Annotated in this window: 42 protein-coding genes and 3 pseudogenes (2 of these 45 only partly in view); 19 read left to right on the plus strand and 26 right to left on the minus strand. The window is 70.5% G+C overall.

Annotated elements, in window-relative coordinates; genetic code table 11:
- Window positions 1-181 carry the final stretch of an RHS repeat-associated core domain-containing protein gene (locus tag AQI94_RS46035; protein ID WP_318658131.1) on the plus strand. It extends 308 nt beyond the left edge of the window, so only the last 181 of its 489 coding nucleotides appear in the window; its start codon lies beyond the left edge, outside the window; its stop codon occupies window positions 179-181.
- Window positions 182-434: 253 nt separating this feature from the next.
- Here AQI94_RS46035 and AQI94_RS32885 read toward each other — a convergent pair whose 3' ends face one another.
- On the minus strand, window positions 435-1,244 hold the full coding sequence (locus AQI94_RS32885) for a helix-turn-helix domain-containing protein (protein ID WP_234438852.1): 810 nt from the start codon (window positions 1,242-1,244) through the stop codon (window positions 435-437).
- 80 nt (window positions 1,245-1,324) lie between these two features.
- Between AQI94_RS32885 and AQI94_RS32890 the strand changes: the two genes are divergently transcribed.
- Window positions 1,325-1,714: a nuclear transport factor 2 family protein gene (locus tag AQI94_RS32890; RefSeq protein WP_031058401.1), complete on the plus strand. Its 390-nt coding sequence runs from the start codon at window positions 1,325-1,327 to the stop codon at window positions 1,712-1,714.
- 506 nt (window positions 1,715-2,220) lie between these two features.
- A complete protein-coding gene (locus tag AQI94_RS32895) occupies window positions 2,221-3,186 on the plus strand; it encodes an ABC transporter ATP-binding protein (RefSeq protein WP_031058397.1) in 966 nt (321 codons plus the stop codon).
- 41 nt (window positions 3,187-3,227) lie between these two features.
- Here the strand turns inward: AQI94_RS32895 and AQI94_RS32900 are convergent, their stop codons facing one another.
- From AQI94_RS32900 to AQI94_RS32910, 3 genes are all read right to left on the minus strand, one after another.
- The gene (locus AQI94_RS32900) at window positions 3,228-6,062 is read right to left on the minus strand and encodes a hypothetical protein (RefSeq protein WP_225890349.1); all 2,835 of its coding nucleotides are present in this window, start codon (window positions 6,060-6,062) and stop codon (window positions 3,228-3,230) included.
- A 59-nt stretch (window positions 6,063-6,121) separates the two neighbouring features.
- Window positions 6,122-9,400 (minus strand): ABC transporter permease, encoded by a 3,279-nt coding sequence (locus tag AQI94_RS32905; RefSeq protein ID WP_031055899.1) that lies wholly within the window; start codon window positions 9,398-9,400, stop codon window positions 6,122-6,124.
- Window positions 9,401-9,936: 536 nt separating this feature from the next.
- Complete coding sequence (locus AQI94_RS32910; protein WP_234438838.1) at window positions 9,937-11,472, minus strand: MFS transporter; 1,536 nt, start codon at window positions 11,470-11,472, stop codon at window positions 9,937-9,939.
- A 498-nt stretch (window positions 11,473-11,970) separates the two neighbouring features.
- Here AQI94_RS32910 and AQI94_RS32915 point away from each other — a divergent pair, with 498 nt between their 5' ends.
- The gene (locus tag AQI94_RS32915) at window positions 11,971-12,309 is read left to right on the plus strand and encodes a hypothetical protein (protein ID WP_158806389.1); all 339 of its coding nucleotides are present in this window, start codon (window positions 11,971-11,973) and stop codon (window positions 12,307-12,309) included.
- A gap of 147 nt (window positions 12,310-12,456) precedes the next feature.
- Here the strand turns inward: AQI94_RS32915 and AQI94_RS32920 are convergent, their stop codons facing one another.
- From AQI94_RS32920 to AQI94_RS32940, 5 genes are all read right to left on the minus strand, one after another.
- Entirely contained in the window at window positions 12,457-13,170 is a 714-nt protein-coding gene (locus AQI94_RS32920; protein ID WP_225890350.1) for an SDR family oxidoreductase, read from the minus strand.
- A gap of 339 nt (window positions 13,171-13,509) precedes the next feature.
- Entirely contained in the window at window positions 13,510-14,223 is a 714-nt protein-coding gene (locus AQI94_RS32925) for a LamG domain-containing protein (RefSeq protein WP_225890351.1), read from the minus strand.
- 965 nt (window positions 14,224-15,188) lie between these two features.
- Complete coding sequence (locus tag AQI94_RS32930) at window positions 15,189-15,875, minus strand: GntR family transcriptional regulator (protein WP_062230071.1); 687 nt, start codon at window positions 15,873-15,875, stop codon at window positions 15,189-15,191.
- A gap of 47 nt (window positions 15,876-15,922) precedes the next feature.
- A complete protein-coding gene (gene cuyB, locus AQI94_RS32935; protein WP_031055881.1) occupies window positions 15,923-16,636 on the minus strand; it encodes a cysteate racemase in 714 nt (237 codons plus the stop codon).
- The gene (locus tag AQI94_RS32940) at window positions 16,633-17,949 is read right to left on the minus strand and encodes a dicarboxylate/amino acid:cation symporter (protein WP_037944939.1); all 1,317 of its coding nucleotides are present in this window, start codon (window positions 17,947-17,949) and stop codon (window positions 16,633-16,635) included. Before AQI94_RS32940 ends, cuyB begins: the two co-directional genes overlap by 4 nt.
- Window positions 17,950-18,176: 227 nt before the next feature.
- Between AQI94_RS32940 and AQI94_RS32945 the strand changes: the two genes are divergently transcribed.
- Window positions 18,177-19,637: an aspartate ammonia-lyase gene (locus AQI94_RS32945; RefSeq protein WP_031055876.1), complete on the plus strand. Its 1,461-nt coding sequence runs from the start codon at window positions 18,177-18,179 to the stop codon at window positions 19,635-19,637.
- Window positions 19,638-20,179: 542 nt separating this feature from the next.
- A complete protein-coding gene (locus tag AQI94_RS32950) occupies window positions 20,180-23,020 on the plus strand; it encodes an AfsR/SARP family transcriptional regulator (RefSeq protein ID WP_225890352.1) in 2,841 nt (946 codons plus the stop codon).
- A gap of 32 nt (window positions 23,021-23,052) precedes the next feature.
- Here AQI94_RS32950 and AQI94_RS32955 read toward each other — a convergent pair whose 3' ends face one another.
- Entirely contained in the window at window positions 23,053-23,568 is a 516-nt protein-coding gene (locus tag AQI94_RS32955) for an RICIN domain-containing protein (protein WP_031055872.1), read from the minus strand.
- Window positions 23,569-24,265: 697 nt separating this feature from the next.
- On the opposite strand from AQI94_RS32955, the gene AQI94_RS32960 reads away from it, so the two are divergent.
- A complete protein-coding gene (locus AQI94_RS32960; protein ID WP_063760202.1) occupies window positions 24,266-25,036 on the plus strand; it encodes an IclR family transcriptional regulator in 771 nt (256 codons plus the stop codon).
- Here AQI94_RS32960 and AQI94_RS32965 read toward each other — a convergent pair.
- Window positions 25,018-25,536, minus strand: a complete 519-nt coding sequence (locus AQI94_RS32965; protein ID WP_031055866.1) for an RICIN domain-containing protein — start codon at window positions 25,534-25,536, stop codon at window positions 25,018-25,020. The genes AQI94_RS32960 and AQI94_RS32965 overlap by 19 nt on opposite strands.
- A 264-nt stretch (window positions 25,537-25,800) precedes the next feature.
- Here AQI94_RS32965 and ligA point away from each other — a divergent pair, with 264 nt between their 5' ends.
- The 3 genes from ligA to AQI94_RS32980 all read left to right on the plus strand — a co-directional run bounded on the left by ligA (window position 25,801) and on the right by AQI94_RS32980 (window position 30,288).
- Window positions 25,801-27,900 carry an NAD-dependent DNA ligase LigA gene (ligA, locus tag AQI94_RS32970; protein WP_031055863.1) on the plus strand — a complete coding sequence of 700 codons (2,100 nt, stop codon included), beginning with the start codon at window positions 25,801-25,803 and terminating at the stop codon, window positions 27,898-27,900.
- Between the two features lie 319 nt (window positions 27,901-28,219).
- Window positions 28,220-28,642 carry a hypothetical protein gene (locus AQI94_RS32975; protein WP_031055860.1) on the plus strand — a complete coding sequence of 141 codons (423 nt, stop codon included), beginning with the start codon at window positions 28,220-28,222 and terminating at the stop codon, window positions 28,640-28,642.
- Window positions 28,643-29,058: 416 nt separating this feature from the next.
- Complete coding sequence (locus tag AQI94_RS32980) at window positions 29,059-30,288, plus strand: PucR family transcriptional regulator (protein ID WP_031055857.1); 1,230 nt, start codon at window positions 29,059-29,061, stop codon at window positions 30,286-30,288.
- 649 nt (window positions 30,289-30,937) lie between these two features.
- On the opposite strand, the gene AQI94_RS32990 is transcribed toward AQI94_RS32980, so the two are convergent.
- Entirely contained in the window at window positions 30,938-31,375 is a 438-nt protein-coding gene (locus AQI94_RS32990; RefSeq protein ID WP_031055852.1) for an Lrp/AsnC family transcriptional regulator, read from the minus strand.
- Window positions 31,376-31,542: 167 nt separating this feature from the next.
- Here AQI94_RS32990 and AQI94_RS32995 point away from each other — a divergent pair, with 167 nt between their 5' ends.
- A complete protein-coding gene (locus AQI94_RS32995; RefSeq protein WP_031055849.1) occupies window positions 31,543-32,817 on the plus strand; it encodes an ArgE/DapE family deacylase in 1,275 nt (424 codons plus the stop codon).
- A pseudogene (locus tag AQI94_RS46660) lies at window positions 32,798-33,250 on the plus strand (RICIN domain-containing protein); the annotation flags it as partial. The gene AQI94_RS32995 and the pseudogene AQI94_RS46660, both read left to right, overlap by 20 nt.
- A gap of 43 nt (window positions 33,251-33,293) precedes the next feature.
- Here AQI94_RS46660 and AQI94_RS46045 read toward each other — a convergent pair.
- From AQI94_RS46045 to AQI94_RS46050, 3 genes and pseudogenes are all read right to left on the minus strand, one after another.
- The gene (locus AQI94_RS46045; protein WP_031055846.1) at window positions 33,294-33,839 is read right to left on the minus strand and encodes a hypothetical protein; all 546 of its coding nucleotides are present in this window, start codon (window positions 33,837-33,839) and stop codon (window positions 33,294-33,296) included.
- 206 nt (window positions 33,840-34,045) lie between these two features.
- Entirely contained in the window at window positions 34,046-34,816 is a 771-nt protein-coding gene (locus tag AQI94_RS33005; RefSeq protein WP_031055843.1) for an SDR family NAD(P)-dependent oxidoreductase, read from the minus strand.
- A gap of 2 nt (window positions 34,817-34,818) precedes the next feature.
- Window positions 34,819-35,064, minus strand: a pseudogene (locus AQI94_RS46050) (IS5/IS1182 family transposase); the annotation flags it as partial.
- Window positions 35,065-35,214: 150 nt separating this feature from the next.
- Between AQI94_RS46050 and AQI94_RS46755 the strand changes: the two are divergent.
- Window positions 35,215-35,421: pseudogene (locus tag AQI94_RS46755) on the plus strand (IS256 family transposase); the annotation flags it as partial.
- Between the two features lie 601 nt (window positions 35,422-36,022).
- Here the strand turns inward: AQI94_RS46755 and AQI94_RS33015 are convergent.
- Window positions 36,023-36,547: an NUDIX domain-containing protein gene (locus AQI94_RS33015; protein ID WP_031055838.1), complete on the minus strand. Its 525-nt coding sequence runs from the start codon at window positions 36,545-36,547 to the stop codon at window positions 36,023-36,025.
- Window positions 36,548-37,150: 603 nt separating this feature from the next.
- Between AQI94_RS33015 and AQI94_RS33020 the strand changes: the two genes are divergently transcribed.
- Window positions 37,151-39,313, plus strand: coding sequence for an ATP-binding SpoIIE family protein phosphatase (locus AQI94_RS33020; protein WP_031055835.1), 2,163 nt, complete (start codon window positions 37,151-37,153; stop codon window positions 39,311-39,313).
- A 139-nt stretch (window positions 39,314-39,452) separates the two neighbouring features.
- Here the strand turns inward: AQI94_RS33020 and AQI94_RS33025 are convergent, their stop codons facing one another.
- From AQI94_RS33025 to AQI94_RS33075, 10 genes are all read right to left on the minus strand, one after another.
- Complete coding sequence (locus AQI94_RS33025) at window positions 39,453-40,637, minus strand: beta-ketoacyl-[acyl-carrier-protein] synthase family protein (RefSeq protein WP_031055834.1); 1,185 nt, start codon at window positions 40,635-40,637, stop codon at window positions 39,453-39,455.
- A 1,445-nt stretch (window positions 40,638-42,082) separates the two neighbouring features.
- Window positions 42,083-43,240, minus strand: a complete 1,158-nt coding sequence (locus tag AQI94_RS33035; RefSeq protein WP_031055828.1) for an NAD(P)/FAD-dependent oxidoreductase — start codon at window positions 43,238-43,240, stop codon at window positions 42,083-42,085.
- Entirely contained in the window at window positions 43,237-43,434 is a 198-nt protein-coding gene (locus AQI94_RS33040) for a ferredoxin (RefSeq protein WP_031055826.1), read from the minus strand. Before AQI94_RS33040 ends, AQI94_RS33035 begins: the two co-directional genes overlap by 4 nt.
- Before the next feature lie 42 nt (window positions 43,435-43,476).
- Entirely contained in the window at window positions 43,477-44,661 is a 1,185-nt protein-coding gene (locus AQI94_RS33045) for a cytochrome P450 (protein ID WP_031055824.1), read from the minus strand.
- Window positions 44,662-44,895: 234 nt separating this feature from the next.
- Window positions 44,896-47,055: a SpoIIE family protein phosphatase gene (locus tag AQI94_RS33050; protein ID WP_037944934.1), complete on the minus strand. Its 2,160-nt coding sequence runs from the start codon at window positions 47,053-47,055 to the stop codon at window positions 44,896-44,898.
- A gap of 84 nt (window positions 47,056-47,139) precedes the next feature.
- The gene (locus AQI94_RS33055) at window positions 47,140-47,493 is read right to left on the minus strand and encodes a DoxX family protein (RefSeq protein ID WP_031055817.1); all 354 of its coding nucleotides are present in this window, start codon (window positions 47,491-47,493) and stop codon (window positions 47,140-47,142) included.
- Entirely contained in the window at window positions 47,490-49,457 is a 1,968-nt protein-coding gene (locus AQI94_RS33060) for an acetoacetate--CoA ligase (protein WP_031055815.1), read from the minus strand. The genes AQI94_RS33055 and AQI94_RS33060 overlap by 4 nt, the downstream gene beginning before the upstream one ends.
- Window positions 49,454-51,040 carry a bifunctional 3-(3-hydroxy-phenyl)propionate/3-hydroxycinnamic acid hydroxylase MhpA gene (gene mhpA, locus AQI94_RS33065; RefSeq protein WP_031055814.1) on the minus strand — a complete coding sequence of 529 codons (1,587 nt, stop codon included), beginning with the start codon at window positions 51,038-51,040 and terminating at the stop codon, window positions 49,454-49,456. The genes AQI94_RS33060 and mhpA overlap by 4 nt, the downstream gene beginning before the upstream one ends.
- Before the next feature lie 12 nt (window positions 51,041-51,052).
- A complete protein-coding gene (locus AQI94_RS33070) occupies window positions 51,053-51,991 on the minus strand; it encodes a fumarylacetoacetate hydrolase family protein (protein ID WP_031055812.1) in 939 nt (312 codons plus the stop codon).
- Between the two features lie 28 nt (window positions 51,992-52,019).
- Window positions 52,020-53,165 carry a VOC family protein gene (locus tag AQI94_RS33075; RefSeq protein ID WP_031055810.1) on the minus strand — a complete coding sequence of 382 codons (1,146 nt, stop codon included), beginning with the start codon at window positions 53,163-53,165 and terminating at the stop codon, window positions 52,020-52,022.
- A gap of 135 nt (window positions 53,166-53,300) precedes the next feature.
- Here AQI94_RS33075 and AQI94_RS33080 point away from each other — a divergent pair, with 135 nt between their 5' ends.
- From AQI94_RS33080 to AQI94_RS33100, 5 genes are all read left to right on the plus strand, one after another.
- The gene (locus tag AQI94_RS33080) at window positions 53,301-53,957 is read left to right on the plus strand and encodes a TetR/AcrR family transcriptional regulator (protein WP_031055808.1); all 657 of its coding nucleotides are present in this window, start codon (window positions 53,301-53,303) and stop codon (window positions 53,955-53,957) included.
- A 248-nt stretch (window positions 53,958-54,205) separates the two neighbouring features.
- Entirely contained in the window at window positions 54,206-54,502 is a 297-nt protein-coding gene (locus AQI94_RS46060; RefSeq protein WP_031055805.1) for a hypothetical protein, read from the plus strand.
- A 95-nt stretch (window positions 54,503-54,597) separates the two neighbouring features.
- Window positions 54,598-56,136 carry an MFS transporter gene (locus AQI94_RS33090; RefSeq protein ID WP_031055802.1) on the plus strand — a complete coding sequence of 513 codons (1,539 nt, stop codon included), beginning with the start codon at window positions 54,598-54,600 and terminating at the stop codon, window positions 56,134-56,136.
- A gap of 245 nt (window positions 56,137-56,381) precedes the next feature.
- Entirely contained in the window at window positions 56,382-57,215 is an 834-nt protein-coding gene (locus AQI94_RS33095; RefSeq protein ID WP_031055800.1) for an alpha/beta fold hydrolase, read from the plus strand.
- 19 nt (window positions 57,216-57,234) lie between these two features.
- Window positions 57,235-57,671: the beginning of an alpha/beta fold hydrolase gene (locus AQI94_RS33100; protein ID WP_031055798.1), read on the plus strand. 469 nt of this gene lie beyond the right edge of the window; 437 of the gene's 906 nt are visible here — the first part of the coding sequence; the start codon lies at window positions 57,235-57,237; the stop codon falls past the right edge of the window.

Below are 57,671 nucleotides of genomic sequence, written 5' to 3' on the forward strand. Positions count from 1 at the left end.
CGGAGTCCTCGGCCCGGTCATTGGCGGGGCTGCCGACGGCTGCGCCGGAGGTGCGGTGACGGCGCTCATCGACGGTTCTTCCGTCGGAAAGGCCTGCGCGGTCGGTGCCCTGACCGGTGCCGTGTCCGGAGGCACCGGCGCTGTCACCAAGAGCTTGAAGGCGGCCCGCACCGGGTCGTGACCGTGGCCTCCCCGGACCCGGTGCGGCCGGGACCGGGGAGGGTCCCCACCATGCCTAGCCGGAAGGTCCACATCAGCTCTTACCGTGGTCGTTTAACGGTGGTCCTGGCAGGAGTCCCCGCGTTCTGCGCGGTGCTGTTCGTTTTCGTACCCTGGGCTCAGGACAGTATGAACGGCGCCGCACGAACCGTTCTCGGCATCGTGCTCCTGGTGACGCTCCTTGTTGCCCTCTTCGCCTGATCCCCAGTGCTCCGCTACCGATGAGTGCGGTCGACAGCTGCTCGAACGTCACCGCGGGAACCCTCGAAGTACGCGGCGCTCTCCGCGTCCGCAGGGTAGTACGACTCGATCGCGACCTCGTCCAGCGTGATGTCCATCGGAGTGCCGAACGTGGTGATGGTCGAGAACAGCCGCAGTTCTCGTCCGTTGAAGCGAAGGATCATCGGGATCACGACATCGGACTCGACCGTTCGGCGCGACGTGTCCTCGGAGTCGGGCGCCAGGAGTTCCTCGTAGAGCGCGGTGAGTTCGGCATCGGGTGCAACGGCGAGCTGACGCCTGATGCGGGAGCGGAACATCACCCGGACATCGGCCAGGTTGACTACCAGAGGGGCGAAGCCTCGCGGGTCCAGCCCCAGTCGCACCAGGTTGATCGGCGGCCGTAGCAGGTCGGGATCGACGTCCGCGAAGAACGGCTCGACCGCGCGGTTGGTCATCACGATGTTCCACCGGCGATCGAAGGCCACCGCGGGGTACGGCTCATGCGCACGAAGCACCCTGGCGACCGCGTCCCGAGCCGCGGAAAGCGCACCGTCGTCGAGTGGTCGTTCGGCGTAGCGGGGTGCGAAGCCGGCCGCGAGCAGCAGCTGGTTGCGATCACGCAACGGCACATCGAGCTGGTCCGCGAGCCGCAGGACCATGTCGGCACTCGGATTGGACTTGCCCGTCTCGACCAGGCTGACATGGCGAGCCGAGACGTCGGCGGCGATCGCGAGGTCGAGTTGGCTCAGTCGTCGGCGATGCCGCCACTGCCGTAGGAGCTCCCCAACCGTCTGCACAGTCATGGAGAGTACTCAACACGAAGCCGCACGCCATGAAATGCGACTTCATCGACAACCGTGGCCACCACGGAAACACTGCGTCCATGACCGCAGACAACAAGAGCATCGTCCAACGGGCGCTGACGGAACTGATGGAGACGGGCAGCACCGACGCGCTCGAACCGCTGCTGAGCGATGACTTCGTCCATCACAGGCCGGACTCGACTTCCTCCACCAAAACGGAATGGCTCGCCGCCGTACAGGCAGCACTCACCCCGCTCGCCGACATGCGGGTCGAGGTCCACCACCTGTTGGCCGAGGGAGATCACGTCGTCATGCACTCGCGACGACAACTCCCCGGTGCCGGGCCGGAGATCGCGGTCGTCGACATCTGGCGGATCGACAACGGGCTGATCACCGAAGCCTGGGAGATCATCGAGCCGGTGGCCCAGTCGGCCGCCAATCTGGTGTGGTGGGAGACCGCCGTCCGCTGACCGTTCCTGGGTTCTTGCCTGCTCAACAGCGTCATCCCTCGCCCTTCGTCAGCAAGGTATCTGCCGGGACAGTTGTCAGGTGCGGCAGGATACACCTGCCGTCGACGACCGCGCTCCCGGGATTCGCCCCCCACGACGAGCCGGCGCGGGCATCTGTCGGCCCTGCCAGCTCCGAGCGATTCGATCCGGTCCCCAGGCCGGAGCGTTGGGAGCGGCGCCCCGTCTGCGGTCCGCGGTCGGCCCGTCGTTACGGAGGTCGGCCGCGGCTGTCCGCGGGCTCCCCCAGGTCGACCGGACCGGCCACCAGCATGATGTCGCCCAGCGTTTCAGCGCGACGCCCACCCTGCGCGCCACGCTGATCTGCGCGTCGCCGTCGAACGGGTGGATCCGGCCCCTCGCAGAGACTTCCGGATTACTCTGGCCACTGCCTGACAGCGTTGTCCGCAGACTTCACCTTCTCGGGGGATCGTGTGCCAGTTCACGAACAGCCGTCCGGGGCACCGGACTTGGCCGAACTGCGTCGGCGGGCGGTGGCCGGGGTCCCGCGGCGCGAGGCGGGGCTGGTCGTGTGCGCGAATCTGGTGCGGATCTTCCAGACCGAGGGCGTCGAGGTGCAGGCCCTGCAGGGCCTCGACCTGACGGTGGCCGAGGGCGAGATGATCGCGGTGGTCGGCGCCTCCGGTTCGGGCAAGTCGACCCTGCTGGGCATACTCTCCGGCCAGGACGTGCCCACCGCGGGAGGCGCCGAGGTCGCCGGGCACGACCTGCTGGCGATGAAGCGTCATGAGCGGCTCCGTTACCGGCGTCGCACGGTGGGCTTCGTCCTGCAGCAGACCTCCCGCAACCTGCTGCCGTACCTCTCGGCGGCCGAGAACGTGATGCTTCCGATGACCTACGCCGGGATCCGGCGATCCCGGCGCCGGGCCCGGGCGGAGGAACTGCTCGATCTGCTGTCCGTCGGCCACTGCCGGGACCGCACTCCCGACACGCTCTCCGGCGGCGAGCAGCAGCGGGTCGCGATCGCCGTCGCCAACGCCAACGAGCCGCGGGTCCTGTTCGCCGACGAACCCACCGGTCAACTCGACACCGCCACCAGCGACGAGGTCTTCGCCGCGCTGCGCCGGGCCAACGAGGAGCTGGGCGTCACCGTGGTCGTGGTCACCCACGACGCGCTGGTGTCCGAGCAGGTGCAGCGCACCGTACGCATCCGCGACGGGCGCACGTCGACCGAGGTGCTGCGCCAGGTCTCCACCGGTGAGGACGGCGTCGAGGTGCACACCGCGGAGGAGTACGCGGTGCTGGACGGCAGCGGCCGGCTGCAGTTGCCGGGTGAGTTCACCGAGCGTCTGCACCTGCGCAAGCGGGTGCGGCTCGTGCTGGAGAGCGACCACGTGGGTGTGTGGCCCGACGAGGCCGCGCGGCGGGCGCGGGCGGACGCACAGGACGCGGCAGGCGCTGGCCCCGAACACTGAACGCGTCCACAGCGGCTGGCAGGGCGGGCGCCGCGCGGGCTTCAGTCGAGGCGCAGTACGGCTCCCAGTCCGCGCCGCCGGGCGAGGACGGCTTCGGTGACCGCGGCGGCGAGGATCAGCGCGATCACGCCGGCGACGAGAGCGACGGCCAGTGAGAAGTCGGTGTGCAGTGCCGGTTGGGTGGGGCCGCCGGTGAACTGCCGCAGGTCCAACGTCTGCGCCATGAGCCGCGGTTCGAGCAGGCCGAGCAGTGTGCCGCCCACCGCTGAGGTGAGCGCCAGCGGCAGCAGTTGCAGGAAGTGCAGCGCTCCGGCTTGTGTGCCGCCGAGTCCGAGGGTGCGCAGAAAGGAAGTCGTCCGGCTGCGTTCGTGCGAGGTCAGGGTCAGTTCCAGGACGAGCGCGAGGAGTCCCGACAGGGCGGCCAGGATCGAGGTGGTGGTGTAGATCGTGCCGAGTCCCCGGGTCAGGCCGTCGGCGCGCAGAGCACTCAGCGTCTCGGAGCGGACGCGGATCCGGGCCAGTGGCCCCAGTTCCTCGGCCGCCGTCGAACGCAGTGCGGCGGGTGACGCGGTGGCGGGAGTGCGGCCGTTGAGGAGCAGGACGGTGCTTCCCGAGGACTGTGGGGGGATCAGGCGCGCGGCTCTGGTGGTGGTGATCAGCAGGGGGGTTCCGGCGGGCGTCTGTGCCGTGACCGGCCCCAGGAGCGGGTCGTGCAGTTCGGCGGTGGTGAGGGTGCCGACCGGTGTGAAGACCAGGTCCCTCGGGCGCTGTCCGTCGGGCACGACCTTGCCGGTGAAGCCGCCGGTGTGCTCTCTCGCCCGCAGGTCGGGTGAGAGGAGGCAGGGCAGTGGGGCGTTCGTGTCGGCTCGGGAATCCGTGGACGGGGGCAGCCGGGCCAGCAGGGTGGAGGCCAGCTGCGATGTCGGAGCGAGTGCGGCGAGTTGCTCCGGGTCCAGGGCGATCACGGCGACCGGCGAGATCTCCGCGCCGTCGGCCTGTCCTGCCAGGTCGAGGGTGTACAGATGCTGGAGGGCGGTCCGTGTTCCGGGGCTGCGGGTCTCCGAGAGGGGTGTGACGGTCCCGGCCACGGTCGCGCTCGCGTCGGCACCGGCGGTCCAGGCCGCACCGGTGGCCAGGCCGCCGTCGATCGTACGGTCCACGAGGCCGCCGAACACGGCCGTACCCAGGGTCAGGACCAGGACGAACAGGGCCAGCCCGGTCGCCGGGGCGTCGTGCGCGGCCCGGGCGGCCCCGATGAAACCCACCGTCCCCCGGCTGCGCCGGGCCTGCCGCAGCACCATGCGCAGCACGAACGGGTAGCACCGCAGCAGGATGAGTACGACGGTCAGCGCCACCAGTGCCGGTACGGCGCCGAGAATGCCGTCGGGGCCCTGCGAGCGCAGCGCGACCACGCCCGCCGCCGTCGCGCTCAGTACCGTCAGCTCCAGGACCACGCGGCGGCCGACGGCGATGTTGCGGCGTGAGCGCCGCAGTCGGCCGGGTCTGCGGGGTTCGCGGGTCGCGAGCCAGGTCATCAGAGGCAGTGTCAGGCCCACTGCCGAGGCGATGAGGGCGGCGGTCATGGGGTGTGGTGATCCGGACGTGCCGCTGTGAGCGAGGGCCTGTCCGGCCGTCCAGCCGAGCAGGGCGGCGACCGCCACCACCGGCCAGGCAACGGCGCAGCGCAGCAGCACCAGTCGCAGGGTGGACGCGCCCCGAGCGCGCTGCAACCGCAGATGCGTCTGCCTGCGGCGCAGCAGCAGCCGTACCGCGACGGTGACAGTGGCCAGGGCGACCGCGGCCAGCGCGTCGACGGCGAACGTCGCGAGCTCTCTGGCTTGTTGGTCCTGAGCGGTGAAGGCGGCGAGGAGCGGCGTCAGGGAGTCGATCACGAGCAGGGGGCCGGTGGCCTGGCCGCCGATATGGCAGGCGAGGTCGCCGGTGAGGGGGTCGGCTCCCTGACACAGCTCGTCGCTCAGATCCGCGCTGTAGTGGGACAGCGGGCCGGTCAGTGCCCGGGCCCGGTCGAGCGCCGCCCCGGACAGGTCGGCGCGCAGCTGCCAGGTCATCCGGGGACCGGCGACGCCGGCGCCGGCCAGCAGGTCCGCCGCGTCGAGGCCGACGAGGCCGCGGACGGCGAGCACGGTGCCCGCGGAGTGCTCGGCCGGGTAGCGGGAAGGCTGCTCCAGCGTCTCGCGGCCCGACCAGAAGTCGTCGCGCGCGGCCGAGGTGCGGTAGACGCCGCTCACGAGCAGCTGCGCGTGGGGCGGTGCGCTCTGCACGCCGAGCGTCTTGGCGAACTCGACGGTCAGCCGGCTGCCGGCCCGCACGCCGAGGGCCTGCGCGGTGGCCTGCGACAACCCGATCTGGGGCGCCGTGCCCAACGGCGTGCGGTCGGCCGGCGGCCGGCCGCTGACGTAGCGCAGGTGGGCCCGTGCGGACGGCAGATAGCTGAGCGCCAGCCGGGTGCTGGTGTTCGCCGGGCCAGGGGGGCGCGGGGAGATCAGGGACGCCTGGTCGTAGTCGTAGCTGCCGCCGGTGACGGTCACATGCCGTGCGGCGGGGCCGGTGAGCTGCTCGGTGAGGGTGCGTCCGGCGTCGAGCAGACCGGCCGCGTCCACCGCGGGCGGCACGGTGTCGAAGACCTGGGGGGTGGTGCTCAGGCTGATCAGGGGCGCTTCTGCCTGTGCGGCGTCGACGCGCTGCCGCAGTGCCCTGTCCTCCTGGCCGCCCGCGAAGGCCGGGGCCCATGCGCAGAGCGCCGTGAGCACCAGGACGACGGCCGCGAGGCAGGCCAGCAGCGGCAGATCGCCACGGGCCTCCTTGCGTATCAGGCGGCGCGTCACCGCCGCGCCCGCGCCCACCGGTCGCGTCACGGTACGTCCTTCCAGGTCGTGTCCGGGGTCGTCCTTGTCGGTCGTACCGGGCCGCAGGCTCAACGGTCCTCACCCGCTCGCAGCACCCGCACCAGGTCCACTCGTGACAGCAGCCGGGCCAGCGCCAGTACGACCGCGCTGATGGCCACAGCGGTGGCCACCGTGAAGAGCGTCACGGTCGCCCAGGGGATGACCAGCGGCAGCGGCGGATAGGGGGCCTGTCCGCTGTCGTCCACCGTGACCAGTGGCAGCACCGCCGACGCGAGGGCCATGCCCATCAGCGCCCCGGGGAGCACCGCGAACAGCGCCAGACCCAGTTGCTCGGTGGCCAGCAGCGCGGACAGGTGTCCGGCGCGGACGCCGATCGCCCGCAGCAGGGCGAACTCCTTGCGGCGCTGCTGCGTGGAGACCACGGCGTGCACGGTGAAGGCGATCACCGCGAAAGCGGGGGCCAGATAGCGGACCAGTTCCAGTGCCCGGCGCAGACCGCTGCGGAACGGGTCCGCCTGCAGGGAAGCGGCGGTACGCGCGGTGGTGGTGACGCGGCCCAGCGCGGGCTGCGCCTGGGCGACGGCGGCCGTGCGCGCGCTGTCGGTACTGCTCAGCCACCAGAAAGCGGGATCCTCATGGTCGGCACCGGCCCGCGTCATCGCGGCGGCCAGTTGGCGCTGGTCGGCGATCAAGTGCCCTTGTCCACGGCCCAGTCCGGGCAGCGACTCGACCCGGCCCACCACCTTGGCCGTGATCCGGGCGCTGCCCAGATCCAGCGTGGTGGTGGCGCCCACGCTCAACCGCGCGGCGCTCAGCGTCGAGGCGTCGGCGCGTACCGGCAGCGGCGCGGGACGGCCGACCGGACCCGCGACGAGCCGCACCCGACTGGCGGGCCGGACGTCGTAGTCGCTGTCGGCCAGGACGCCGCCGCCGAGGGAGTCGTCGATGTCCCGAGAGGACCGGATACCGGTGCTCACGCTGGTCCGCAGTACCGCGGAGCCGCCTTGAACGACGGAGCACACCCCGGGGGTGCCGGGCTCGTAGCCGCCCGTGGGCTTTCCGCCGCACGCGCCCGCGGTGGAGTCGGAGGCGTGGTCCGTGCCGTCGGCCCAGGCCTGCCCACGGGGCAGCCGGGTCACCCAGGTGTCCGAGGTGCCGCGCGCGCCCACCCGTATCAGTTCCAGGTCCAGGCGCGCGGGACGTGTGTCCGGCTGCGGGAGGAGACTCACGGCGGTCACCGTCAGCGGGTACTGCCTCGGGTGGCCGCCGCTCAGAGCCACATCGAGGGGGACGACGACGGTGTGCCGAGCCCCGTCCGCGGCGGGCAGGTGGGTGGTCGCCGTGCTGACGAGACCGGAGGCGTCCTGCAAGGTCAGCTCCAGGCCGGGCGCCGCCCGGTTGCCGTCACTGCTCAGCCGCTCCTCCAGCAGCAGCGCGGTCGGACGCCCGGGCAGCCGTATGCCGTGGACGCCCGGTGACGGGGTGCGGGGAGCGGGTCCGCCGATCGTGCCGACCAGGTCCTCGGTGGCGCCGCCGGGCAGGTTCACCGTCGACCGCGTCACCGGCGTCACGGCAGTCACCGCCGGCAGCGCGCGATAGGCGGAGCCCAGTACGGAGGAGGGGTAACTGCCCGCTGCGGACGGCGAGATCCGCACGTCCGCGCCGACCGTGAACGCGGCCTCCTCGGAAGCCAGGGCGCCGAGGCAGGCGGCCAGCGCGGTGGTCGCGAAGGCGCTCACCGACACGGCCAGGCACATCAGCACCACCGGTCCCGCGTTGCGCGCGGCCCGCCGGCCCAGTTGCCAGCCCGCCAGCGCGAGGACCACCCCCCGGCTACGACGGCCGAACGCGTCCAGCGCGAGAGAGGCCAGCGGCAGCAGTCGTAGGAGCAGAAGCGCGGCCGCGCCCGCCACCAGGGTCGGCACCAGGACCAGCACCGGGTCCGCGGACGCGCCGCCGGTACCGAGACCGGCCAGGAGTGAGTGGTGCCGCCGCAGTTCCAGATAGCCCAGGACGGCGATGGCCGCCAGGGCCAGGTCGGCGCTGAGCCGCTGCGCGGCGGCGGCCCGGGCACCCCGGGCCAACTCCGGCCGCGCCGACGGCAGTACGGGCAGCAGCACCGCCGCGGCGTGCACGAGCAGGGTCACACCCACCGCCGCCCAGGCGCCGGTGCCTCGGTCACCGGGGTGCAGCAGTCCGTCCAGGAAGGGCGCGGCGACGGCGGCGGGGATGCCGGTGAGCGCCCACTCCCCCGCGGCGCTCCCCAGCAACCGCAGGGTGCCGGCGCCTCTGGCCCGTTGCAGAGCCAGCTCGTCGCGCCGGCGCACCGTCAACTGACGTGCGGCCAGGACCAGGGTGGCGAGGGCGAGGGCCGCCAGCATCACGCTCGGCAGGTACAGCGAGGACCGGGCCGCCACCATGGGCACCGTCAGGTCGTCGATCGCCCCCGGCAGACCGGAGACCACGGTCAGGTCGTCCAGCGACGGCTGCCGCCCGCCGAACACCGACACGCGACTCCGGCTCCCGGAGAACGCACGCAGCCGTTCACGCAGCCCGGCGAGGCTGTCCGCGTCGACCCGGGAGAAGTCGGGCTGCACACTCCAGTGAGCCGTCAGGTGTCCGTTCAGGACGGCACTGCCGTTCAGATCCGACGCCGACACCACGAGCAGGCTCTGATCGGCGGTTGCCCCGGGCGCCAGGTCGCCCGCCATGGCCGGCCAGAATCCGACGGCGCCACGCGCCCGGAAGACGCCGGTGATCCGTACGGTCACGGCGCGCCCGAAGGCGTCCTCCACGCGCAGAGCGGTGCCGGGTCCGACGCCCAGACGCCGGGCCAGCGCGTCGGGCAGCGCTGCGTCGACCGGGGCGGTGGAACCGGAGCCGACGCGGACTTCGGGGAGGGAGGTGAACGCGGCGGCCGGTGCGTCGGCGGTGCCGGCGGGCCATCGCCCGGCTACCAACTGCCCGAACCCGCCCCCGCCTTGGACGGCGACAGGGTGCAGCCCGCTGGCTCCGGGAGCGCGAGGCGGACTGGCCCCGTCGCCGATCCCTGTCACCGAGACCGGCGACACACCGAGCAGACCGACGTAGGTCCGCTGCGGCACCCCGGCGAACACCCGGTCGGCGGCGGCCCGCACATCGCGATCGGCGACGGCCATTCCGCCGGCCCGGAAGGACGCGCTGACACTCGCCTGCGCGTCGAGGCGACCGGCCAGCCGCCGTACGGCTCCGTCCTGCACGGAACTTCCCGCCAGCGCCGCGAGCGCGGCCAACGCCGTCGCACACAGCAGCACGGTCACCGCGACAGCGGCCAGCGTCGGCCCATGCTGGGTGGCGCGCCTGACCACGGCGGGGAGCCGCTGCCGCCGAGGACGCGGGGCACCTGGGCGCGACCGAGGCGAAGAAGTCAAGGCCGTGGCGGCCACATGCAACCCCCGCAGAATCGAACATGTGACGGTGACGGCGTGTCACAGTCCTACCAGTCATCACCAAGACCGCACAAGGATCGCCGGTGCCGTTCGGTCGATGCCAGGTGGTGCCAACCTGCTCAGGATCCAACGTCGTTCATCTGCTGGGGTGTTGGGGATGTGTTCGGTCGTCGCGTGCACGTGGGTAGGGACTCACCGTGGCGCTGGTCCGCGGTCGGTGGTCGGTGGTCGGTGGTCGGCATTCCGGTCAATTCCAAGACGAGGATGGCGGCTCCGAACGGCGTGACCGGGGGCATCAGCTTGAGCCGCTGTCCCCCGAGTTCAACGCCGAGCCGGCGGGCGCAGCCCCGCGCTACTACGCCTTGGTTGAGCGGACGCCCTCCCTGTCGGCGGACAGTAGCGCTCGCATGCCCCCTCCCCCGGCTCGGGCCCGGCTCGGGCAAGCGTGGTGAGGATCAGTCAGCAGTCGTGGGGACGTGCTGGTCCTGCGCCTCGGCGGACGAGAGCCCGGCCGCATCGGCCGCGGTGCCGCCCGGGTGCCACAGGGCGAACAGGAACGCGATCCCCAGGGCGACGGCCATGCCGTAGAAGACCCACTGATTCGCCTCGGCGAAGTCCATGCGGACCGCGCTGACGACGTCGCGCGTCCGGTCCGCCGCCGCACCGGTGCCCGAGGGCGGGCTGGCGTCGCCGCTGCCCGTGATGGAGCTGCTGAGGTGGTGGGCGGTGTCTCGTGCCTGTTCGGCCGACAGGCCCCGCGACTCGAGAGTGCTCGTCACGTTCGAGCGCGTGACATGGGTGAGTACGGTGCCGAAGACGGCCATGCCCACGCTCGCCGCGTAGTTGCGCACCGTCTGGGTGACGCCCGTGACCTCGCCGTAGGAAGGTCCGATCGCACGGTTGACGGCGTCCGTGGAGGCGGGAGCCAGAATGAAGCCGATGCCCGCCCCGGCCAACGCCGCGTACGGCCACTGGTCGTGCATGGACAGATCGGTCAGCTTGCCCGCCCACAGGGCGAAGCCGACGCAGCCCAGGACGGCGCCCGCCTTCAGCGCCGGACGAGCACCCCGCTGATCGAGGATCCGCCCGCCCCACTGCGAGGCGATGGCGAAGCCCGCGAACACATACAACAGGAACAGCGCTGCCTGGTTGGGCGAGGCGCTGAGCGAGACCTGTGCGTAGACGGAGGCGAAGAAGAACAGCGGAACGAACGCGAGCATGGCGCAGAACAGCACCACCGCGTCGATGGTGAAGCCCCGGTCCCGAAAGACCCGCAGGTCGATCAGCGGATGGCGGACGCCCCGCTCGTAGCGGACGAAGACGGCCAGGATCGCCAGGCCGCCCGCCACGCAGAGCCAGGTGACCGGGCTGTCCCAGCCCCAGGAGTAGGCCTGCTGGAAGCCGAGAACGCTCAGTCCCATGCCGGCTGCCATGAGAGCGGCGCCCACGATGTCCAGGGTGCCGGTCCGTTTGCGGTCGGCGATGTGTGCCATCGCGGTCAGTACGAGCGCCACCACGGCCACGGGCACGTTGACCCAGAACACCGCGCGCCAGGTCCATGCCGCCGTGAGCCAGCCGCCCAGCAGCGGCCCGACGGCGGTCAGCGCACCCGAGAGCCCGAAGAACAGCGCGAGGGCCCGGCCGCGCCGCTCTGCCGGGAACACCGCCACGACCACGGCGAGCGCGGCAGGGAAGAGCAGTGCCGCCCCGGCTCCCTGGACAGCCCTGAAGCCGATGAGCCAGCCCTGGGCGGCGTCCCCCTTGGGGACACAGCCGCACATCACCGAGGACACGACGAACACCAGCGTGCCGATGACCACGATCCGGCGCGGGCCGTACAGGTCAGCCAGGCGGCCGCCGACAGCGAAGAAGGCGGCCAACGCCAGCAGATACGCGTTGATCACCCACTGCATCCCGGACGCTGAGAGGCCCAGTTCCCGGACGATGTCAGGGGCGGCGATCGAGACGATGGTCTGATCGATGAACGTCATGGCAACCGCGAACATCATGGCCGCGAGAGCCAGCGTCTGCTGATGAACCGAGCGAGGCGCCGGCGTGGTGCCAGCACCCCCGAGGCGTGTGTCACTCACCCTCTCAGTCTGCCCCCACCCAGGCGAACCCGCAGCAGAGCCGGATACGGCGGGTGCGCGGGCGCCTGGACGGCGGGAAGCAAGCCCTCCGCCCGGCCGCGGACCCGCGGACGAGACTGGTGGTTCTCACGACGACTCCACCCACATCACGAGGCCGGCCAGGACCGGGGCGTGGCAGCCGCGCAGAGCTTCTGTCGGCCCAGACGCTTGGCGAGGTATCGCAGGCTCATCCGGCCGTCGGTCTGGAGCGCGTAGCAGAGGGCTTTCCCAAAGGCGTCCGGTTCCCGGGCGGCCGGCCGGGCGGCATCGCACGCGGAACCCCACAGCGTCGATGTGCGCAGTCACTCCCGTCGTTCGCCGTATTCCCGCGCAACCTGACGCGTCGTAAAGTCACGACCGATGACACCTGATGACGAGACCTGGCTGAGAGGCTGGCACGTAGCCCCGCTGTGGCGAGTGCGGCCGAAGCATGTCCGCGCGGTCGCCGCCGCTCATGGAGTGCGGAGCAAAGAGCACAAGACCTCCGCCAGCACATCAGAGACCAGCTACGTGGTGTACCACCTGGGGGATGCGCAACGCCTCGCGGAGAACCTCGACAACGGCAGCGTGTCCGTCGATCTCCGATGGCGGACCGACACCCCGCAGGGCCGGCGGGCCGTCGTGCGCGACGTTCTGCTCGGCTGCGGCGTCCTGTTCCTTATCCTGACGCTGCTCACGGTCGGGCTGTTGCGCATGTAGCGCCGACTGCTGGGACCGGCTGGACCGATGCACGAACCGTCCGTACGCGGTGCCGCTGGCTGCCCTTCCGCCGTGCCTTGGGGCGGTGGCAGTCGGAGTGGATGTTCCAGGCCGCGAGGGCTTTCCCGGCGTCGGTTTTCGGATGTCTCAGTGCTGGCGTTGCGGGTGATGCCGTGCGTGGCGAGGCAGGCTCGTGCTCGGTGCATGAACATGATCGTCCGTCGACGCCCCAGCCGCCGCCGTCGGGATCTGCCGACCTCCGTCACAGCAACGTGGACCACGCGGCCAGGCCGCCGCCGGGCGACGATCTTCGCCTGGCGGGACCACCTCGATCACCTGGACGCCCGCGTCAGCACTGGCGAGCTGGATGCGCAGGCTCTCGGAGAAGGAGTGCAGCGCGGCCTTCGTCGCGCTGTAGGTCGGGGTGCTCTGATACGGGACGAACGCCAACGCCGAGGTGACGTTCATGACGACCGCGTCCTCCTTGCCCCCCAGCTGCGGCAGGAAGGCGTACGTCATCCGGATCGTGCCGAGCAGATTGGTCGCGACGTGATCCTCGGCAACCTGCAGACCGGCCGGGTCGAGGACATTCTCCAGTTGCATGATGCCGGCGTTGTTGACGAGAACGTTCAGCCCTGGATGGCTCGCCGCCACGGCCTCACGGGCCCGGGCGATCGAGTCGGGGTCGGCGACGTCGAGGACGAGCCCGTCGATGCCCGGGTGCTCGGCCGTGATGCCGTCGAGGAGCTCCTTGCGCCGGCCGGCGACGATCACCTTGTTTCCGGCCTCGTGCAGACGCAGGGCCAGGCCGATGCCCGAGGTTCCGCCGGTGATCAGGATCGTGTTGCCGGTGATCTTCATGGGGGTCTTGCTCCTTCGGTACGGCGGGCGGTGAGCGCCCGCAGCCTCGACCGTAGGAGCGTCCGCGCAGGGGCGGGAGAGGAAGGTTTGTCCATGGATCGGCGGTCCCTGGCTGAGCCGTGGAAGGCGCCCGTGCCGGTCAGCCCTCAGACTGGGCGCAGGAAGCCGCCGGTAGGAGCAAGTACGACGGCTACAGCGTGCCCCGCACCGCGTTCGCGGCATAGGGCCGCCGCGGACGAATGGGCGGACTACGCCCAAGCCCGAGCTGCTCCTTTCCCATTCGAAGACTTCATCCGTTGCTACCACCATCAAGCTGGAGTGTGACGAGCGTGGACGGTCTCAGCCGGGGAGGGTTCCCGAACGATCGGCGGCCTGCCCTGGGCATGCATCCGTCAGCGACGCATCGTCTCTCATGACCACGAGACGGCTCACCTCATAGGACATCTCAGCAGTCCCGGGCTCGGGGGCCGGGTGGTAACGGCCCGCGCACACCGACAGGTTGACGATGAGGTAGGCGTGCCAACCAGACCCCACGCCCCTCCTGTCGGAGAAGATCCGCTCGCCGTCGAGGGTCCACACCACACTTCGCCGACCGAAGGTCACCCCCAGATCAAGGACGGCCCCCGGGCGCACCGCCTCGTGGCGGACATAACTCTGTCCCTCACGTACGTGATTGGTCAGCTCCAGAAGGTCGGGGTTGTCGGGGTGGTACTCGAAGACGTCGACCTCATTGCCGCCGTCCCGCCAGGTCCAGATGGCGGGCCAGGCACCCAGCCGGGTGGGCAACCGTACGGTGGTCTCCAGGTGGTCCCCGGTACGCACCATGAACCCTTCGGCACTCCCCTCGGTGGTCAGCAGGCCCGCGTCCCACAGGCCGTCCGCCCTGCGCCGGGCCCTGAACGTGCCAAGCCGGGAATAGGCGGGATCCGACGTGAGGTGATCGAGTTTGTTATCGCCCTGGTTGGTGGGCCCTCCGTTCGGATAGGCCCAGGAGCGGCCCGCGACCCACTGGCGTTCCGAGGAGAAATCGGCGCTGAACACGACGGCACTCACAGGCACCCCCTCCTTGCTGTCAATGCCCCTGCCTTTCGCATCTCCCGCCCCGTCCGTCTCCATGCGCCATCCGCCCATATCCGCCGCGCAATTCAGCCTCCCGAGTGAGGGTCGCCGTGAACGCGCCCGCTCACACCGGACGTACGCACACACGCGGCCGCGGAAGCCATTGACGCGACCGGGGAAAGGCCGACCAAGAGCACCGGAGGAGGCAATGGGACGTGCCGATAAACCCATCGAGTCGTACGACCGCGCTGCAGGCGGATCTCGTACCTGCCGCGCGGGACCCGGGAATGGGCAGGCAATCCGATCTAGCGACTCATGGCTCGGGTAGACAGCTTCGAGGTTCGATTTTGCGCGTCCAAGATCAGTTGAGATGCGACTTCTCAGTCAGCGACGGGCCCAATCTGGACAACCCACACCTCAAAGGGGTCCTCGTGCGGCTTATCGGGAGGGAAGGGATCGAGTGTCAGCGAAGCCTCAGTATGATCCCGCGCCCGTTCGTACTCCCAAGAGCCTGGCGACTGAGGCGCGGGCCCGTCCCACACCAAACGCACCAACGGGGAGAATTCGTTGTCGCTGGAGGTGAGACTCCGGCCTTCTCCGGAGATCTGAACAATCTCGTCCTCCGCCGGTGTCTGTTCGGGCACTTACTCCCTTCACCATCGAGCGAGCAGGGCCCGTCAGGCTAGCCCCGACTTGAACTCACAGCCCCCTGCCTTGATGCGGGTACCGCCTGAAGGATCCCCGACCAGGGCCTCCAGAACTGGGCCGGGGACGCCGGTAAAGCCGCACCGCTGACATACGACTCCCGGCCTACGTCTGTGTACATGGCCGTGCGAGCACGCAGGTTCGGCTCGTGACTCGGGCTCGACTTGGCCTGACGTGTCTTCGACGGGACACGGGCCCGGCCGGCCTGCCCGCGACCTCGGGGTGGATCCCGGTTCTTGGTGACCGTGCGGGGGCTAGGTGGTCGCGGTTTCGGCGAACTGGTTCGTGTCGAAGAGCTGATTGATGTGTCCGCCGAGGGCGGACCAATGCTGTCCTGACAGCTCGGCGGCGGCACGGGCGTCGCCGCCGGCGCAGACGTCGATGAGTTGGTCATGGTGCTCGATGGTGTTGCGGCCGCCCAGCAGGGTGGAGAACTTGCGGAAGAGGATGCGGTGGATCTGCGGGTGCAGCTGATCGACTATCCGGCTGAGTACGGGGTTGTCGGCGGCCGCGATGGGAACGGCATGGAAGCGGTCGTCGGCGGCGAGCGCGGCGGTGGTGTCGTTGGCGGCTACGGCCCGTTCGAAGTCGCGGTTGGCCTCGCGCATGTGCCGCAGGTCCTGGTCTGTCATGACCGGCACGGCGGTCTCGATGGCGAGCTGGTCGAGAGAGCGCAGGACGGCCAGGGTCTTCTCGACGTCGCGGCGGTTGAGGGTGGTGATGCGGGTGTAGACGCCGGGTTTGGCTTCGACGAGGCCGATGTCGGCAAGCCGGGAGAGTGCCTCACGCACCGGGGTGCGGCTGAGTCCGAGACGCTCGGCGAGTTCTCCGTCCTTCACCTTCTCGCCGGGGACGAGTTCACCGCGGACGATGGAGTCGCGCAGGCGGTCGTAGACCTCGTCACTGAGGAGGCGGCGGGAGACAGGACTGTCGAGTGACATATTGCGTACGATACATCGCTCATGGTCCAGGCCTCCCGCCTTCCCCGTCATGCCGTTCGAGCCCGGCGGACGAGGACCTGAGCCAGGATGACGGCGGGGTCGACGAGGGGGACGTCGACGTCGTCGGCGGGCAGCCCCAGCGGGATCTCGGTGCAGCCGGCGATGATCGCCTGTGCGCCCTGCGCGGTCAGTTGTCGTGCCGAGTCGGTCAGGGTGGCGGTCGCCGCGGCAGGCTTGCCCGCTTTGACGGCGCGGATGGCCGCCATGACCTCGGCCTGCCGACTGGTGGTGGCGGGGAGCACGAGGCGGATGTCGTAGCGAGCGAGCCATTCCTGGTAGAGGCCCGCCTGGACGGTGCCGGTGGTGGCCAGGAGACCAGCGGTGCGGACGGCCGGTTGGAGGGTGGTGAGGTGACGGGCGACTTCGCCGATCATGTGGATGATCGGCAGGCCGACGTGGTCGGCGATCCGCGGCACGAAGGCGTGGGCGGTGTTGCAGGGGATGGCGATGACGGTGGCACCGGCCTCGCGCAGCACGCGGCTGCCGTTGAGCAGCCAGGGAGTGGGGTCGGGTCCGGTGCCGAGGAGGGCCTCGGTGCGGTCGGGGATCGTGGGGTCGGACCAGATGACGGCCCTGAGGTGGTCCTGGTCGTTGTGACCGGGGGTCATCGACACCAGCTTCGTGTAGAAGTCGGCGGTGGCCGCCGGGCCCATGCCTCCCAGGATGCCGATGATCTCCGTGAAGCCGGTCGAGCTGGTCACTGCGCGGTGTCCTTCTGCAGAGTACGGTCGAACGGCGGTTCGCCGCTGGTGGTGTCGTCGCTGGTGGTGTCGTCGCTGTGCGGGGCTGTCGCCTTGGTCTGGTCGGTGTTCTGCCGTGGTCCGCGTTTTGCCTCCCGCCGCTTTTCGGAGCCGTCGACCACGGCGGCTGCGAGGGAGTTGCCGATGACGTTCACGCCGGTGCGGGCCATGTCGACGATGAAATCGACGCCGAGGAGCAGGGCGATGCCCTCGGCGGGCAGTCCGATGGAGTTGCCGGCGGCGATGAGGACGACGACGGAGGCGGAGGCCACGCCGGCCATGCCCTTGGACAGGATCACCAGCACGCCGACCATCAGGAGCAGGGCGGGCAGGGAGGTGTCGGCGCCGTAGGCGTTGGCGAGGAAGACCAGAGCGGTGGCCTGGTAGAGGACGGAGCCGTCGGTGTTGAAGGAGTAGCCGAGCGGGACGACGAACGAGGTTGTCGACCGGCTGAGCCCGAAGGCCTCCAACTTGCCCATGAGTGGGGCCAGTACGGCTTCGGAGCTTCGGGTGACGAAGGCGATGCCCGCGAGGCTCCCTATCGATTTGAGCAGGTCGATGTAGCGGATGCGGTAGAGCGCGGCGATGAGCGGAAAGAGCACGCCGATCACGATGGCCAGGCCCGCGTAGACGACGGCGATGAAGCCCGCGAGGCTGCGGAGGTTGCCGAAGCCGTAGTACGCCACGTCGTAGGAGATGAAACCGAGTACCCCGAGCGGGGCGACGCGGATCACGTAGCCGACGACCTTGAACATCACCGCGGCGACGGACTCCAGCACGGAGGCGAAGGGCGCCGCCTTCTCTCCGATCGCGGCCATGGCCACGCCCACCAGCAGGGCGAAGGTGATCGCACCGAGCAGATTGCCTTCCCCGAACGCGGCGAAGATGTTCTTCGGTACGGCGTGCAGGATCAGTTCGTGGAAGTCGATGCCCTGGCTCAGGCTGTCCAGGTCCTTGGCGTCGGCCGCGCGGACGGGGGCACCTTTGCCGATGCCGGTGAACTTGGCCAGGCCCACCGCGATCAGCAGGATGACGGTGGTGACGATCTCGAAGTAGAGGATGGCCTTGCCGGCGATGCGGCCGACCTTCTTGACCGACTCCATGCGGGCGATGCCCAGCACGATGAGCGGAAAGACCAGGGGCAGGACGACGACCTGGACCAGATTGAGGAAGAGGTCGCCGAGGATCTTCATCTGCTCGCCGGCGCCCGGCGCGACGGTACCGATGAGGGCACCGAGTCCCACGGCGATGATCGACTGAACGCCGATCGGCATCCGCAGAGATCGCCGCAGAAGACCTGGCCGTGGCCCGGAGCGGTTGTCCGAGCGGGCGTTTGTGCTGGTGGTCGGGGTGGATGGGGTGTTCACTGGCACCTCCTGAGGGCTCCAATATATTGCGCTCTGCGTATTGGTCGGTAAGACTGAGCCTCAGTCGATGGGCCTGTCAAGGGGTCCCACGGCGGCATACCGGCTGACGCCGGTGGCTACGAGGAGGAGCGCAGATGGCTCGGGACACTCGAATCGAGCACGACCTGGTGGGCGAAAAGGAGGTTCCGACCAGCGCGTACTACGGCGTGCACACCGCGCGTGCCTTGGAGAACTTCGCGATCACCGGAGCGACGATCGCCCAGTTCCCGGAACTGATCGCCTCGCTGGCGGCCGTGAAGCAGGCAGCAGCGACCACAAACCGCGAACTCGGCCTGCTCCCGCCGGACATCGCAGGGGCGATCATCACCGCCTGCGAGGAGATCCGGGGCGGACGCCACGCCGACCAGTTCGTCGTCGACCCGATCCAGGGCGGCGCAGGCACTTCGACGAACATGAACGCCAACGAGGTCATCGCCAACCGGGCACTGGAGATACTCCACCACCCCCGCGGCTGCTACGAGGTCGTGCATCCGCTCGACCACGTCAACCTGGGCCAGAGCACGAACGACGTCTACCCCACCGCCGTACGCCTCGCCCTCGTCACCTCACTGCGCCGGCTCGGCGAATCCATGGGCGCGCTGGCCGACCGCTTCACCGTGAAGGCGGCCGAGTTCGGCGACGTACTGAAGATGGGCCGCACCCAACTCCAGGACGCTGTCCCCATGACGCTCGGCCAGGAGTTCACCACGTATGCGGTCATGATCGAGGAAGACCGCCGGCGCCTGGCAGAAGCCGCAGCCCTGCTGCTGGAGTCCAACCTCGGCGGCACCGCGATCGGCACAGGCATCAACGGCCATCCCCGCTACGCCGAGCTCGCCTGCGCCTGTCTCGCCGGGATCAGCGGTGAACCCGTCCGCCCGGCAGGCAACCTCATCGAGGCCACCCAGGACTGCGGTGCGTTCGTCCAACTCTCCGGCGTCCTCAAGCGCGTGGCCGTAAAGCTCTCCAAAACCTGCAACGACCTGCGCCTGACCTCCTCCGGCCCCACCACCGGACTCGGCGAGATCAACCTGCCGGCCGTACAGGCCGGTTCCAGCATCATGCCCGGCAAGGTCAACCCTGTGATCCCAGAAGTCGTCAACCAGGTCGCCTTCGAAGTCATCGGCAACGACCTGACCGTCACCATGGCCGCCGAAGCGGGACAGCTCCAGCTGAACGCCTTCGAACCCGTCATCGCGTACAGCCTGCTGCGCTCCCTTGCCCATCTGCGCGCCGCCTGCGACACCCTCGCCACCCGCTGCGTCCCCGGCATCACCGCCAACCGCGACCACCTCCACGACAGCGTCCACCGATCCATCGGACTGGTCACCGCCCTCGCCCCGCACATCGGCTACGCGGCCGGCACGGCCCTCGCCCGCCAGGCCCTCGCCTCCGGACGAACCATCAAAGAACTCGCCGCCGAAGCCGGCCTTCTCACCGCCGAGCAACTGGACACCATCCTGCAGCCGCACCACCTCACGGCACCCCTCGTTCAGCCGTCGACCGCGGTCACCGCGTCACCGGCCGGCGTCGCTGTCGTACACGAGCACCACTGAGCCCATTGCCGCCTCCGACAACGGCGTGCCGGGCCCGGCACGTGCCATGCCGGGGAGCTGCGGCCGGGGCCGGTGCTCCGTGCGGCTCGTCGGGGCCATCCGCGAGGACGCCGAACTGCGCCGCCGGCGTCGCCGAACGCCTGCGGGCACACGACGCCGAGCCGGCGTGCGGCTCTACGGGCTTAGGCCGTTCCGCAGCCGCACCGGCACACTCCCGAATAGGACCGGACCGCCGGGAAGCCGGAACGGATTGTTGTGAACTTCCTTGGACACGCTGTCTCGACCGCTTCGGTCCCAGGGGCGGTCGACCACGCACGGCTGCACCGTGCGGCGAGAGAGCAGGCGCTGGGTGCGCCCCGGCGAACCGGATGCGTCGGTGGAGGCGGCAGGTGTCAACTGCCCTAGTTCCACAGCAGGTTGTCTCCGGTCGTCACCCCGGGGACTATGAGCCCAGGAACTCGCGTCCCAGCAGAAGGTGTTCGCCCTCGCCGGGGGTGTACGGCGCCTGCACGGACGCCGGAGGCGTGCGGAGGGCGGGCGTTGTGGTGCAGTTGCGGCTGCTCGGGCCGGTGGAACTCGTGGTCCGGGGGAACCTGGTGGAGCTGGGACCGCCGCAGCGCCGTACCGTGCTGGCGGCACTGGCGGTCGACGCGGGCAGGCCGGTCCAGGTCGACGTGCTGGCTGAGCGGGTCTGGGGAGCGGACCGGCCGGACGGCGCGCGACGCGCGCTGTACGCGCACGTCGCCCGGATCCGGCGCACGTGCGAAGCGGCTGACGACAGCCCGGGCGACGCGTTACGGGTCGTGCGGCGCTCCGGTGGCTACCAGCTGGAAGCGGGTCCGGACCAGGTGGACTTGCACCGGTTCCGGCGGCTGACGGCACTCGCCCGGCAACGCGGGCAGGACCTCGGCGTACGGGCCTCCCTTCTGACCGACGCGCTGGCACTGTGGCGCGGCGAACCGCTGGCCGGACTGGAAGGGCAGTGGATCGCCCGGGTGCGGGAGGCGTGTCGGCGGGAACGGCTGGACGCCGCCGTCCGATGGGCCCAGGCCGAGTTGCGCGGCGGTGATCCGGACACGGTCGTCGCACCGCTCACCGAGCTGCTGGAGGAACACCCTCTGGCGGAGCCGCTGGCCGAGGTGCTGATGCGGGCCCTGCACGCCACGGGGGACAGCGCCGGAGCCCTGAACTGCTTCGCCGCGATCGGGCAGCGGCTGGCCGAGGATCTCGGCACGGACCCCGGCCCGCGCCTGAGGGAGGTCCATCAGGCCGTCCTGCGGGGACTGCCGGCCGATACGACCGCCTTCACGAACCCCGATGTGACGCCGGTCCGGATCCGTTCGACTGTCGATGTGATCCCCGCCCAACTGCCCATGGGCGTTGGCGGATTCACCGGCCGGAGCGAGGAACTCGCCAGGCTGCGGGACATCCTCGCCGCGGCCGGGCAGCAGCCCACGGCTGTCGTGATCTCCGCCGTGTCGGGCACCGCCGGGGTGGGCAAGACCGCGCTGGCCGTGCACTGGGCCCGCCAGATGGGTAACGCGTTTCCCGACGGGCAGCTCTATGTGAACCTGCGGGGATTCGACGACGGCACGGCGGTGAGCCCGGCGCGGGCCGTCAGGGCCTTCCTCGACGCCCTCGGGGTGCCTCCGCAGAACATCCCGCGAGGCCTTGACACACAGGCGGCGCTGTACCGCAGCCTCCTGGCCGGCCGCCGGGTCCTCATCCTGCTCGACAACGCACGCGACGCCGGACAGGTACGCCCGCTGCTGCCCGGCGCCCCCGGCTGCCTGGCGCTGGTCACCAGCCGCAACCGGCTGACCGGGCTGGCGGTGGCCGAGGGTGCCCACCTGCTCCCCCTCGACCTGCTCGGCCCGGCAGAGGCGCGGGAACTGCTCGCGGTCCGGCTCGGCTCCGTACGGCTGGCCACCGAACCCGCGGCGGTGGACGAGATCGTCGTCCAGTGCGCGGGACTTCCTCTCGCGCTCGCCGTGGTGGCCGCCCGCGCCGCGACGGAACCCCGTCGGCCGCTCGCCGAACTCGCCGAAGAACTGCGCACGGCCGACCGTCGCCTGGACCCGCTGGACGGTGACGACCCGTCCGGCGGAGTGCGTGCCGTGTTCTCCTGGTCCTACCGGATGCTGAGCCCGAACGCCGCTCGGCTCTTCCGGCTGTTGAGCCTCCACCCGGGGCCAGACGCCGCCCCGCCGGCCGTCGCCGCACTGGCCGGTGTCACCGAGGACAGCGCCCAAGCCCTGCTGACCGAACTCACCGACGCGCAACTGCTCACCGAGCACCGACCGGGTCGCTACACCTTCCACGACCTGTTGCGGGCGTACGCCGCCGAGTGCACCGCGGCCGAGGACGACGACTCCACCCGGCACACGGCGACCCTGCGGATGCTGGACCACTATCTGCACACCGCTTGGGCGGCGGACGCCCTGCTGACTCTGCGCCGTGACCCCCTGACCCTGGCACCGCCGCTGCCGGGTGCCCAGCCCGGCCGGCCGTCCGATCACCGCGAGGCGCTTGCCTGGTTCACCGCCGAGCGACTCGTCCTGTTGTCCGCGGTCGAGCGGACGCCGCCCGGCTTCGACACCCACACCTGGCAACTCGCCGCGACCCTCACCACCTTCCTCGAACGGCGCGGCGACTGGCAGGAGCTGGCGTCGGCCCATACCACCGCCCTGAGAGCGGCCCGCCTCGCGGACGACACGGCGGGGCAGGCCAACGCCCACCGCGGCCTCGGACTCGCCTGGGCCAGGCTGGAGCGTACCGACCGGGCCGAGCACCACTACCTGCTCGCGCTCGACCTCTTCGCCGAACTGGGCAACGAGGCGGGGCAGGCCCGCATGCACCAGAACCTCGCGGCCGTCGCCTCGGCCGACGGCCGCCACCCGGAGGCCCTCGACCACGCGCATCACACGCTCGAGCACTACCGTTGCGCGCACGACCGGGGCGGTCAGGCCATCGCGCTGAACCACATCGGCTGGTACCACACCAAGCTCGGAGACCATCGGCGGGCGCTCGCGTACTGCGAGCAGGCACTCGGTCTCGTCCAGGAGATCGGCGACCTCAGCGGCCAGGCCCACACCCTGGACAGTCTCGGTTACATCCACCGGCACCTCGGACGCCACGCGCGCTCCGTCGAGTGTTACGGGCAGGCCCTTGAGCTGTTCCGCAAGACGGAGGACCGGCGCAGTGAGGCCATCGGTCACGCGTACCTGGGCGACACCCACGAGGACGCCGGTGACCTCACGGCTGCCCGTCAGGCGTGGGCGCGGGCGGTGGAGATCTTCGACGACCTCGGCCTGCCCGACGCCGAGCCCTTGCGCGCCAGGCTGGCCCACGGCCAGGACGGGCCGAAGCCCGGTCCCCCGTGAGGACATGGGACCGGGCTTCGGAGCGTGCCCGGTCAGCTGATGAGCCAGGCCTGCGCGGCGTTGTCGCTGGTGCAGTGGAAAATCTGGATCGGGGTGCCGGGGTCGCCCGATCCCTGGGTGACGTCCAGGCACCGGTTGCCGATCGCCGAGACGATCCGGGCCGGAAGCGCGTTGGGTATCGACGGCGAGAAGTTCCACCGCTGATTGCTGATGGTGCTGCACGGCCAGGTGTCCACCGGAGTCCCGTCGGCGTTGGACCCGTGGGCGTCCATGCAGCCGCCGCTGCTTCGGCTGACGAACTGGTAGTTCCCGCCGCCCAGTGACACCGGGCTCCATTGCTGGGCCACGCTGCCGTCGCACACCTCCTGGGTCAACTGCACCCCGGTGCTTGTCGGGTTGCTCCGGCCGGGCTGGACACACAGACCGCTGCCGAAGTTCCTGATGGTCACGAAGCTCGCGGCCTCGGCCGGCGCCGCAGTCGCGGCCATCCCAGCCGCGACCAACGCGCCCGAGGCCAGCAGCCCCGCAAGTGTCGTGCTGTAACTCATGGTTCCCCTTCCGGACGTCATCTCTGTCTCCAGAGCTGATGGTTGTTGCCGACCTCGCGTGTCCAGATCTGGATGCGTGTCCCGTTCGCCGGGGAGCCGTCCCTGAGGTTGGGGCAGAACGACGACTCGCGTCGGCCACGGTCCGATGACCGGGGGCCCGGAGCAACATCCGGCTTCCAGCGCTGGACGAAACCGCCGCCGACGGGTTCGGCCGGCCCGTTCTGGTCGGGTCGGCGCGTCGGCGGTATCGCTGATGCAGACAGCTGGGTCACGAAGCCACAGGGTCGCGGCCGGCGTCCAGCCACGCGACGAACAGCCCGGAACGAATCAACCCGGACGACCACAAGCGTGGCCAGTACTGCGCCGATGCCCGTGGGGCTCTTCTTCGTCCCCGCACCATCCCCCTCCCGCATCATCCTTCTCCCCTCCGACGGTCGGATACGGCTGTGTCGGCGCCGCGATCCGGAGCCTGGCAGTGCGCCCTGCAGCCGTCACCCGGGGTTCCGCTCAGCGGACCGCCCAGGGTCGCGCTGGCCCCATCGGGAGGGCGACAACCTTTCGGCAAGCTCTCGGCCCACACACCGGTCCCAGGCTGTGGAACGGGGGTGATCTGAGCCCCCGGTGCCGTGGGGAGGGGATGCGAGTGGACGCGAGACAGCTGTGCCGGCCGTCCGTGGCGGATGGCGGAGGACGGAGCGTGCTGGAAGGGGCCTTCGCACTGCTGGAGGTGCTGGAGCGCGCCGGAGAGGCCGGACTGACCAGGCTGTCCTCGGAGAGTGAAATTCCCAAGACGACCGCGTACCGGTTGCTGGAGCAGCTGGTCGGCCTGGGCGCCGTGGAGCGGCGGGGCACGTGTTATCGGATGGGATCGCGGATCTTCCGGCTGGGCCGGCAGTGGCAGCCGCATCCCCGGCTCCGGTCCGCCGCGGCCGAGCCGGTACGCCGACTGGTGCGGGCCACCGGTGCGACCGCCGGGATCGCCGTACTGCGCCGTGGCCACACCCTCGTCGTGGACTGCACACCGGCCGAGACCGGGGACGCATGGGCACCGCTGCTCGGCGGCGCGACCTGGCCCTGGTACACGGCCGCCGGCAAAGTGCTGCTGGCCCAGACACCGTCCGCGGTGCCGCGGGACTCCCTCCCGGCCGCCTGGTCGCGGCAGGCTGCGGTGATCCGGGACCGCGGCGTGGCGTTCGACCGCGAGGAAGTGGTGGACAGGGTGTGTTGCGCCGCGGTCCCCCTGTACGACCGGGGCCAGGTCCCGGTGGCTGCCCTGTTCGTCGCGACCGACCCCGCGCACTGCCTCGAACGGCTCGCCGAGACCGCCCGCGACATCGGCGGCGCCATCAGCACGGCCCTGCGTAACCCTCGACCGGACGGGCACGACCCCGTCGCACAGCGCCGGTGGCACCGTGCGACGGGGTCGAACGCGGGCGTGCGGCGACCGGTTCAGAAGAACCAGCGCTGAGCGATGTTCCCGTTGCAGGGCCAGACCATGACGGCGGCGCCCTTCTGGTCGTGCGCCGTGTCGAGACACAGGCCGGAGTAGATGTTGACGATCTCACCGGTCGACCGGAGCTCCCAGCTGTGCGCCTGGTTGTACGCGTAGCAGCCCACCTGGGTCACCTGCGTCCCGGCACCGCCACCGGCGAACAGGCACTTGCCCGCGCTCTTCGACCGGATCGTCCACTGGCCCGGTACCGGCCCTTGGCCCCGGTCGGCGGCCACGAGGATGAACTTCTGCTCCGAGACGCCCGTGCAGTTCCACAGCTGCGCGCGGGCACCCTCCGCGGGGTCCTCCGACTTGATGTCCAGACAGTACCGATGGGCCTCCGCGTTCTGCAGCTGTTCATAGGTTTGGGTGTTCAGGGCGGACGCCGACGTCGCGGTGGCCCAGAGCGCGGCCAGTGCCATGCAGACGACCACGACGAGAGTGCGCGGGCCCGTGCTCCGGCGGGAGCTCTTCATCGCTGACTCCTTGCTGTGTGAAGAAAGCGGACGGGCCGATAGTGGTCTCGGGAGACCCCCATGTCGCGTTCCGGTCCGGTCAGCGAACCGAACCCGCCCGCCTTCGCCGAGGTGTGGCTCGGCAGGCTGTGGCCCTTGCCGTGGTGAGCGAAAGGTCGGAAGGCTCGCCGGACACGTCGAATGCCCCGGTGGGAGCAAAGGGTGGAGCTGCCCGGGTACGCGCAGGTCGGGGCGTTGTCAGTGGTGGCGTGCAGGATGGTGGGTATGACGACTCCCGCTGCAGAGATCATGGATGGTGCCGCCTACGCGCAGGCGGTCGAGGACGCGGTGAAAGCATCGGCGGCCTACTACGGGGGCGGCACGTCGGCGCTGGACGACGATGCCTACGACCGGCTGGTGCGCGGCATCGCCGCGTGGGAGTCGGACCATCCCGATCAGGTGCTGCCCGACTCGCCGACCGGGAAAGTCGCCGGTGGGGCGGTGGTGGGCGACGTGCCGCACACGGTGGCCATGCTGAGCCTGGACAACGTGTTCACACCCGAGGAGTTCACGGCCTGGACCGCCTCACTGGCCAGACGCATCGGCCACGAGGCACAACGCTTCAGCGTCGAGCCGAAGCTCGACGGTCTCGCGATCGCCGCCCGCTACACCGACGGTCGGCTGACCCGGCTGATCACCCGCGGCGACGGGATCGCCGGAGAGGACGTCTCGCACGCGATCGGCACCCTCGTGGGCCTGCCCGAGAAGCTGGAGCGGCCGGTCACCGTGGAGGTGCGTGGCGAAGTCCTCATGACCACGGCCCAGTTCGAGCACGCCAACGAGGTGCGCACCGCGCACGGCGGGCAGCCGTTCGCCAACCCGCGCGGTGCTTCCGCGGGCAGCCTGCGCGCCAAGGACCGCGCGTACACGGTGCCGATGACGTTCTTCGGCTACGGCCTGCTGCCGCTGGCCGACACCGACACCGCGCTGGCCGCACGGCTGGGCGAGCTCGCCCACAGCGACCTCATGGCTCTGACGGCGCAGCTGGGAGTCAACACCACTGCGACCACCGCGGTCCCCGGGATCGTCGCCGCGACCGTGGAGGAGACCCTGGAAAGAGTGCGGGAGACCGCCGCCCTGCGCGCCGAGCTGCCGTTCGGCATCGACGGCATCGTCATCAAGGCCGACCTGGCCGCCGACCAGCAGGCCGCGGGATCCGGGTCGCGTGCGCCGCGCTGGGCGATCGCCTACAAGCTTCCCGCCGTGGAGAAGATCACCCGCCTGGTCGAGGTGCAGTGGAACGTGGGCCGCACCGGGATCATCGCCCCGCGCGGAGTACTGGAGCCGGTGCAGATCGAGGGCGCCACCATCACCTACGCCACCCTGCACAACCCGGCCGACATCACCCGCCGCGACCTGCGCCTGGGCGACCACGTCATGGTCCATCGCGCCGGCGATGTCATCCCGCGCATCGAAGCCCCCGTCGCCCACCTGCGCACCGGCGACGAGCAACCGATCGTGTTCCCCGAGGTGTGTCCGCGGTGCGGCTCCGCCATCGACACCAGCCAGGAGCGCTGGCGGTGCGAACAGGGCCGCAACTGCCACCTGGTCGCTTCCCTGTCGTACGCGGCCGGCCGCGACCAGCTCGACATCGAAGGTCTGGGGGCCACCCGGATCGTGCAGCTCGTCGAGGCCGGTCTGGCGGCCGATCTCGCCGACCTGTTCACTCTCACCCGCGACCAACTCCTGGCACTGGAGCGGATGGGCGCGACCAGCACCGACAACCTCCTCACCGCGATCGACGCGGCCAAGGACCAGCCGCTGTCACGGGTCCTGTGCGCGCTCGGGGTCCGCGGCACCGGCCGTTCCATGTCCCGCCGCATCGCCCGCCACTTCGCCACCATGGACAACATCCGAGCCGCCGACGCGGACGCGATGCAGCAGGTCGAGGGCATCGGCACCGAAAAAGCCCCCTCGATCGTCGCCGAGCTTGCCGAGCTCTCCCCGCTCATCGACAGACTCACCGCCGCCGGGGTGAACATGACCGAACCCGGCGCGACCCCGCCAACACCCACGACCAGCGACACCGACACCGACACCGAGGTCGCTGCCGACGGCACGGATAAGGCGGTCGGCCCGCTGGCCGGGATGACAGTGGTGGTCACCGGCGCGATGACCGGCGCGCTGGAAAAACTCAGCCGCAACCAGATGAACGAACTCATCGAACGCGCCGGCGGCCGCTCCTCCTCCAGCGTCTCCAGAAAGACCAGCCTCGTCGTCGCTGGGGAAGGCGCGGGATCCAAGCGAGCCAAGGCCGAAGACCTCGGCATCCGCCTGGCCAGCCCCGACGAATTCGCCGCCTTGGTCGCCGACTTCACCACCTGACCTGGCTGGCGGAGGGCACAGTGTCCCCGGGCCTCACCCTCCGCCCATGGGGACGATCGTCCGGCTGAAGCCCCATGGAGCACCCCGCCGAGAGGCGACCGCCCGCCGCACGCCACCACCCACGACCCCGACTGGTCTCCCCCGTCCAGCCGGGCCCTCCCTACCGAGATCCAGCACCGACCTTCCTCGCTCTCGGATGCGCACTCCTCTGTTGGCGGCGTCTGAACGGACTGCGGCAGAGCCTGTAGCTTGATCACGCACCTGCGCAGTACGCCTCCACGGACCGGTTCCACCGCTCCAAGTAACGTCAGGACGCTTGGTGTCCCTCTTCGCGTTCTTCGGTCCACCCGCGGTCACACTCCTCCTCTTCGGCGTCGGAGCGCTCCCGTACGCGTTGTGGGTGACCCGGACGGAGCCCTCACAGCCGGCCCGCTGGGCCGTGATCGGCATCACAACAGCGATCGCCGCGCATAGGGCCGGAACCGTCTACGGGCTCGCCTTCACGAGCCCGCTCGACGTGTGCGGGAGTAGAACCGGTAACGGCGTGTACAGGGACGCCGGCCGGGACTACAGCCTGACATCGGTGAGCGTGGACAGCTTCCCTCCGTCCATCACCTGTCACTGGAGCAGCGGCCACGACACCGAAGAGGTGTGGTTCTGGACTCTGCCGCTGCTCTACGCAGGACTGGCCTGCGCCACCGTCTGCTCGGCCCTCCTCATGAACCGAACACGGAGAAGCTGAGCGGCTCCCGATGTTCATGCTGTGAGGGGTTCCAAGTCACCATCACCAGCACGACACCGCCGTTATCGACCAACCACGAACAACTCCGGGGCAGCCCCCCGACCATCACCCCACCCAGCCGCCAGAACGCGCCCTGCTGCTTCTCAGAACTCCCCCACCAACCTAGCTCAAGACGCCCTCGCCACACCGACAATGAGCGCCCGAATCACAGGAGCCATGCCGTTCCAGCAGGCCGAGGGGGAGCGAGTGGGCGCTCCGATTCCCGTCGGCCGCCGCTGATCCCCCTAAGCTTTGCCGGGGTGGCGTCGGTGCCCACCTGGCAAAGACCCGGGGCCCTGCGATCGCGCGTCCCCTGTCAGGCCGGCCCACCGCCGACGGTCAGCTGGTGAGCCCTCTCAGGTCGAAGGGAACGTCCCGTGGCAGCACCGACTCCGCACGATGTGCCGAGCACCCCCGAAGCCCGTTCGATACCGCCCGCGTTGGCTGAACCGCTCCGGAACGATCTTGACGCCGTTGCCGGCGAGGTGGTGGAGGCGATACTCAAGCACGTTCCCGAGTACGCCGGGCCCGCGGGAAGAAGGCTCCGATCCGGCGCCCTGGACGCGCTCACGCTCTTCGTCGATCTGATCGCAGACCCCCAGAGGCAAAGTAACGCCGCCTGTGCGATGTACCACGAGTTGGGTCGGACCATGGCGAGGCAGGACCGCAGCTTGGATGCGCTGCAGTCCGCGCTGCGTGTAGGGGGGATGCAGGCCTGGCGCCGACTGAGCCGCACGGCGGAGGGGCTGGGGCTGGACTCGGCGGTCGTTTCCGCGCTGGGCGAGCTCGCGCTGCACACAGCGCACGAAGTGGCGGAGGCTGCGGCTCGGGGATATGCCGAGGAACAACTGCGCAGTTCCGACCACTTGGAGCGACAACGACGCCGACTGATCGGCCTGCTGCTCGGCGAAGGCCCGGTGTCACCGGAAGCCGTGCACGACCTGGCGCACGCCGCACGCTGGCCGGTCCCCCGGCAGGTCGCGGTGGTCGCACTCGCGTCGTCACCGGACACACAAGAGGAGACGAGGCCACTGACCGCCTCTGGCGTCCTCGTGGACATGGACTCCCGGCCACCCTGCATGCTGGTGCCAGATCCGCACAACCAGAGCGACTTCGCCGGGCGGACTCTCGCCCTGGCCATGCGTGACCGCCCAGCCGCGATCGGTCCCACGGTGTCCCTGCCACAGGCGGCACGGTCCTTGCGGTGGGCCACCCGCGCGCTCGGGCTGATGGGACGTGGAATTCTGCCCCGGCAGGGAGTCGTACGCTGCGTGGACCACCTGTCCACGCTCCTGCTGCACAGCGACGAGCCCCTGCTCGACGAACTGCGGTCGCATGTGCTTGCTCCGTTGGACACGGTCTCGACGGGACAGCGCTCACGGCACGCCGAGACACTGCTGGCGTGGCTGCTCACCGGCAACAACGTGCCCGACGTGGCCGCCCGTCTCCACCTCCATCCGCAATCGGTCCGCTACCGCCTACGTCAGCTCAAGCAGCTCTTCGGTGACGCGCTCGACGACCCGGACACCCGCCTCGATCTCATCCTCGCCCTGCGCGCGGAGTCATTGCGGGCACCGGATTCCTCCGGCCGTGGAGTCCCGAGTTGATCTCCCCTCCCTCGTCGCTTCACGGCTTCCGTACCCCTTCGCCCCATGAGGTCTTGGCCAGGATCATCGCCTCCGGCCTCCGGGTCGTACCCGAAACCGACGCCGGCATCGGTTCCTTCAAGCCGCACGACGTCTACCCCCACGCGCTGTCCCAGTTGGCCGGCCTCGGCATGCCGACCGGTGACGTGCTGCGCTCCGCGACCAGTGAGGCGGTGGGCCGCGGCCGGCTGCGCCCGGTCGCGGACGCGGACCTGCTCGTCCTCGGCAGTTCCCCGATCGAGGACATGTCGGCAGTCAGGACATCCAGGCGGTATACCGGGCGGCCCACCGCGTTCGCTGACCCGGCGGCCGCTCTCGTCGTGGCACGAAAAGAAGCCGGGGCCACCGGGACTCACCTGCTCCAACCCGTGCCGGCCGTCCCAACTACGCGGTCGCGCTCGCATGCTGGGTCTGACCCGCCGCCGAGGCCGAGCACCCGAGCCGCGTTCTCCTTGAGGATCAGAGGCCGTACCTAGGCCTTGATCGACAGCTCGGCGAATTCGGCCAGCCAGCGGTCCGGAGTGAGAACGGGAAAGTCAGCCCGGCGGAAGCCGGAGACCCTGGGCTGTCGACGCGAACCTCCACGCTGGCGGTGAGCCAGGGCGGGCGATCACAGCCGCGGCCGGTTGAGGAGCCTGGAGAGCACGATGACGCTCTCGGTCCGATGGACAGGAGGAGTGGCGCGCACCCGTTGGACGGCCTGTTCCAGGTGGGGGATGTCTCTGGCGAGCATGTGCACGACTGCGTCGGCGGCGCCGGAGACGGTGCAGGCCTCGACGACCTCCGGGATGTCCTCCAGGGCTTGGCGCAGTTCGGCAGGAGTGGGGTTGCCGGTGCAGTAGACCTCGACGAACGCCTCCGTGTGCCAGGCGAGCGCCTGAGGATCGACGAGAGCGGTGAAACCGCGGATCGCGCCCGTGGCCACCAGACGGTCGAGACGCCGCTTGGCGGCGGGCGCGGACAACCCGGCCGCCCTTCCGATCTGGGCGTATGTGGAGCGGGCGTTGCGCAGCACGCATTGGATGATCGCTTCGTCGATGGCGTCCACGACTTCACTCCGGGCGTCCGTAGGGGCAGGCAAGGCGCAACGATTCACCATCAGCCTGCTGATGTTGCAAGAAAACGGAGATGGATAACATCAGATGGCGATTGCTTGCATTCTTGCCGCAACCGTAGTCTCCAACCCGACCTGATGTGACGGGCCGGGAGCCTTCGATGACAGCGATCGTGAGTGATGTGGAAGCGTCCGCGCTGGCCGCAGTGGATGAGGCGGTCATCGCTCGCCTTCTGCTGGAACTTCTCGCTGTTCCCAGCGTGACGGGGAGCGCGGCGGAGTCCGAGCTGCAGCACGTGTTGGCCCGGCACATGGAGCGGTTGGACCTCGACGTCGACCTGTGGTCGATGAATCTGAGCGAGCTGCGGGCACATCCCCGCTTTCCGGGCGGCGAGGCTCCACGCACGGAGGCGTGGGGCCTGGTGGGCGGCACCCGGCCCCGGGTCGACGGGCCGTCCCTGATCCTCCAGGGCCACGTCGATGTCGTTCCTCCTGGGGACTTGGCGCGATGGGAGGGTGACCCGTTCCGCCCGCGCGTCACCGGAGACGTGGTGCACGCCCGAGGAGCGTGCGACATGAAGGCGGGCGTGGTGGCGATCCTCGCCGCCCTGACCGCGATACGGACGGCGGGTGCGAGGTTGCGTGGCCGGCTGTCCGCGCACTTCGTCGTCAGTGAGGAGGACGGGGGGCTCGGAGCATTCGGCACCCTCGAACGCGGCCACACCGGTGACGCCTGCATCATCACCGAACCGACCAGTGGCGCGTTCATGACCGCGAACGCGGGAGCACTGACCTTTCGCATCGAAGTGCCCGGCCGGGCCACCCACGGCAGTACGAGATATGTGGGAGTAAGTGCCGTCGACGCCTACCTGCCCATCCACCGCGCGCTCGCCCGTCTGGAAGCCCGCCGCAACACCGACGTCGATCCACTCATGTCCGAATACCCGATCCCCTACCCGCTGTCCGTCGGCACCGTCCGGGCCGGCGACTGGGCCAGCAGCGTGCCAGACCTGCTGGTGGCCGAGGGAAGACTGGGCGTCCGGCTGGGCGAGGATCCGGCCCAGGCGCGCACCGAACTGGAGACGTGCGTGGCCGAAGCCTGCACGGACGACCCCTGGCTGCGCTCGCACCCCGCCAGGGTGACCTGGCCCGGCGGCCAGTTCGCCAGCGGACGACTGCCGGCCGGACACCCGCTCGCCGCCCTGCTCGGCGACGCCCACGCCGAGGTCACCGGCGGTCCGCGACCGTCGGAGCGAGGCGCTCCCTACGGCAGTGACCTGCGCCTTTACTCCGGGGCAGGCATCCCTACGCTGCAGTACGGCCCCGGCGACGTACGCCTCGCACACGGTCCACAGGAACGGGTCCACGTCGGCGAAGTCGTCACCGTCACCCGGGCACTGGTGCTCGCCACACTGCGTGCGGTCGGCACCAGGTAACGCCGTCAACCGCACCTCTGGCAGCCGCGCTCAGTCCTGTTCCGCACGACGTGCGGCCGGCGGAGCCCGAGCGACGGTTTTCAAAGCAGAGTCACGGCTGGCCCCTCTCCCCTCGCCTGCGCAGGAGGCAGGAGCCGCTGCCGCCCCGGAAGGGTTCTTGGACGCGCTCGGCAGTGCCTGCTCCCTGAAGGGTCAGGGCTCCGGCCGCTGTCTGGACATCACCGGCAGCTCCCAGGCCAACGGAACGCTCGCCGAGATCTGGGACTGCCGCGGAGACGCCGACCAGCAGTTCACCAAAACCAGCGCGGGCGAACTGCGGGTCTACGGCGGCTCCAAGTGCCTGGACGTGGTCGGCGCCGCCACCGCCAAGGGCACCGCCGTGAACATCTGGGACTGCAACGGCCAGTCCAACCAGCAGGTCCGCCTCAGCACCGACGGCACCATCACGGCTGTCGGCTCCGGGAAATGCCTCGACGTCAGCGGCGGCCGACCGCCGACGGCACCAAGGTCCAGATCTGGGACTGCGGCAGCGCGGCCAACCAGAAGTGGACCCGCGTCCGACCAGCGGACGACGCGGGTCCTCTTGGGCACCTGCACGTTCCAGCGCATCCCCTGCCGGCAGCGCCGGCCCGGTACAGGACTACATCCGGGCCTTTCGCGAGGGGGATGGCCACTGCCTTGAATGCGGCGGCCGGGTTGCCGACGTTGGAGTTGTTCTTGCCGAAGTTGGCGTCGACGACGTAGAGACGGCAGCCGAACGACTTGGCCGCGCTCGACCATGCGGCGCCCGGCACGGCGGTCGTGCCGAGGACCCGACTGTGGGTGAGCGACCGCGAGAGGTCGATCTTGACCACACCCTTGGGATCGGCCACGTTGAGGGTCCGCCCGACCAGCTGCAGACCGTCGGCTGCGTCCATGGTGCCGCGGAGGGTGATCCGCCGGGCGTCGGCCGTCCCGCCGGGAGTGTCGGTGGGCACCAGGCAGAAGGCCGAATGGCCGTCACCGGCATCGGACTGGCCCACGATCAGGTGCCTGCGGTCGGGCGTGGCATCGATGCCATTGGCGTTGAAACCCTCCGATCGGCACCCGGACGAGGGACGGGCGGAGGCTGTCGGTCAGCCAGGCCGCGTTCCGGGTCACCGTCACGTCGTTGGCTACGGAACCACCAACTCCCTCACCCTCGGCCCCGTCGGTCGTCGAGAAGGCCGAGACGTTCAGGCCGCTCATCTCACCGGGAGGCCAGAGCTCGCAGGACCAGGGCTGACAGCCGGGCGGGCAGGATGCGCAGTGCGCGAACCAGTGTCGCTGTGGGCCAGGGGAAGAAGCAGTTGGCAGGTTCCTTCTGCAGGGCCCGCACGACACGCCGGGCGGCCTGTTCCTGGCTGATCTGGAAGGGCTTGGGCAGTCCGTCCGTGCCGACGCGGTCGGTCGCCACGAATCCGGGGTGGATCGTCGTGAACCGTATGCCCTTCGGAGCCAGCTCGACGCGCGCGGCGTCGATGAGGGTCCGCGCCGCCGCCTTCGCAGCCGAGTACGGGCCTTGCCGGGGGATGCCCATCAGCCCTGCCAGCGAGTTGGTTTGAGCGATGAGGCCACCGGCGGGCTGCCTCTTCATCTGGTCGATCAAGGGAATCAGGTAGTTGACCACCACGTCGTAGTTCAATGCCATGATCCGTGAAACATCGTCCGTGCTGACGTCCTCCATGGACATGTCCGGCCCCTGACCGGCATTCAGCAGCGCGATGTCGACGGAGCCGAACGCCTCGACGGCGGACGCCACGACTTTGGCAGCCGCCTGCGGGTCCAAAGCATCGGCGGCGATGTCCAGGCAGGTTCCGCCGGCGGCACGTACGGCCTCAGCCACCGTGGCCAGTTCACGGGCCCGCCGTGCCACCACCACGAGTCGGTTGCCGCCCGGGGCGAGCCGGCGGGCCACCTCGGCTCCAATGCCCGACGAGGCACCGACGATGAGAACCGTCCTGCCGATGATCTTCCCCATGTCAGCTCCAGGGTGAGGTTGGCCTTGACGAGGTCGGCGACGCGGGTGGTGCTGCAGCGAAGCTTCCGCGGCAGCCGCCAGGACTCGAGAGTGGCCATGGCGGCCCAGCTCTGGATGCTGCCGGCGTTGAGGGCGTCGAGCAGGTCGTGGGAGCGGACTGCCCTGATGTCGTGCACCGCGCCCGGCAGCTCCGGCGAAGCACTGACAAGCTTCCCGCAAGGGTCGGTGCGGACTGGGACGTGCATGCCTTCCACCAGCGCGGAGAATACCTGGTGATGATATGGGCGACCAAGATCCGGACCCTGTGGGGGCAAGACCCCGTCCGACCTGCTCCACCGCCGCCACTCGGGCTGGTCAACGAGGAATTGTCAGATCTTGTGGATCCACTGGATGCTTCCAGCACTTTCAGCACCGTGAAGCTGAGGACCAAGTCACCCGCAGGGCCGGCAGCTCGGCCGCGGCGCTGGCGAGGGTGTTCAAACTCGTCGAGGCCGCCCGGGCCCGCTGGCGCGCGATCACCGCACCCTTGTGTTGCCCTCGTCCGCAACGGCGCCCGCGTCAAGAGCGGCCACCTCGTGGAACGCTCCGGAGCCATTGCGTCTTGAACAACCGCGCTGATGTTGACAATCACTCTTCCGCGTCGAACATGAGCGCCCCCATCAGATGTGCTCGCACGTGATCTGCGCAGCATAGGACGACTGGGATACGTGTCTGGCCGCTCGATCTTCGTCACTGACGTCCACCGGCCCCGTCCCGCTCACCCGTCAGCTCGACTCCAGGAGCACACCCCTGACTGCCGAGCAAACCCAGACACCAGCCACCGCCGCGAGGTCCAAGTCCCAGGCCAGCCAAGGCCACCGCGACAGAGAAGGCGATCCACACTCTGGTCCAACGCGGTTGGCCGATCACTTGCAGGCCCGGCCCTCCAGCGCGAGGACGGCGTCTCCCATGCCTTCCTCTGCAACGACTCCGACCTGCGAGGACGCATCGAACGGCTACGGTCGCAGACCCGGCCTCTTCCCGCGCCAAGGCCTGCGGCCGACGAAGAGATCACCTCGTCCTCGCGCTGACCAGTCAGATCATCCCCTGAAGAAGCAGCACCGAGAGAGGTACGGCCCTCTGCGAAACGCGCTCGAACAAGCCCAGGGCGATGAACCTCGACCTCCGACGCGAATGTGTCCGCCACGGAAGAGTCGCAGCGGCCCTTCAGTGACGGCCCACCCGATCAGCCAACCACGCGGCATGCTGACGGATTCGGGAGAGATCATCGGGAAAACAGCTCTCCCAGCCCTCGTCCAACCTCTTCCAAGCCACCGGCTGCCCGGCCTCCGGGACAAACGAGGTCGTTGCATCAACGACGGCGGCGTACGACAGCCCGAGCGTGACCGGCCATTCCGGGTGATAAGAGCGAACCGCAACCGCCGCCGGCTCAGCCAGCAGTTCCACCCGCAGGCCCGTCTCCTCGAAGAGCTCCCGGATCGCACCCTCGCGCGGTGTCTCGCCGGCCTCGACCTTTCCGCCCGGAGGCACCCAACCCCGCCAACGGTGCTTGACCAACACCACCTGAGCAAGGTCCTTGTCGAACACCCAGACCTCGGCTGCAAGAGGCTCCATCGGTCCGTGCCGGGCAGCCGCCAGCCACCGGCGGGCCCCGTCGACCTCGGCTATCGCCTGTTCAGCATCGTTCACCGCCGCTTCGACGGCCCGCTCGTCGACCACCTTCTGACTCATGGGGCCAACATACGAGGCTGCACTGACACCCCGAATCTCCAACCGAACCCTCGATAACGACAGGCCTCGGCACGACGCTCACCGCCCAGACACTTGCCACCTCGCCGTTCGCCTGGCGCCTGCGCCTTCTCGACAGCTGCTCACGGTCACCTGAAGCCCGGTCGCCCCTGCCCCTCACCATCTTGCCCCGTGTTGTCGGTCAACGTCGGGTGACCATCCGTGTCGGCGCGGTTCGCCACGGGGCACACCCCGCCCGGGCGCGGCGGTCAACCGCAGCACTCGCATCCCGAGGAGGCAGCCGCAGGCGCCCGCCTGAGGCGATCCGCTGCCCTCCCGCACTGCCGGGGTGTGCCCCGTGGCGACTCGGCCTCGACCGGTCGCCGGTACAGAGCGACGACGACCATGGCATGACTGCGAAGGAACACCGGTCGTCGGCTGGTCGTCGGGTGTCACCGCGTCACCGTGCGGCCCGCTGGTGTGGGCGAAGCGGCCCAGGGTGTTATTGAATGAGGTTTGCGGTCAAGAATTCCGGGACTCTGTCGCCCGGGTTCTGGTACGGCTCCGACGTGGTGCCGGGGTCGGCGAGCGAGCTGAGAGAGTCGGATGGACTCCACCCCACCCCCCTCGTCTGCGTCACCGTTCGACATGGTCAGCAGCGCTTTGGGGCAGTACATGCCAGTCGACGGAGCGGCAGCGGCCGCCGGTTCCGCCGATTCGCAGGGGGACAACGCCGTCCACCGAGACGTATCCGACAACCCGACCCCCGTCGGTCAGGAGCAAATCCTCGGCGCGGTCAATCTGGACCGGGATCTGCACATCACCCGCTCCAATCTGGACGCCCCGGTCTTCACGGGGGTGGAGGCCGTGCCTGGAAGCCCTTTCGTCGACCTCCTGCCCCCCTCGGACGTACCGACGGTCACCCGGCGGCTGCGGCAGGTCCTCGAGACCGGTGAGCCGCACGTCGCCCGGGTCCAGCGCTTGCGACGCGGCGACGGGTCGGAGCTGGTGGTCTCGATGAGCATCCTGGCCGCCGCGGCGCCTCAGGAGGGCCTGACCGTCTCGCTGATCGCCATGGCCAGGAGGCTGCACCTCTACGCCGCCGAGACCGCGATCGGCACCTCGTTGGACATCGGCGAGACCGCGCAGTCGCTGGCGGAGTCCCTGCTGGCCTGGGGCGACGTGACCGCCATCGACCTCGACTTCGCCGTGTGGACGGGTGAGGCGGTCACCGAGCAGCCGCAGGGGCGCGTCCGTCTGCGGCGGGCGGCCCTCGTGCCGGACCGGGCCTGGCCCGACGGCTACGTGACCCCGGGCGACGATCTTCCCGGCGATGCGAGTCGACTGCTGTCGCAGGCCATACGGCGTGACGATGCCGCGCAGGCCATCGTCATACCCGACCGGGCAGCTATCGAACGGGTGCTCGACAGCCCTCGGCTGGTACGTGCCCTGGTGCCCGGCGACCAGGCGGCGGCCGTGGTGTGCATACCGCTGGTCCTGGACGGCACGCCGCCCATCGTCCTGGGTGTCGCGGAGGTCTGGCGACGGGCGGACCGCCCCTTCGCGGACAGCGAGCTGTTCGACCTGCAGGAACTGGTGGCCAGGACCTCCCACCACGTGGACCTGGCCCGTCAGCACCAGCGCGAGCACACGCAGGTACTGGCCTTGCAGCGCCGGCTGCTGCCGCGGTCCGGGGGCGACACCATCCAGACGGCCAGCGTCTACCAGCCCGCCACCCCCGACAGCGCGGGCGTCGGCGGCGACTGGGTGAACAGTTTTCCGCTGCCGGACGGCCGTACCGCGCTGGTGGTCGGAGACGTCGTCGGGCACGGGCTGGGCGCCGCGGCGACCATGGGACAGCTGAGCATGGAGGCCCGCGCGCTGTTGTCGGCGGGGCTGGCGCCCGACGAGGTGCTGGAGCACCTGGACGAGACCGTGGCGCTGCTGGACGACGCGGAGTCCGGGCTGGCGGCCGGTTACAGCGCCCTGGGGTCGACCTGCTGCATCGCCGTGTACGACCCGGTCAGCCACCACGTGGAGGTGGCCAGCGCAGGCCACCTTCCCCCGGTTCTGGTATTCCCGGACGGACCCGCCGGCCCGGTCGCGATACGCCCTCACCCCGGGCTGGGCGCCGAGTTCGCGCTGCGGGAGCCGTACGACGTGCACGCGTTCTGTGCGCCCCCGGGCTCGCTGCTCGCCCTCTACACCGACGGCCTGGTGGAGGATCCCGCCCTGTCGATCGACGAGGGCATCGACAGGCTGACGGACGCCGTGTCCTCGGTGCACCCCTGGGACGCCCTGGAGCAGGCCGCGCGGCGCGTGGTCTCGGCGGTGGCACCGAGGCGTCGGCGCGACGACGTGACTCTGCTGATCGCCCGCATGATCGGTTACCGCAAGGGGGACACCGCGACATGGCGCCTGCCGGCCCTCGGCGACGCGGCCGCCCGGGCCCGCGCACTGGTCTCCGAGCTGCTCGCGCAGTGGGGCACCAGAGAGCACACCAGGGACAGCGTGCTGCTGGTGGTCGACGAACTGGTCGCCAACGCGGTCCGCTTCGCCGGCGGACCCATCACGGTACGGCTGATCAGGACCGGCCACGGGCTGCTGTGCGAGGTGGGTGACACCGGCAACGGCAGGCCGCGGCTGGGCCCGGGCGGGCTCCTCGACGACGCCGGCCGTGGCCTGCACGTGGTGCATGGGCTCACCACCCGGTGGGGGGTGCGGTGGACGGACACCGGGAAGGTGGTGTGGGCTTCGGTCGAGCGGTGACGGGATGCTCTGGCCGGAGGGTGGCGTGGCTTCGGCCGTGTGGCGAGGGGGCGTTGGCCGGGCGGCATGGGAGCTGTTCGTCGGGCGGCGGCACCGGCGTCACGAAGGAAGCGAGGGACGCGAGGGACGCGAGTCCGCCCTACAGCCACTCCCCTTCCAGAGCGGTGGCCGTGAGGCCCGGGGCAGCCGCGTACAGGACAGCACGGCTGCCCGCCTTCTGCCCGGCGTCGTACGCCCTCCGCATGATGTCGAACACGGCGGCGCCTCCGCGGTTGCCACTGGTGTAGCTCTCCCGGCTGTAGCTCAGGAGCCCCGACGGCCACCCGTCGGGCATCGTCTGCTCCATGTACTCCAGCACACGCGTCCCGCCGGGGTGGGCGAGCAGAACGTCGGGGTGCCAGGAGCCGGGGTCGTCCTGGTATCGGAGGCGCAACCACTCCCACATCGCGGTGACCGTCTCCTGCACGGCGCGCGGCCCGCGCCGGTCCATCACGAAGTGGGTGCCGTCCTCCCGTGTCTCCAGGCGGTGCAGGTCCTGGGTGCCGGGCAGGGTGTGGTGCCAGGCGGTGTCCAGCCGCAGCGTCGACTCGGGCCTCGGGCGGCCCGTGACCACCGCGGCGACCGCGGTGTCCGCGAACAGCAACCGGACGATGAGTGATTCCAGAGTGTCGTCCGCGGGCTGGTAGGTCGTGCTCAGTGCCTCCGCGATCACGACCAGGACCACCCGGTCGGGGTCCGCGGCCACGAGATCCGCCGCCAGCGCCAGGGAGCGGGTCCCCGCTATGCACGCCCACTGCGTGGCCGGCAGGAGCAGCACGTCGCGCCGGAGCGGGAGTCTGTTGGCGAGGGAGACGTCCAGCCCCGGCAACGCCGGAGTGGTGGAGTGACTGGTGATCAGACAATCGACGTCCACGGCGTCCAGCCCGGCGATCTGCAGGGCCCCGCGTGCCGCACGCTCACCGTAGGACTGCACTGCCGACCAGGCCGGCGCGGTGCGCTCCTGGACGGTCTGCGGCGCGGATATCGCCTCCAGGGCGGCGATCACGCGATCCACGTCCTGTTCGGTGAACCCGTCACCGGCCAGCGCCTCTCGGGCCGGCCCGATGCCGGCGGCCGACAGTGTGCTTCCGCTGCCGGGCGCGACGGCGGCCTCCAACGGCAGCATCCAGCCACGGGTTTCGATGCCCGTACTGGCCGCGATGCCGTCGATCCGCGGCGCCCACGCCGCGTTCGGGTGCCGACCGCGCACTTCGTCCACGATCTGGCTGGTCCGCACGGCGTGCTTGCCGTGTATCACGGCAGGCGGGCACAGGTAAGCGACCATGATTGGCGCCTTTCTACAAGGAACGAGATGAATTGTCACGGGCGCTGTGTCATATGCCACTTGGGAATGATTCATCCAATTCCACGACAGTGCGCTCCGGTTCGGGACTCCGTGTCCGTTTCGAGCATGGATGCCGCGGGGGCATTTGCGCTGTGATCTGGGCAACTCAGGAGGTTCTGCGATGCGTGACACGGCGCACACCGCCGAAGAGGGGGCGGCGCGATGCCGCGCCTGCCCGACATGCCACCGGTGGACCTCGCCATCGCCGCCACCGCGGCTCACCACGGCCTGGCTGTCCTCCACGACGAGGAGCCGGTGGTGCCGATCCGTAGCGTCCCACACCCGTGGGCGCGGTGTCCCGGGTCCTGAAACGAGCTTGTACGAGTTCATCGAGAGCGTGGTGCCCCTGGTACGGAACGCGAGGAGCGGGGCAAAAAGTACGTCGAACTCATGGGCCGGGGAAGGGTCCTGGCAGCGATCGCGGTCCCGACCGGAATTGGGCCGCCGCCGGTCCGGCTTCGTCAGGCGGCCTCGGGGACGCGACCGCTTGCGAAGTCCGGGCCGCCGGCCTGGGGTTCACATAGTGACGCTGAGGTCACCGCCTACCGGATCGGCGGGTTGTGCGTGAGCGCGCCGCCCGCAGCGTTGAGGTCGGCTCGCTCTACTGCCCGACTCAGCAGCTTTGTCGCGAGCGCACACACCGATTCGCCGGAGAGCCAAGCAGCTCCCTCACTGCGTCACAGCAGGAGAACACCCCCGCGCCCAGCAGGCCGAGCCAGTGCGCGAGTGTGATCGCTGCACGCGCCCGGCGGCCGCCTCACGGTCCGGTTCACCCGTCCCACAGCAGACCACCGCCAGCGTCTCCTCCAGACAGCGGCTGCACACCGGGTGACATGCGGTGAGCGGCGCGAGACAGCGCTGTGCCAGGTTCTCGACCAGCTCTCCCGCCTGCAGCAGGATCAGAGACTCGCCGTACTCTGCGCAGTGCGACACCTCACCGGTGGGAGCCTCTCGTTCACCATGAGACGCACCGCCTTCTGCGCCCACCGCAACGACTTCGCGGTCTTGGCCAGCGGCGCGGGCGGGCCGATCGCGCCGGACCAGCCCACGACAGCCCGCAGCAGCGGCTCGGACCGGCAGCCAGATCAGTTCCGCGACAGCGACGCGGTCCGGCAGCGTCCAGTCGACAAGGGAGGCGCGATCGGCCAGTGCCTCACCGACCCCTGCGAGGCAATCGGCGAACACGCGCTCAGGCGGACCCGGAGTCGCCCTGCCGTCCTTCGCAGGTGCTGCGGCTCTCTGGATGGAGAAGGGTGAACTTCCGGGCTGTCCGGGCCTCTGAGCGCGGCCTTCGGAGAGCCGAGGCAGGCGCAGTGCCGAGGCAGGCGCAGTGCTCGATCAGGTCGTGGCTTGTCCGCAGAGGCCGGAGCGGTCGGCTCAATGCGTCACGGGGCCGGCGGCGAGGACGGGGCGGCCAAGGCCCGTAGCGCGCCGACCGGTTTGCGCAGTCCGTAGGCGACCACGGTCGACGTCCCGTCGGCATGGCCCCAGGTCAGCAGCGCGCGTCCGTCGGTGACGCTGCCCTGCACGGTGGTGGCGGCGCCGAGAAGCGGCAGACGGCCGACGATCTTGAGGGTGAGACCGGCGACCTCGGTCCAGAAGTAGTCGTCCTGCGGCGGTCCCGGCGAAGGCAGACCGAGGACGGACGCCGCCGCGGTCCTGCCCTGGGCGACGGCGTTGGACCAGAACGGCGCACGCCGGTCGGGCAGTGTGCCGTCGCCGCGGAAGTAGGTGACGTCGCCAGCGGCGAACACGCCGGGCACGGTGGTGGCGCAGGCATGGTCGATGCCGACGCCGAGACGGTCGGCGAGGCCCGTCCCCGCCAGCCAGTCGACGCAGGGGACCTCTCCGGCACAGGTGACCACCAGGTCCGCGGTGAGTTCGGTCCCGTCGGGGAGCGCCACGCCGCGCACGGGGTCGCCGGTCAGGGTGGCGAAGCCGGTGGCCTGGACGAACCGGATGCCGTACTCCGCGGCGCGTGCGGTGATCACGGCGGACAGGTGACCGCCGAGGATGCGTTCCAGCGGCTGGTCGGTGTCCACGACGGTGACCGGGATGCCGCGGGCGACGCAGGCGCTCGCCACCTCCATACCGAGGAAGCCCGCGCCCAGCACGATCGCCGAGCCGGCGTCCGCCAGGCGGGCGCGGAGCAGGCGGGCGTCGTCCAGTGTGCGCAGGACGAGTTCGCCCCGCTGCCCGGGGGCGGCAAGCCGACGGGCGTCCGCGCCGGTGGCGACGATCAGCGCGTCGTAGTCGACCTGTCGGCCGTCTGCGGTGGTGACGGTGCGGCCGCGGGTGTCGGCGGTGACGGCGGGCGAGCGGATGACCTCGGCGTCGAGTCCGTCCAGAACCAGCCCGAGGGTGTGGTCGGCGGCCGGGTCTTTCAGAACGGCCTTGGACAGGGGCGGGCGGGAGTAGGCGCCGTGTTCTTCCGCGCCGATGATCGTGAGGGGGCCGGTGTGACCGAGGGCGCGCAGGTGGCGGGCGGCGGTGATGCCGGCGAGCGACTCGCCGACGATGAGCACCGAGCGCCGTGCGGTCACGACAGGACCCGCAGGGCGGCAACAGGGCAGGCGTTGACGGCCGCGCGGGCGGCGGGTCGATGCTCGTCGGGGACGTCGGTGCCCTCGAAGTGGTAGGTCAGTTCGGCTTCGTCGTCCAGGCTGAAGACGTCGGGAGCCTGGTCGGCGCACAGGCCGTGGCCTTCACAGCGTGGATGGTCGACGGAGATCTTCATGGTGCTGTCCTCAGCAGTCCTGGGATGAGCGAGCGGCGGGATTCAGGCCGGGATGAGTTCGAGCGGCAGTCGCTCAAGGCAGTGGATGATGTTGTTCAGAGCCCACTCGGGTGTGCCGGTCACCTCGATGCGGTCGACACGTTCGAGCAGGGCGTGGAGGATCGCGGAGGTCTCCATGCGGGCCAGGCCCTGGCCGGCGCAGCCGTGGGTGCCCTGTCCGAAGCCGAGTTGGCGGGCGGCGTCCCGGCGGATGTCGAACGTGTCCGGGTCGTCCCACTCCAGCGGGTCGCGGTTGGCGGAGCCGTACAGGACTAGTACCCGGGAGCCCTCGGCGAGGGGGACGCCCGCCAGTTCCGTGTCGCGCGCGGCGATGCGGCCGAAGGCACGGATCGGGGATTCGTAGCGGACGACCTCGTTGACCGCCTTCGGGACGAGGCCGGGGTCCGCCTTCAGCAGGCGCCACTGTTCGGGGTGGGTGGCGAACAGGTGCAGAGCGCTGGATATGGCGCTGATCGTGGTGTCCAGGGAGGGCGCCAGGTAGTCGAGCATCATGGTGGCGCACTCGGCCGGCATGATCCGGCCCTCCTCGGAGGCGCGCAGCAGGTCGTCCCCCATGCTGCCGTCCAGCACGGACCGGTCGCGCACGACACCGCGGGCGTAGCGCAGCATGCCGAGGGACGCGGGAAGGGCGCGGACCGCTTGGCGGTTGAACGGGCCCAGCGCGTCGAAGGCGGCGCCCGCCCAGCGCAGCAGGTGCTCACGGCCCTGCTGAGGCCAGCCGACCAGGTCGGGGACGACCGACATCGGCAGCGCCGTGGCGACCTCCACCGCATCGACCGTGCGCCGCGCCACGGCTGCCTCGACCACCGCGGCCGCCTGCTGCTCGACCGTGTCCTTCATCGCGCGCAGTGCCCTGGGGGTCAGGCGGTGCGCGAGAAGGGAACGGCGGCGGGCGTGCTCCTCGCCGTCACTGCACAGCGTGGTGCCCTGGCCCACACGGTTGGCGACGGGGTTGAGGCCGACGCCGCCCGAGGAGACGAAGGTGTCGTCGTCCAGCAGTACCTGCTTGCACTCGGCGTACCGCGGCAGCGCGTAGACCTTGTGCTTGCTGAGCCGGACCACGGGGCCGAGGTCGCGCAGCGCGGCGTAGTGCGGATAGGTGTCGCGGATGGCCGACGCCGCATACAGGTCGGGGTGGTAGACGGGAATCTCCGTACGTACGGGCATGCGGAAGCCCTCCTGAAGGAGCTGCGAAAGAGCGGAGGCAAGAAGGTGGGGTGGAGCGAGCTGGTCCGTGGGCGGCTGCCGGCGTGCAGACCCGGTGAGTGCCCGCGCCGTCGGCGCAACAACGCCGTAATGACGAAATACTCAAGCTTGATGGAATGCGTCGTCAAGGGTTGCGGCAGAGAAAAACGATGAACTCATCAGAACTGCGGGATCTCTCCACACTCCGCGGCGCCGCTACAGGACGGAGGGAGACTCCGAGGGCCCGGCGTGGTGCTCCTCGCCCAGCTCGGCCCAGACCGTCTTGCCCTGCCGGGCATGACGCGTACCCCAGCGCTCGGCGAGCTGGGCGACGAGCAGCAGGCCGCGTCCGCCTTCGTCGAAGGCACGGGCCCGGCGCAGGTGGGGGGTGGTGCTGCCGGCGTCGGACACCTCGCACAGCAGGGAGGAGTCACGGATGAGACGCAGACGGATGGGCGGACGGCCGTAGCGGATGGCGTTGGTGACCAGTTCGCTGACCACCAGTTCGGCGACGAAGCCGAGGTCCTCCAGTCCCCAGGCAGCCAGCTGCCGGGCGACGCTCGCACGGGCCCGGGCGACGGCCGCCGGGTCGGCTTCCACGTCCCAGCCGGCGACCTGGCCGTCCCCGAGGGCGCGGGTGCGGGCCAGCAGCAGGGCGACATCGTCGTGCGGCCGGCCTGCCGCGGGCAGCAATGCCTGGAGCACGCTGTCGCAGGTGGCCTCCAGGCCCGCGGAGGGTTGTGTGAGGGCCTGGCACAGGAGCGTGACGCCTGCGTCGACATCGCGGTCGCGGGCTTCGACCAGGCCGTCGGTGTACAGGGCGAGGAGGCTGCCTTCGGGCAGCTCGATCTCCGCTGCCTCGAACGGCAGGCCTCCCAGGCCCAGCGGGGGGCCGGGAGGAATGTTCAGGAGCTCGACGGTGCCGTCGGCGCTCACCACCGCGGGCAGCGGGTGTCCCGCGCGGGCCAGGGAGCAGCGGCCGTCGACAGGGTCGTAGACGGCGTACAGGCAGGTGGCGCCGATGTCCCCGGCCGTCTCGGTGTCGGGGTCGGCCGAGGCCTCGGCGGACAGGCGGATGACGACGTCGTCCAGGTGTGTCAGCAGTTCCTCGGGAGGCAGGTCGACGTCGGCGAGGGTGCGGACCGCGGTCCGCAGGCGCCCCATGGTGGCGGCGGCGTGGATGCCGTGGCCGACGACGTCGCCCACCACCAGGGCGACCCGGGCACCGGACAGCGGGATCACGTCGTACCAGTCGCCGCCCGCCCCGGCCTCGGCACCGGCGGGCAGGTAGCGGCAGGCGACATCGACGGCGGCCTGCTCCGCCGTACGCCGTGGCAGCAGACTGCGCTGGAGAGTGAGGGCCGTGGCCCGGGCGTGTGTGTAGCGGCGGGCGTTGTCGATGGCCACGGCCGCCCTGGCCGCGATCTCCTGGGCGAGGAACAGATCCTCGTCGTCGTAGGGAAGCGGGGTGCGGTGACGGCCGAACCGCGCGACGCCGAGCGTGGCGCCGCGTGCGCTCAGCGGCACGACCAGCGTCGAGCGGGCAGCACGGGCGCCGAAGGTGTCGGCCGGATCTGTCGGCGTCGCCGCGTGCCGGGAGGGCCGGCCGTTGGTCAGGGCGCGAGCCGTGGCCGAGTCCTCCGGACAGGTGTGGCGCTCCCCCACCCGAGTCGTCGGCTCCTGACCGCCTTGCGCCGTCGACGTCTGCGCGACCCGGTGCAGTACGAGCGGGTCCGGCGCCTCGGTGCCGTTCCCGTGCACCACGGAGTCGAGCAGGTCGACGGTGACGACGTCGGCGAAGTGGTCGAGGGCGAGGTCGGCCAGTTCCTGGGCGGTGCGCACGATGTCCAGCGTGGTCCCGATGCGCAGACCGGCGTCGTTCACCAAGGACAGACGCCACCGCAGTCGCCGGTCCCGCTCCTCCTGGAACGCCGTGACGCCCTGCTCGGAGGCGTCGTCCACGTATCCGTTCGCCATCACGAGCAACAGGCGCGATGCCGAGCTGACCAACTCCGCGTCCTTGGTCAGCCGCGGCATTTCGGCAAGCAGTCTGTCCAGGACCACGCCCTGACCGAGCCGGAAGGCCCGCAACAACGCGGTGACCGGCGCGCCGTGTCCGGCCAGTCGACGGGCGCGTTCCAGTTCGGCGGCCGGCGCGTCGATCTCGCCCGGGTCGATGCCGAGTTCCAGTCCGGTCAGTACGCCGACGACATGCTCGGCGATGTTCTCGGACGTCATGCGGACGAGATCCTGATTGCTCCACAGGTCGGGAACCTCACGCCGCAGGCATCGCACCACGTCGGCGATCACCTCGTCCGCCTTCGACCCGAGGTCGCCGGCGACACGGGACACGAGGGATGCCGCCGTGTACTCCACACTGTCGACGGTACGCCCCGCAGGAGGCGCGTGAACGGTCGAGCACCGGCGGCTGCCCGTGTCCGACTGGCGGCCCCCGGACCGTCAGCCGGCGGCGATCGCCACCCCCGCGTACGCAACGGCCATAAGAGCGAGTACCGCGGCGGGCAGCGCTCGCCCGGGCGGGTCGCCATGGCGCAGGTGGACCACCGCGGCGGCCACCATGAGCACAGTCAGCCCGGCAGCGGCGGCCACCCCCAGCGGGACCGTGGCCAGTCCGAGCAGCAGTCCGGCGACTCCGGCGGTCTCCAGCACGCCGATCACTCGGTAGAGGCCCGGCGACATGCCGAGGTGGGCTGCCGCCTGACGCATGAACGGCACCGCGGCGATCTTCGCCAGCCCCAGGGGGAGGAAGATCAGCGACAGCGCGACGGCGAGGACGGTCTGTGCGGTGCTCATGCCGATCGGTCCCTGCGTTCAGCACCCAGGCGGGCGTAGTGGTCGATGAGCTCAGGGGCGTCCACGGCGGCCGGGTTGACGACCTGATCGACCGGGGCGCCCTGGAGGAGGCGTTTGACGGGCACTTCGAGCTTCTTGCCGGTGCGGGTGTGCGGGATCCCCGGTACTTCGAGGATGTCGTCGGGGACGTGGCGGGGTGAGACCCCGGTCCGGATCGCCTCCTTGATCTTCTCGTCGAGCGAGTCGTCCAGCGTCACGCCGGCGGCGAGGACCACGAACAGCGGCATCCAGTAGCCGCCGTCCGGCTCCTCCGCACCGATGACCAGGGCCTCGACGATCTCGGGAAGGCGCTCGACGGCGTCGTGGATGTCAGCGCTGCCCAGGCGCACACCGTTGCGGTTCAGCGTGCTGTCGGACCGGCCGTGCACGATCACCGAGCCGTGTCCCGTGACCGTGATCCAGTCGCCGTGCCGCCACACTCCTGGGAAGGAGGAGAAGTAGGCCTCCCGGTAGCGGGTGCCTTCGGGGTCGTTCCAGAAGTACAGCGGCATCGACGGCATCGGGCGGGTGACGACCAGCTCGCCGACCCGGTCCACGACGGGGAAGCCCTCGGCGTCGTATGCCGCCAACGCCACGCCCAGCTGGGGCGCAGACAACTCCCCCGCCCACACCGGCGTGTTGGGCGCGCTGCCCGCGAAGCCCGACACCACGTCCGTCCCGCCGCTTATGGACGCCAGCAACACGCGGTCACCGACGTGGTCACGGACCCAGGGATAGGCGGAGGCGGGCAGGGCGGAGCCGGTGCAGCCGACGACCCGGATGGACGACAGGTCGTGGACCGAGGGATCGATGCCGAACTTGGCCATGCCCAGGAGGTATTGGGGGCTGGTGCCGAACACGGTCACGCGGTGGCGGGCGGCCAGCTTCCACAGGGTGTCGGGCTGGGCGAGGGGGGCCGGGCTGCCGTCGTAGGTGCAGGTGGTCGCGCCGGCCAGAAGGGTGGAGGCGACCAGGTTCCACATCATCCAGTGAGTGGTGGTGTACCAGAGCAGTCGATCGCCGGGACCGAGGTCCGAGTGCAGGCCGAGAGTCTTGAGGTGTTCGAGGAGAACGCCGCCGTGGCCGTGGACGATGCCCTTGGGCAGGCCGGTGGTGCCTGAGGAGAACACGACCCACAGCGGGTGGTCGAACGGCACGGGGGTGCAGGCGAGTTTCTCGGTGCGGGTGGCCGCGTCCTCCCACGGAATCACCAGTGACGGGTACGCCCGCGAGGGCCAGGGCAGGCTAACGTGGTCCACCAGCAGCGTCGCCTTCAACGTGGGCAGCGCACCGGCGAGTTCGAGGGCGGCGTGGCGGCGGTCGTGGGTGGTGCCGTTGAAGAGGTAGCCGTCGGCGGCGATCAGCACGGTGGGCTGCAGCTGGGCGAAGCGGTCGGCGGCGGCCTTGGGGGCGTAGTCCTGTCCGCACACCGACCACACGGCGCCCAGGCTCGCGGCGGCGAGGAACGCGACGATCGCGTGCGGGGTGTTGGGCAGGTAGCCCACCACCCGGTCCCCCTTGCCGACGCCCAGATCGCGCAAGGTCGCGGCGACGGAGGCGACCTGGGCACGTAGGCGGCTCGCGGTCACCTCGTAGCAGGAGCCGGTCTCGTCGAGGGCGATGATCGCCACGGCGTCGTCGGCGAGGTTGCGCAGGGCGTGGTGGGCGTAGTTGAGCGTGGCACCGGGAAACCACCGGGCGCCGGGCATCCGCTCCTCCACCAGGACACGCTCGTACGGGGTGTCCGCGTCGATGTCGAAGTACTCCCACACCGCCGCCCAGAAGCCCTCCAGGTCGGTGACCGACCAGCGGTGCAGGGTGGCGTAGTCGGAGCCGGCCATCCCGGCGTGACGGGCGAAGTCCATGATGTTGCTGTCCGCGACGGCCTTCGGATCAGGCGTCGTGAAAGGGCTGGGCACGGTCATGGTGTGGCGCTCCTCAGCAGGCTTCTGCCGGCGGTTCGTCGGAGACGGTGGGGGCTGCTCGTGGTGTGCAGGAGGGACGCCCAGTCGGGGCTTCCGGTGAAGTCGCGGCCGCCGGTGGGGACGACGTCCATGACGACGCGGTCAGGGCGCAGCAGGACGGCCTCCGCGCGGCCGGCGCGCAGCCAGGCGGCGAGGGTGCCGTCGGCGCCGAGACCGGTGACGGGGATCGCCCGGGTGCCGAGTGCGCGGGCGAGGGCGTTCAGCGAGGGCGAGGGATCGGCCGTGGTCAGGAGGGCGAAGGAGTCGCCGAGCACGTCGTCAAGGCGGGTGCGCCGTCCGTCGGCGGTGATCCATGGTTGGGGGCAGAGCATTCCCGCAAGTCCCTTGCGGAGGCGGCGGCGTACGAGGGGTCCCGTGGTCAGGGGCGGGCTGAGGTCGCGGCCGGCCAGTTCGGTCAGGCCGGGTATGCGGCAGGCCGCGGCCAGGGCCCTGCGGCGTATCGCCGCGGCACTGTCCTGGCCGCCGGTCATGGCCCAGCCCATGGCGACCGCGAGCCGGATCATATGCCGGGCATGCGGCTTGCGTTCACTCTCGTACGTGTCCAGCATCCGCTCGGAACCGCCCTGTTGAAGGACTCGGGCGAGCTTCCAGGTGAGGTTGTAGGCGTCCCGCAGGCCCGCGCACATCCCCTGCCCGATGAACGGCGGGGTGAGGTGGGCGGCATCGCCGAGCAGGAAGATCCGGCCGCTGCGCCACCGGTCGGCGATCTGCGCCCGGAAGGTGTACTGCGCCTCGCGGATGATCTCGAAGTCCCCCTCGTGCGACGGCGGCAGCCACGGAGCGACCAACTCGCGGACCGGCTGGGCCGCGCCCTCGCGCAGCCGGAACTCCCAGCGGTAACGGTCCTCACCGATGCGCGCGAAGGTCGCCGGCTGGTCCGGGTCACAGACCTGGTCGACCCCCTCCCAGGAGCGCACGTCGGCTGTCGTGCGGACGTCGATGACGGTCCAGCGTTCCTCGAAGCGCAGGTCCTCCCATACGGCGCCGATCGCCTCGCGGGTGAGGCTGTTCGCCCCGTCGCAGCCGAGCACCGCCTCGGCCCACAGGTGATGCTCACCGTCGTCGTCCCGATACGTCACGCGCACAGGGCCCGCGGTGTCCGGGCCGATGCCGGTGACCTCCGCTCCGCGGCGAAGTTCGCATTCCGGGTGCCTGGCCAGGGCGTCGCGCAGCACCCGCTCCAGCTCGGGCTGGTCGAACATGCTGGTCTGCGGGTAGCCGTGCAGGCCGTGCGCGGTGCGCCGGAACTCGGCCATCACCCGGTGCCGGGCGTCCAGCAGCCGCAGGCCGTTCGCCGGGCGGGCCATCGTGGCGAACTCCTCCCCCACGCCCGCGGCCTGGAGGATCCTGCGCACCTCGTCGTCAATGGCTGCGGCACGCGGAAGCGGGTAAATGTCCTTGTGGCGCTCCAGGACGACACTGCGGACTCCACGCCGGGCCAGGAGGAGGGCGGCGGTCACGCCCACAGGCCCGGCGCCGACGATCACCACGGGTACGTCTGCCCCGTTACGTTCGAAGATCATGTGCTTCGGGTCTCATTTCGCGTCCGTGACGGGGGTGCGCTGCTCGCCGAGGTCGATCCGGCCGTCCGGGGTCGCGATCGTCGCTGTGATCACGTCGCCCGGGCTGAGGTAGTGCGGGTTCTTCGCCTGGCTCTTGAAGAACGCCTTCCATTTCACGGCGGGCGGCAGCAGCGCGCCGATCTTCTCGACCGGCTTCGGCGGGGCCTTGAGTGCCGTACCACCGGGCGTCCCGGTGAGCAGCACGTCGCCGGGGTCCAGCGTCTGGAAGCGCGCCAGGAGGGTCAGGGCCTGGGGCGGGCGGACGATCATGTCGGCGAGTGTGCGGTCCTGGCGCAGCTCACCGTTGACGGACAACTTCAGCCGCAGGTCGAGGAGATGGACGAAGTCCTCCGGCTCGAGCAGGGCCAGGTAGGGCCCGGTCGGCGTGAAGGTCGGGTACGACTTGCTCTCGTAGAACTGCGTCTTGGTCAGCTGGATCTCCCGGGCGCTGACGTCGTTCGTGATCACCAGCCCGGCGACGTACGTCGGCAGGTCCCGCTCCTCGACCTCGGTGCCGACGGGCAGCGACGCCCCCATGACCAGGCCGAGTTCGATCTCGTAGTCGAGGAACCTGACGTGGGAGGGCCGTACGACGGCCTCGCCGGGGCCGCTGACCGAGCCGGACGCCTTGCGGAAGAAGGCGGGCGGTATGTCCCCGGTGAAGCCCGAATCACGGGCGTGACTGCGGTAGTTGACCATCTGGGCCACTACCCGGCAGGGGGTGGTGACCGGTGAGAGGGCGGCCAGGTCGGCGACGGGGGTGCCCGGGTCGGACGACTGTGCCGCCTCCTTTACGGCGTCTCGGTCGGCGATCAGCTCGGCGGTGGTCACGGCCTTGGTGTCGACCGGGACGGCCCGGTCGCCGCGGACCACCCACCAGCCGTCGGCGGTGCGCAGGACGTTGGTGCTCATGTCAGTACCTTCGTGAGGGGGTGGAGGTTCAGGACCTGGCGGCCTTGAGCAGGCCCCGCAGGCGCGCGGGGTCCATCTCGTTGTCACCGCGCAGGGCCTCGACGACGTCCCGGATCCGCTGCGGGGAGGGGCTGGCGCCGAGGAAGTCGCGCGTGGCGGGCGGGCCCCACTGAGCCAGGCCGCTGGTGGACATGGGTGCCCAGCCGGGCTCGACGTCGTGGGAGAACAGGTCGCCGTCGGCGAAGTGCTCCAGCATGAAGTGGTCGGGATCGCGCCAGTAGTCGAACAGCTGGCTGCCCTGGATGTGCCGGCCGATGCCCCAACTGCGCTGGTAGCCGCGTTCGTTGAGGTACTCGCCGCCCGCAGCGATCGAGTCCAGGTCGGTCACCTGGTAGGCGGAGTGGACATAACCCGTCCCCGGCCCCAGGTGCATCGCCAGCGTGTGATGATCGGCCGGCACACCGCCCAGGTCGCAGCGGATGAACGCCATCGTCGGGCCCCGGTCGCGCTGCCCGTCCAGGAACAGGAAGTCGGACACGATCATGCCGAGGGTGTCCAGGTACCAGTCCAGCGCCCGCGCGAACATCCGTGTCTCCAGCACCAGATGACCCAGCCGTTGGATCCGGGACGGCTCGCGCGGCGGGCGCTGCGCGGTGTTCGTACGACGGTGAGCGGTGCCGAAGTTGAGGAGCAGCGGCTGCTGCTCGGGCAGGGCCGACAACTGTTCGCCGCAGTGCACCACCCGCACCGGGAAGCCGGACGGGTCGAGCAGATCGACCACCGTGCCACCGCCGGGCACGTCCACGCCCCGCACGTCGGACCCGGTGGCCCTCGCCAGCCGCTCCAGGTCGGACCGCTCGGCCGCCCGGAACGCCGGGCCGATGAACCGGGAGGTCCGCCCGCGCCGGATCACCATGCAGGGCGAGCCGGCGAAGGTGCCGCGCAGCCACAGCTCGCGCTCCGTGCGCGCCGCGACCCCGAACCCGAAGTCCCGCGCGAAGACCTCGGCGCGGTCCAGGTCGGGCTTCTCGAACTCCAGCCAGGCCAGGTCGGCCACCTTGATCACGGGGTTCCGGGAACGGCCCGGGTGCTCACCGCGCAGGGCGCCCTGTTCGCTGTGCAAGTCCTGGTGGGCGGTCTTGACATCGGCCCCGAGATTGCGGGTTTCAGACATGGTGCCCTCCGAGCGACTTCGCCATAATGAGGAAATCATCAAGGTTGACTGCATCGTCGTCAAGGGGCTACCCCAAGTAAATGATGATTTCATCAGAGCTGCAGTCATCATCGACCGCGCGGCTAGACTCTCTGCATGCCTAGCCCAGCCCCCTCCAGCAACCGGTTCGAGCGGCGCCGCGCCGTGACCCGTCGCGCGCTCATTCGCGCCGCCCGGCAGATACTCGCCGAGAGCGGCGACACCAGCGCCAGCATCCAGGCGATCGCCGAACGCGCCGACGTCGGCTTCGGCTCCTTCTACAACCACTTCGACTCCAAGACGGAGCTCTTCGAGGCGGCGGTGGTGGACGCCCTGGAGGAGTTCGGCCAGAACTTCGACCAGCACCTGACCGGGATCGACGACCCGGCGGAACTCGTCGCGTCCGGCTTTAGGCTCAGCGCGCGCATGGCCGACTCCCACCCGGAGCTGATGCAGGTCCTGCGCCGCCGCGGTCTCGGCCACATCCACTCGGACAACGGCCTGGCGCGCCGGGCCCTTCGCGACCTCCAGGCCGGTCTGGAGGCCGGCCGCTTCACCCCCGTCGACCCGGCGGTCGCCCTGTCCGCACTCGGCGGAACCCTGCTCTCCTTGGCGGAGCTGAGATTCGCCCGCCCCGACCTGGACGGTGACCAGGCCGCGATCGACCTCGCCGAGATGGTCCTGCGCATGCTGGGCGTGCCCCCGTCCGAGGCGCACGAAGTTGCCCGGCGCCCCCTCCCTGACACCGCCGCACAGGCCGCCCCCAGTCGGTGAGCGGCGGGCTCGGCCCGGGGGGCGCCGAGCGGCCGACCACGCCGACCCGATCGCGTCCTGCGCGGGTTGTGTACGGCGCGGTTGCGTAGGACCGGCGCGCAGGTGCAGCCCCTCGGGAGCGGTGGGCCGCGGCGGGACGGGGCGCGCCAAGGCCGCGTCCGCCGTGCCCGCCATATCCGCCGACCCGCCATGCCCGCCGTACCCGGCCGCGCCTTCAGCGCAGGGAGCGACCCGCCCAGGATGCGGTGGTGGCTTCTGGTCGGTCCGATGCCACCGCAGGTGCGCTGTTCGGCACGGTCCGGCAGGCGCCGGAGCCGACGCTCTCGGCGGCCGGCGCCGCGATCGGCCTGATCGCAGTGGCCCGGCCCGGCCGCTGCGCGCGCAGCGCCGGAGACCTCGCCTCCCTGGCGTTGGAGGGCATCGGAGTGACCATCGCGCCCCGACCGGCGGCCGACGCGATCACCCCGGACGACCACGCCGACTGCGTCCTGCGTCTCGACGACCCTCAGGCGCTCCAGCCCCTGGCCCTCGCTCAGGAGGGGTGACGGGTCGCTTGACCCCAGACCCATCAAACTTGATAGTTCTCTCAATGCGTCCATGCGGTCAGCTCCCCCGCCGACCCAGTTCTCACTGAGGCCCCATGACCACCACCCCCCACACTGACGCCGTGGCGCCCGTCGCCACCGGACGCGCCGGAACCCGCGGCGTGCTGTTCGCGATGTGCCTGTCGCTCGTCCTGGTCGTCGCGTCCGTCTCCGCTCTCAACCTCGCCCTGCCCGACCTGGCCATCGACCTGTCGGCCTCCAACGGGGCACTGACCTGGATCGCCGATGCCTACACCGTCACCCTGGCCGCCCTCGTGCTGCCGCTCGGCGCGATCGGCGACCGCCTCGGACGCCGCAACGTGCTCATCGTCGGCACGGTCGTCTTCGGCGCCGCGTCCCTGGCCGCCTCGTTCGCGGACTCCACGAACACGCTGATCGCCTGGCGTGCCGTCATGGGCCTCGGCGCCGCCATGATCATGCCGGGAACGCTGTCGACGATCACCGCGGCCTTCCCGCCCGAGCAGCGCGCCAAGGGAGTGGCCACCTGGTCCGGCTTCGCGGCGGCCGGCGCGATCATCGGCATGCTCGCCGCCGGGGCCCTGCTGGAACAGTTCTCCTGGCGCTCGATCTTCGTCGCCAGCGCCGCAGCCGCCCTGGCCGCCGCGCTCGCCGCCACCCTGCTTGCCCCCAACACCAAGGACGCGCACCCGCACCGCCCCGATGTCGCCGGAGCGATCACCACTGCCGTGGCCATCGGCACCCTGGTCTTCGCCATCATCGAGGGCAACGAGCAGGGCTGGACGCAACCCGTGGTGATCGGCGCCTTCGTCGTCACGGCGGCTTCCTTCGCCGCCTACGCCTTCCTCGGCCTGCACACCGAACACCCGCTGCTGGACCCGGCCCTGTTCGGCATCCCGGGCTTCAGGGCGGGCGCCATCACCGTCCTGGTGCAGTTCATGGCCGTCTTCGGCTTCTTCTTCGTCGGCCTGCAGTACCTGCAACTCATCCTGGGCTACAGCCCGTTGAAAGCCGCCGTCGCCCTTGTCCCGGTCGCGCTGGCGGTGCTTCCCACCTCCATGGCCACCCCGCACCTGGTCCACCGGGTCGGCATGAAGGCGGTCATGTCCGTCGGCCTGTTCCTGCTCGCCGTGGGACTGTTCGCCATCTCCTTCCTCGGCGTCGACTCCGGCTACCTGCCCTTCCTCGGCGGCCTGGTCCTGGCGGGCTTCGGCATCGGCCTGAGCGGCGCCGTCGGCACGGCCGCCATCACGGGCTCTCTCGGCCGGGGGCAGCAGGGCGTTGCCTCCGCCATGAACGACACAACCCGCGAAGTCGGTTCGGCGATCGGTATCGCCCTCATGGGCTCGATCTACGGAAGCCACTACCGCTCCTCCCTGCCCGACGCAGTCGACCGGCTCCCCGCCGAAGCCGCCGAGTCCGTACGCCACTCGGCAGCCGCCGGTCTCCACGTCGCCGACCAGCTCGGCGGACGGGGCGCGGCCCTCGCCGAGGGCGTCAAGAGCGCCTTCATGGACGGCCTGTCCGCTTCCCTGATCGCCATGACCGTCGTCGTGGCCGCCGCAGCGATCGGCGCCCTGCTGCGCGCACCGAAGACCCCGCCGGCGGCCGACTGACCCCCTGCGGCACCAAGGTCAGTGGGTACGGATACGCACCCACTGACCTTGGTCTGCGCGGCGACGTGACCGAGGCGCGGCACAAGTCGCGCCAGGCGTGAATCGCCGGTCCTGCACGGGCAACAGGCCGCCGCGCGGGCACAGTATGCGCGGACGCGGTCCGTTCGACGTCTCAGGCCACATGACCGTTACGCCCAAGGACCTGCACTTGACAGGATCATCTTATCGGTAACAGTGTATCCACTATGAGCATCTGGTCTGAGCCGCAGCCCGATTCCCGGTTCGTCGTGGTGGATGGACTGCAGATCCACTACAAACGCGCGGGACGCGGCCCGGCACTCGTGCTGCTGCACGGCAGCGCTTCGTCGCTTCAGCACTTCGACCGCGCGGCGGCCCTGCTGTCGGAGTCGTTCGACGTCATCCGCCCCGACCTGCCCGGGTGCGGGCTGACAGGCCCTCGCCCGGACCGCGACTACCGCGTCCCGGCCTATGCAGCGACGGTGGCGGACTTCCTGGAGGCACTGAGGGTGCCGCGCTACGCGGTGGCGGGCAACTCACTGGGCGGCAACATCGCCTGGAACCTCGCGCTGGACCACCCGGAGCGGGTGACCGGCCTGGTGCTGGTCAATGCCACCGGATACCCGGAGAAAGAGGTACCGGCAGGCATGCGCCTGACCCGCAACCCGCTGCTGCGCCCCTTGCTGCGGCGAGTGATGCCGCGCGGCGCGATCGAGCGCAACCTGCGCGCGAACGTCGGCCCGCAGTCGACGATCGTGGACGACGCCATGGTGGACCGCGCCCACCAGCTCATGAACCGCCCCGGGAACCGTTCGGCCTTCGTCGACTTCTGCAACACCGACCAGCCCGACCGCAGCGCCCGGATCCCCCACATCGCCGTACCCACGCTCGTACTGCGCAGCGCGGGCATCGGCGGCCAGCACTTCACCCGCGACATCCCCGGCGCCGGGGAGCTCGTGCACCCGCACGGCGGTCATCTGCTTCCCGAGGAGGAGCCCCAGTGGGTCTCGGACGCGATCGCGCAGTTCCTCCGCTCCTCCGCCGACACCCCCACACTCTGAGGCCAAGGAGGCCCGTCCCATGAAGTACTTCGTCGCACAGGGCGAGGACCGACAGCTCACCGCCGCATCGCGGCAAGCCCTGCGTGGCAGTTTTGTCGAACTCTCCGACGGCGTCACGCACTACGAACTGAAGGGCCCCGAGGACGGGGAACTGGTCGTGATGGCGGGTGGACTGACCATCCCGCTCTTCTACTGGGACGACCTCGTCACCGAGTTGAACGCCCGCGGCCTGCGCACTCTGACCTGCAGCGCGTACGGCCGCGGCTACTCGGACCGGGTGCGGGCGCGCTACGACGAAACCCTCTTCACCCGACAGCTGGCCGAGTTGACCGAACGGCTCGGCTTGTCGACGCGCCCGCTGCACCTCGTCGGCACTTCCATGGGTGCGCTCGTCGCCATGACCTACGCCGCCCAGCACCGCTCGTCGGTGTCCACCCTGACCATCGTCGGACCCGC

This window comes from Streptomyces pseudovenezuelae, from assembly GCF_001513955.1.
Taxonomy (GTDB): Bacteria; Actinomycetota; Actinomycetes; order Streptomycetales; family Streptomycetaceae; genus Streptomyces; species Streptomyces pseudovenezuelae.

What these genes read in the sequence shown, in the direction of transcription:
- mhpA (WP_031055814.1), bottom strand. Translation starts at nt 51,040, where the DNA reads ATGATCTTCGAACGTAACGGGGCAGACGTACCCGTGGTGATCGTCGGC.
- AQI94_RS33080 (WP_031055808.1), top strand. Translation starts at nt 53,301, where the DNA reads ATGCCTAGCCCAGCCCCCTCCAGCAACCGGTTCGAGCGGCGCCGCGCC.
- AQI94_RS32995 (WP_031055849.1), top strand. Translation starts at nt 31,543, where the DNA reads ATGACAGCGATCGTGAGTGATGTGGAAGCGTCCGCGCTGGCCGCAGTG.
- AQI94_RS32930 (WP_062230071.1), bottom strand. Translation starts at nt 15,875, where the DNA reads ATGTCACTCGACAGTCCTGTCTCCCGCCGCCTCCTCAGTGACGAGGTC.
- AQI94_RS33095 (WP_031055800.1), top strand. Translation starts at nt 56,382, where the DNA reads ATGAGCATCTGGTCTGAGCCGCAGCCCGATTCCCGGTTCGTCGTGGTG.
- ligA (WP_031055863.1), top strand. Translation starts at nt 25,801, where the DNA reads ATGACGACTCCCGCTGCAGAGATCATGGATGGTGCCGCCTACGCGCAG.
- AQI94_RS33090 (WP_031055802.1), top strand. Translation starts at nt 54,598, where the DNA reads ATGACCACCACCCCCCACACTGACGCCGTGGCGCCCGTCGCCACCGGA.
- AQI94_RS33075 (WP_031055810.1), bottom strand. Translation starts at nt 53,165, where the DNA reads ATGTCTGAAACCCGCAATCTCGGGGCCGATGTCAAGACCGCCCACCAG.
- AQI94_RS33045 (WP_031055824.1), bottom strand. Translation starts at nt 44,661, where the DNA reads ATGCCCGTACGTACGGAGATTCCCGTCTACCACCCCGACCTGTATGCG.
- AQI94_RS33015 (WP_031055838.1), bottom strand. Translation starts at nt 36,547, where the DNA reads ATGAGTCAGAAGGTGGTCGACGAGCGGGCCGTCGAAGCGGCGGTGAAC.
- AQI94_RS32955 (WP_031055872.1), bottom strand. Translation starts at nt 23,568, where the DNA reads ATGAGTTACAGCACGACACTTGCGGGGCTGCTGGCCTCGGGCGCGTTG.
- AQI94_RS33070 (WP_031055812.1), bottom strand. Translation starts at nt 51,991, where the DNA reads ATGAGCACCAACGTCCTGCGCACCGCCGACGGCTGGTGGGTGGTCCGC.
- AQI94_RS33060 (WP_031055815.1), bottom strand. Translation starts at nt 49,457, where the DNA reads ATGACCGTGCCCAGCCCTTTCACGACGCCTGATCCGAAGGCCGTCGCG.
- AQI94_RS32910 (WP_234438838.1), bottom strand. Translation starts at nt 11,472, where the DNA reads ATGACGTTCATCGATCAGACCATCGTCTCGATCGCCGCCCCTGACATC.
- AQI94_RS32890 (WP_031058401.1), top strand. Translation starts at nt 1,325, where the DNA reads ATGACCGCAGACAACAAGAGCATCGTCCAACGGGCGCTGACGGAACTG.
- AQI94_RS33025 (WP_031055834.1), bottom strand. Translation starts at nt 40,637, where the DNA reads ATGGTCGCTTACCTGTGCCCGCCTGCCGTGATACACGGCAAGCACGCC.
- AQI94_RS32885 (WP_234438852.1), bottom strand. Translation starts at nt 1,244, where the DNA reads ATGACTGTGCAGACGGTTGGGGAGCTCCTACGGCAGTGGCGGCATCGC.
- AQI94_RS32915 (WP_158806389.1), top strand. Translation starts at nt 11,971, where the DNA reads ATGACACCTGATGACGAGACCTGGCTGAGAGGCTGGCACGTAGCCCCG.
- AQI94_RS33020 (WP_031055835.1), top strand. Translation starts at nt 37,151, where the DNA reads ATGGACTCCACCCCACCCCCCTCGTCTGCGTCACCGTTCGACATGGTC.
- AQI94_RS32965 (WP_031055866.1), bottom strand. Translation starts at nt 25,536, where the DNA reads ATGAAGAGCTCCCGCCGGAGCACGGGCCCGCGCACTCTCGTCGTGGTC.
- AQI94_RS33005 (WP_031055843.1), bottom strand. Translation starts at nt 34,816, where the DNA reads ATGGGGAAGATCATCGGCAGGACGGTTCTCATCGTCGGTGCCTCGTCG.
- AQI94_RS32940 (WP_037944939.1), bottom strand. Translation starts at nt 17,949, where the DNA reads ATGCCGATCGGCGTTCAGTCGATCATCGCCGTGGGACTCGGTGCCCTC.
- AQI94_RS33040 (WP_031055826.1), bottom strand. Translation starts at nt 43,434, where the DNA reads ATGAAGATCTCCGTCGACCATCCACGCTGTGAAGGCCACGGCCTGTGC.
- AQI94_RS32920 (WP_225890350.1), bottom strand. Translation starts at nt 13,170, where the DNA reads ATGAAGATCACCGGCAACACGATCCTGATCACCGGCGGAACCTCGGGC.
- AQI94_RS32945 (WP_031055876.1), top strand. Translation starts at nt 18,177, where the DNA reads ATGGCTCGGGACACTCGAATCGAGCACGACCTGGTGGGCGAAAAGGAG.
- AQI94_RS33055 (WP_031055817.1), bottom strand. Translation starts at nt 47,493, where the DNA reads ATGAGCACCGCACAGACCGTCCTCGCCGTCGCGCTGTCGCTGATCTTC.